The organism is Cerasibacillus quisquiliarum (assembly GCF_014202495.1).
GTDB classification, from domain to species: domain Bacteria; phylum Bacillota; class Bacilli; order Bacillales; family Amphibacillaceae; genus Cerasibacillus; species Cerasibacillus quisquiliarum.
This window is the reverse complement of record NZ_JACHHA010000015.1, coordinates 1-56,419: the sequence shown is the minus strand read 5'-3', so window position 1 is coordinate 56,419 and position 56,419 is coordinate 1. Positions and strand designations below refer to the sequence as shown.

69 protein-coding genes and 3 pseudogenes (1 of these 72 cut by a window edge) are annotated in these 56,419 nt (G+C 34.9%); 54 read left to right on the top strand and 18 right to left on the bottom strand.

Translation table 11 applies throughout. The features are described from left to right. Together HNQ35_RS12545 and HNQ35_RS12540 are read left to right on the top strand one after the other, a co-directional pair. Positions 1-834, top strand: the 3' portion of a protein-coding gene (locus HNQ35_RS12545) for a YitT family protein (protein ID WP_146938465.1). Its footprint begins 39 nt before the window's first position; 834 of the gene's 873 nt are visible here — the last part of the coding sequence; the start codon falls outside the window, past its left edge; the stop codon is at positions 832-834. A gap of 613 nt (positions 835-1,447) precedes the next feature. Then, positions 1,448-1,687: a type II toxin-antitoxin system Phd/YefM family antitoxin gene (locus tag HNQ35_RS12540; RefSeq protein WP_311737141.1), complete on the top strand. Its 240-nt coding sequence runs from the start codon at positions 1,448-1,450 to the stop codon at positions 1,685-1,687. 167 nt (positions 1,688-1,854) lie between these two features. Here the strand turns inward: HNQ35_RS12540 and HNQ35_RS12535 are convergent, their stop codons facing one another. Then, on the bottom strand, positions 1,855-2,064 hold the full coding sequence (locus HNQ35_RS12535) for a hypothetical protein (RefSeq protein WP_146938466.1): 210 nt from the start codon (positions 2,062-2,064) through the stop codon (positions 1,855-1,857). Between the two features lie 271 nt (positions 2,065-2,335). Here HNQ35_RS12535 and fosM point away from each other — a divergent pair. The 6 genes and pseudogenes from fosM (at position 2,336) to HNQ35_RS12510 (ending at position 6,231) form a co-directional block, all read left to right on the top strand. Next, positions 2,336-2,760: pseudogene (fosM, locus tag HNQ35_RS12530) on the top strand (FosM family fosfomycin resistance protein). 66 nt (positions 2,761-2,826) lie between these two features. Continuing rightward, on the top strand, positions 2,827-3,324 hold the full coding sequence (locus HNQ35_RS12525) for a GNAT family N-acetyltransferase (protein WP_146938467.1): 498 nt from the start codon (positions 2,827-2,829) through the stop codon (positions 3,322-3,324). A gap of 9 nt (positions 3,325-3,333) precedes the next feature. Further along, a complete protein-coding gene (locus HNQ35_RS14325; protein WP_260173535.1) occupies positions 3,334-3,459 on the top strand; it encodes a hypothetical protein in 126 nt (41 codons plus the stop codon). A gap of 838 nt (positions 3,460-4,297) precedes the next feature. Beyond that, positions 4,298-4,894, top strand: a complete 597-nt coding sequence (locus HNQ35_RS12520; protein ID WP_146938469.1) for a protein kinase — start codon at positions 4,298-4,300, stop codon at positions 4,892-4,894. An 82-nt stretch (positions 4,895-4,976) separates the two neighbouring features. Beyond that, the gene (locus HNQ35_RS12515; RefSeq protein ID WP_146938470.1) at positions 4,977-5,441 is read left to right on the top strand and encodes a GNAT family N-acetyltransferase; all 465 of its coding nucleotides are present in this window, start codon (positions 4,977-4,979) and stop codon (positions 5,439-5,441) included. Positions 5,442-5,778: 337 nt separating this feature from the next. After that, positions 5,779-6,231 (top strand): GNAT family N-acetyltransferase, encoded by a 453-nt coding sequence (locus tag HNQ35_RS12510; RefSeq protein WP_146938471.1) that lies wholly within the window; start codon positions 5,779-5,781, stop codon positions 6,229-6,231. A 118-nt stretch (positions 6,232-6,349) separates the two neighbouring features. Here HNQ35_RS12510 and HNQ35_RS12505 read toward each other — a convergent pair whose 3' ends face one another. After that, positions 6,350-6,949, bottom strand: coding sequence for a nitroreductase family protein (locus HNQ35_RS12505; protein ID WP_146938472.1), 600 nt, complete (start codon positions 6,947-6,949; stop codon positions 6,350-6,352). 188 nt (positions 6,950-7,137) lie between these two features. Between HNQ35_RS12505 and HNQ35_RS12500 the strand changes: the two genes are divergently transcribed. The 10 genes from HNQ35_RS12500 (at position 7,138) to HNQ35_RS12460 (ending at position 11,492) form a co-directional block, all read left to right on the top strand. Further along, positions 7,138-7,344, top strand: coding sequence for a hypothetical protein (locus HNQ35_RS12500; protein WP_146938473.1), 207 nt, complete (start codon positions 7,138-7,140; stop codon positions 7,342-7,344). Between the two features lie 107 nt (positions 7,345-7,451). Beyond that, positions 7,452-7,610, top strand: a complete 159-nt coding sequence (locus tag HNQ35_RS12495; RefSeq protein WP_170226720.1) for a hypothetical protein — start codon at positions 7,452-7,454, stop codon at positions 7,608-7,610. Positions 7,611-7,792: 182 nt separating this feature from the next. Further along, positions 7,793-8,629: a hypothetical protein gene (locus HNQ35_RS12490; protein ID WP_146938474.1), complete on the top strand. Its 837-nt coding sequence runs from the start codon at positions 7,793-7,795 to the stop codon at positions 8,627-8,629. Between the two features lie 105 nt (positions 8,630-8,734). Continuing rightward, positions 8,735-8,974, top strand: a complete 240-nt coding sequence (locus HNQ35_RS14540) for a type II toxin-antitoxin system RelB/DinJ family antitoxin (RefSeq protein WP_218026200.1) — start codon at positions 8,735-8,737, stop codon at positions 8,972-8,974. 37 nt (positions 8,975-9,011) lie between these two features. After that, entirely contained in the window at positions 9,012-9,149 is a 138-nt protein-coding gene (locus tag HNQ35_RS14315) for a hypothetical protein (RefSeq protein ID WP_246118107.1), read from the top strand. After that, entirely contained in the window at positions 9,139-9,321 is a 183-nt protein-coding gene (locus HNQ35_RS12480) for a hypothetical protein (protein ID WP_246118106.1), read from the top strand. The genes HNQ35_RS14315 and HNQ35_RS12480 overlap by 11 nt, the downstream gene beginning before the upstream one ends. Before the next feature lie 155 nt (positions 9,322-9,476). Next, positions 9,477-9,932, top strand: a complete 456-nt coding sequence (locus HNQ35_RS12475) for an 8-oxo-dGTP diphosphatase (protein WP_146938475.1) — start codon at positions 9,477-9,479, stop codon at positions 9,930-9,932. A gap of 53 nt (positions 9,933-9,985) precedes the next feature. After that, positions 9,986-10,192, top strand: coding sequence for a transcription initiation factor TFIIIB (locus tag HNQ35_RS12470; protein ID WP_146938476.1), 207 nt, complete (start codon positions 9,986-9,988; stop codon positions 10,190-10,192). A 72-nt stretch (positions 10,193-10,264) separates the two neighbouring features. Further along, positions 10,265-10,516: a hypothetical protein gene (locus HNQ35_RS12465; protein ID WP_146938477.1), complete on the top strand. Its 252-nt coding sequence runs from the start codon at positions 10,265-10,267 to the stop codon at positions 10,514-10,516. A 214-nt stretch (positions 10,517-10,730) separates the two neighbouring features. Beyond that, a complete protein-coding gene (locus HNQ35_RS12460) occupies positions 10,731-11,492 on the top strand; it encodes an AAA family ATPase (RefSeq protein ID WP_146938478.1) in 762 nt (253 codons plus the stop codon). Positions 11,493-11,654: 162 nt separating this feature from the next. On the opposite strand, the gene HNQ35_RS12455 is transcribed toward HNQ35_RS12460, so the two are convergent. Next, on the bottom strand, positions 11,655-11,849 hold the full coding sequence (locus HNQ35_RS12455; protein ID WP_146938479.1) for a hypothetical protein: 195 nt from the start codon (positions 11,847-11,849) through the stop codon (positions 11,655-11,657). A gap of 174 nt (positions 11,850-12,023) precedes the next feature. Between HNQ35_RS12455 and HNQ35_RS12450 the strand changes: the two genes are divergently transcribed. The 4 genes from HNQ35_RS12450 to HNQ35_RS12435 all read left to right on the top strand — a co-directional run bounded on the left by HNQ35_RS12450 (position 12,024) and on the right by HNQ35_RS12435 (position 15,188). Beyond that, positions 12,024-12,575: an O-acetyl-ADP-ribose deacetylase gene (locus tag HNQ35_RS12450; protein ID WP_146938480.1), complete on the top strand. Its 552-nt coding sequence runs from the start codon at positions 12,024-12,026 to the stop codon at positions 12,573-12,575. Positions 12,576-12,738: 163 nt separating this feature from the next. After that, on the top strand, positions 12,739-13,410 hold the full coding sequence (locus tag HNQ35_RS12445) for a YiiX/YebB-like N1pC/P60 family cysteine hydrolase (protein WP_146938495.1): 672 nt from the start codon (positions 12,739-12,741) through the stop codon (positions 13,408-13,410). Positions 13,411-13,471: 61 nt separating this feature from the next. Then, positions 13,472-14,653, top strand: a complete 1,182-nt coding sequence (locus HNQ35_RS12440) for a YycP family beta-propeller protein (RefSeq protein ID WP_146938481.1) — start codon at positions 13,472-13,474, stop codon at positions 14,651-14,653. A gap of 43 nt (positions 14,654-14,696) precedes the next feature. After that, the gene (locus HNQ35_RS12435) at positions 14,697-15,188 is read left to right on the top strand and encodes a GNAT family N-acetyltransferase (protein WP_146938482.1); all 492 of its coding nucleotides are present in this window, start codon (positions 14,697-14,699) and stop codon (positions 15,186-15,188) included. A 143-nt stretch (positions 15,189-15,331) separates the two neighbouring features. Here HNQ35_RS12435 and HNQ35_RS12430 read toward each other — a convergent pair whose 3' ends face one another. Beyond that, positions 15,332-15,760 carry a nuclear transport factor 2 family protein gene (locus HNQ35_RS12430; protein ID WP_146938483.1) on the bottom strand — a complete coding sequence of 143 codons (429 nt, stop codon included), beginning with the start codon at positions 15,758-15,760 and terminating at the stop codon, positions 15,332-15,334. Between the two features lie 243 nt (positions 15,761-16,003). Here HNQ35_RS12430 and HNQ35_RS12425 point away from each other — a divergent pair, with 243 nt between their 5' ends. Together HNQ35_RS12425 and HNQ35_RS12420 are read left to right on the top strand one after the other, a co-directional pair. Then, positions 16,004-16,936: a WD40/YVTN/BNR-like repeat-containing protein gene (locus HNQ35_RS12425; RefSeq protein ID WP_146938484.1), complete on the top strand. Its 933-nt coding sequence runs from the start codon at positions 16,004-16,006 to the stop codon at positions 16,934-16,936. Next, complete coding sequence (locus HNQ35_RS12420) at positions 16,917-17,780, top strand: hypothetical protein (protein ID WP_146938485.1); 864 nt, start codon at positions 16,917-16,919, stop codon at positions 17,778-17,780. Before HNQ35_RS12425 ends, HNQ35_RS12420 begins: the two co-directional genes overlap by 20 nt. An 84-nt stretch (positions 17,781-17,864) precedes the next feature. Here the strand turns inward: HNQ35_RS12420 and HNQ35_RS12415 are convergent, their stop codons facing one another. Both HNQ35_RS12415 and HNQ35_RS12410 read right to left on the bottom strand, forming a co-directional pair. Continuing rightward, the gene (locus HNQ35_RS12415) at positions 17,865-18,155 is read right to left on the bottom strand and encodes a hypothetical protein (RefSeq protein ID WP_246118104.1); all 291 of its coding nucleotides are present in this window, start codon (positions 18,153-18,155) and stop codon (positions 17,865-17,867) included. Between the two features lie 144 nt (positions 18,156-18,299). Next, entirely contained in the window at positions 18,300-19,727 is a 1,428-nt protein-coding gene (locus HNQ35_RS12410; RefSeq protein ID WP_146938487.1) for a hypothetical protein, read from the bottom strand. Positions 19,728-20,117: 390 nt separating this feature from the next. Here HNQ35_RS12410 and HNQ35_RS12405 point away from each other — a divergent pair, with 390 nt between their 5' ends. Together HNQ35_RS12405 and HNQ35_RS12400 are read left to right on the top strand one after the other, a co-directional pair. Beyond that, the gene (locus HNQ35_RS12405) at positions 20,118-21,560 is read left to right on the top strand and encodes a S1 family peptidase (protein ID WP_146938488.1); all 1,443 of its coding nucleotides are present in this window, start codon (positions 20,118-20,120) and stop codon (positions 21,558-21,560) included. 271 nt (positions 21,561-21,831) lie between these two features. Continuing rightward, positions 21,832-22,263, top strand: a complete 432-nt coding sequence (locus HNQ35_RS12400) for a hypothetical protein (protein ID WP_146938489.1) — start codon at positions 21,832-21,834, stop codon at positions 22,261-22,263. Between the two features lie 27 nt (positions 22,264-22,290). On the opposite strand, the pseudogene HNQ35_RS14600 reads toward HNQ35_RS12400, so the two are convergent. Further along, positions 22,291-23,139, bottom strand: a pseudogene (locus HNQ35_RS14600) (transposase); the annotation flags it as partial. 293 nt (positions 23,140-23,432) lie between these two features. Between HNQ35_RS14600 and HNQ35_RS12395 the strand changes: the two are divergent. Beyond that, positions 23,433-24,059, top strand: coding sequence for a DUF1054 domain-containing protein (locus tag HNQ35_RS12395; RefSeq protein ID WP_146938490.1), 627 nt, complete (start codon positions 23,433-23,435; stop codon positions 24,057-24,059). Between the two features lie 65 nt (positions 24,060-24,124). Here the strand turns inward: HNQ35_RS12395 and HNQ35_RS12390 are convergent, their stop codons facing one another. Both HNQ35_RS12390 and HNQ35_RS12385 read right to left on the bottom strand, forming a co-directional pair. Beyond that, entirely contained in the window at positions 24,125-24,406 is a 282-nt protein-coding gene (locus HNQ35_RS12390; protein ID WP_174771682.1) for a CPCC family cysteine-rich protein, read from the bottom strand. Beyond that, positions 24,395-24,724: pseudogene (locus tag HNQ35_RS12385) on the bottom strand (NIPSNAP family protein); the annotation flags it as partial. The gene HNQ35_RS12390 and the pseudogene HNQ35_RS12385, both read right to left, overlap by 12 nt. A gap of 154 nt (positions 24,725-24,878) precedes the next feature. Between HNQ35_RS12385 and HNQ35_RS12380 the strand changes: the two are divergent. The 3 genes from HNQ35_RS12380 to HNQ35_RS12370 are packed head-to-tail and all read left to right on the top strand — an operon-like array spanning position 24,879 to position 26,543. Further along, positions 24,879-25,223 (top strand): DUF6176 family protein, encoded by a 345-nt coding sequence (locus HNQ35_RS12380; RefSeq protein WP_146938491.1) that lies wholly within the window; start codon positions 24,879-24,881, stop codon positions 25,221-25,223. A gap of 1 nt (position 25,224) precedes the next feature. Then, entirely contained in the window at positions 25,225-26,001 is a 777-nt protein-coding gene (locus HNQ35_RS12375; protein ID WP_146938492.1) for a hypothetical protein, read from the top strand. A gap of 23 nt (positions 26,002-26,024) precedes the next feature. Next, positions 26,025-26,543: a GrpB family protein gene (locus HNQ35_RS12370; RefSeq protein WP_146938493.1), complete on the top strand. Its 519-nt coding sequence runs from the start codon at positions 26,025-26,027 to the stop codon at positions 26,541-26,543. Positions 26,544-27,104: 561 nt separating this feature from the next. Here HNQ35_RS12370 and HNQ35_RS12365 read toward each other — a convergent pair. After that, on the bottom strand, positions 27,105-27,674 hold the full coding sequence (locus tag HNQ35_RS12365; protein ID WP_146938516.1) for a cupin domain-containing protein: 570 nt from the start codon (positions 27,672-27,674) through the stop codon (positions 27,105-27,107). A 550-nt stretch (positions 27,675-28,224) separates the two neighbouring features. Between HNQ35_RS12365 and HNQ35_RS12360 the strand changes: the two genes are divergently transcribed. From HNQ35_RS12360 to HNQ35_RS12345, 4 genes are read left to right on the top strand one after another with little or no spacing between them, the layout of a single operon-like run. Continuing rightward, positions 28,225-29,142 carry an ABC transporter ATP-binding protein gene (locus HNQ35_RS12360; protein WP_146938496.1) on the top strand — a complete coding sequence of 306 codons (918 nt, stop codon included), beginning with the start codon at positions 28,225-28,227 and terminating at the stop codon, positions 29,140-29,142. Beyond that, positions 29,142-29,888: an ABC transporter permease gene (locus tag HNQ35_RS12355; protein ID WP_146938497.1), complete on the top strand. Its 747-nt coding sequence runs from the start codon at positions 29,142-29,144 to the stop codon at positions 29,886-29,888. Before HNQ35_RS12360 ends, HNQ35_RS12355 begins: the two co-directional genes overlap by 1 nt. Before the next feature lie 23 nt (positions 29,889-29,911). Beyond that, positions 29,912-30,370, top strand: coding sequence for a LytTR family DNA-binding domain-containing protein (locus HNQ35_RS12350; RefSeq protein ID WP_146938498.1), 459 nt, complete (start codon positions 29,912-29,914; stop codon positions 30,368-30,370). Continuing rightward, positions 30,363-30,773 carry a DUF3021 domain-containing protein gene (locus HNQ35_RS12345; protein ID WP_170226721.1) on the top strand — a complete coding sequence of 137 codons (411 nt, stop codon included), beginning with the start codon at positions 30,363-30,365 and terminating at the stop codon, positions 30,771-30,773. Before HNQ35_RS12350 ends, HNQ35_RS12345 begins: the two co-directional genes overlap by 8 nt. A 44-nt stretch (positions 30,774-30,817) precedes the next feature. Here HNQ35_RS12345 and HNQ35_RS12340 read toward each other — a convergent pair whose 3' ends face one another. Then, positions 30,818-31,735, bottom strand: coding sequence for a DMT family transporter (locus tag HNQ35_RS12340; RefSeq protein WP_146938500.1), 918 nt, complete (start codon positions 31,733-31,735; stop codon positions 30,818-30,820). Between the two features lie 143 nt (positions 31,736-31,878). Between HNQ35_RS12340 and HNQ35_RS12335 the strand changes: the two genes are divergently transcribed. The 9 genes from HNQ35_RS12335 to HNQ35_RS12295 all read left to right on the top strand — a co-directional run bounded on the left by HNQ35_RS12335 (position 31,879) and on the right by HNQ35_RS12295 (position 40,277). Then, positions 31,879-32,778 (top strand): LysR family transcriptional regulator, encoded by a 900-nt coding sequence (locus HNQ35_RS12335; protein WP_146938501.1) that lies wholly within the window; start codon positions 31,879-31,881, stop codon positions 32,776-32,778. Between the two features lie 104 nt (positions 32,779-32,882). After that, positions 32,883-33,839 carry an acetamidase/formamidase family protein gene (locus tag HNQ35_RS12330; RefSeq protein ID WP_146938502.1) on the top strand — a complete coding sequence of 319 codons (957 nt, stop codon included), beginning with the start codon at positions 32,883-32,885 and terminating at the stop codon, positions 33,837-33,839. A gap of 611 nt (positions 33,840-34,450) precedes the next feature. After that, positions 34,451-35,029: an SCO family protein gene (locus HNQ35_RS12325; RefSeq protein ID WP_246118108.1), complete on the top strand. Its 579-nt coding sequence runs from the start codon at positions 34,451-34,453 to the stop codon at positions 35,027-35,029. Positions 35,030-35,211: 182 nt separating this feature from the next. Then, on the top strand, positions 35,212-35,997 hold the full coding sequence (locus HNQ35_RS12320) for a gluconate 2-dehydrogenase subunit 3 family protein (protein WP_246118109.1): 786 nt from the start codon (positions 35,212-35,214) through the stop codon (positions 35,995-35,997). A gap of 59 nt (positions 35,998-36,056) precedes the next feature. Further along, positions 36,057-37,790, top strand: a complete 1,734-nt coding sequence (locus HNQ35_RS12315; protein WP_146938504.1) for a GMC family oxidoreductase — start codon at positions 36,057-36,059, stop codon at positions 37,788-37,790. 61 nt (positions 37,791-37,851) lie between these two features. Beyond that, entirely contained in the window at positions 37,852-38,055 is a 204-nt protein-coding gene (tatA, locus tag HNQ35_RS12310; RefSeq protein WP_146938505.1) for a twin-arginine translocase TatA/TatE family subunit, read from the top strand. A gap of 422 nt (positions 38,056-38,477) precedes the next feature. Beyond that, complete coding sequence (locus tag HNQ35_RS12305) at positions 38,478-38,771, top strand: hypothetical protein (protein ID WP_146938506.1); 294 nt, start codon at positions 38,478-38,480, stop codon at positions 38,769-38,771. Positions 38,772-38,909: 138 nt separating this feature from the next. Continuing rightward, positions 38,910-39,413 (top strand): nucleotidyltransferase, encoded by a 504-nt coding sequence (locus tag HNQ35_RS12300; protein ID WP_246118110.1) that lies wholly within the window; start codon positions 38,910-38,912, stop codon positions 39,411-39,413. Then, positions 39,414-40,277 (top strand): hypothetical protein, encoded by an 864-nt coding sequence (locus tag HNQ35_RS12295; protein ID WP_246118111.1) that lies wholly within the window; start codon positions 39,414-39,416, stop codon positions 40,275-40,277. It abuts the gene before it with no gap. Positions 40,278-40,422: 145 nt separating this feature from the next. Here HNQ35_RS12295 and HNQ35_RS14470 read toward each other — a convergent pair whose 3' ends face one another. From HNQ35_RS14470 to HNQ35_RS12280, 3 genes are all read right to left on the bottom strand, one after another. Beyond that, positions 40,423-41,742, bottom strand: coding sequence for a globin-coupled sensor protein (locus HNQ35_RS14470; RefSeq protein ID WP_146938507.1), 1,320 nt, complete (start codon positions 41,740-41,742; stop codon positions 40,423-40,425). A 95-nt stretch (positions 41,743-41,837) separates the two neighbouring features. After that, entirely contained in the window at positions 41,838-42,170 is a 333-nt protein-coding gene (locus HNQ35_RS12285) for a hypothetical protein (RefSeq protein ID WP_146938508.1), read from the bottom strand. A gap of 143 nt (positions 42,171-42,313) precedes the next feature. Further along, entirely contained in the window at positions 42,314-42,760 is a 447-nt protein-coding gene (locus tag HNQ35_RS12280; RefSeq protein ID WP_146938509.1) for a DUF542 domain-containing protein, read from the bottom strand. A 172-nt stretch (positions 42,761-42,932) separates the two neighbouring features. Here HNQ35_RS12280 and HNQ35_RS12275 point away from each other — a divergent pair, with 172 nt between their 5' ends. The 3 genes from HNQ35_RS12275 to HNQ35_RS12265 all read left to right on the top strand — a co-directional run bounded on the left by HNQ35_RS12275 (position 42,933) and on the right by HNQ35_RS12265 (position 46,035). Then, positions 42,933-43,154 (top strand): heavy-metal-associated domain-containing protein, encoded by a 222-nt coding sequence (locus HNQ35_RS12275; protein WP_146938510.1) that lies wholly within the window; start codon positions 42,933-42,935, stop codon positions 43,152-43,154. 268 nt (positions 43,155-43,422) lie between these two features. After that, positions 43,423-45,318: a heavy metal translocating P-type ATPase gene (locus HNQ35_RS12270; protein ID WP_146938511.1), complete on the top strand. Its 1,896-nt coding sequence runs from the start codon at positions 43,423-43,425 to the stop codon at positions 45,316-45,318. Between the two features lie 18 nt (positions 45,319-45,336). Continuing rightward, positions 45,337-46,035, top strand: coding sequence for a Crp/Fnr family transcriptional regulator (locus tag HNQ35_RS12265; RefSeq protein WP_146938512.1), 699 nt, complete (start codon positions 45,337-45,339; stop codon positions 46,033-46,035). Between the two features lie 299 nt (positions 46,036-46,334). Here HNQ35_RS12265 and HNQ35_RS12260 read toward each other — a convergent pair whose 3' ends face one another. Continuing rightward, positions 46,335-46,694 (bottom strand): YybH family protein, encoded by a 360-nt coding sequence (locus tag HNQ35_RS12260; RefSeq protein ID WP_146938513.1) that lies wholly within the window; start codon positions 46,692-46,694, stop codon positions 46,335-46,337. 354 nt (positions 46,695-47,048) lie between these two features. Between HNQ35_RS12260 and HNQ35_RS12255 the strand changes: the two genes are divergently transcribed. After that, positions 47,049-48,503: an NAD(P)H-hydrate dehydratase gene (locus tag HNQ35_RS12255; protein ID WP_146938514.1), complete on the top strand. Its 1,455-nt coding sequence runs from the start codon at positions 47,049-47,051 to the stop codon at positions 48,501-48,503. 99 nt (positions 48,504-48,602) lie between these two features. Then, positions 48,603-49,166: a GNAT family N-acetyltransferase gene (locus HNQ35_RS12250; protein WP_146938515.1), complete on the top strand. Its 564-nt coding sequence runs from the start codon at positions 48,603-48,605 to the stop codon at positions 49,164-49,166. 654 nt (positions 49,167-49,820) lie between these two features. Here the strand turns inward: HNQ35_RS12250 and HNQ35_RS12245 are convergent. Then, positions 49,821-50,582 carry a MerR family transcriptional regulator gene (locus tag HNQ35_RS12245; protein WP_146938520.1) on the bottom strand — a complete coding sequence of 254 codons (762 nt, stop codon included), beginning with the start codon at positions 50,580-50,582 and terminating at the stop codon, positions 49,821-49,823. A gap of 164 nt (positions 50,583-50,746) precedes the next feature. Here HNQ35_RS12245 and psiE point away from each other — a divergent pair, with 164 nt between their 5' ends. Continuing rightward, positions 50,747-51,175, top strand: coding sequence for a phosphate-starvation-inducible protein PsiE (psiE, locus tag HNQ35_RS12240; RefSeq protein WP_146938521.1), 429 nt, complete (start codon positions 50,747-50,749; stop codon positions 51,173-51,175). An 87-nt stretch (positions 51,176-51,262) separates the two neighbouring features. On the opposite strand, the gene HNQ35_RS12235 is transcribed toward psiE, so the two are convergent. Beyond that, positions 51,263-51,559, bottom strand: coding sequence for an FtsX-like permease family protein (locus HNQ35_RS12235; RefSeq protein WP_170226722.1), 297 nt, complete (start codon positions 51,557-51,559; stop codon positions 51,263-51,265). A 550-nt stretch (positions 51,560-52,109) separates the two neighbouring features. Between HNQ35_RS12235 and HNQ35_RS12230 the strand changes: the two genes are divergently transcribed. The 5 genes from HNQ35_RS12230 (at position 52,110) to HNQ35_RS12210 (ending at position 54,758) form a co-directional block, all read left to right on the top strand. Then, positions 52,110-52,325, top strand: a complete 216-nt coding sequence (locus HNQ35_RS12230; RefSeq protein WP_146938523.1) for a hypothetical protein — start codon at positions 52,110-52,112, stop codon at positions 52,323-52,325. Position 52,326: 1 nt separating this feature from the next. Further along, the gene (locus HNQ35_RS12225) at positions 52,327-53,208 is read left to right on the top strand and encodes a hypothetical protein (protein WP_146938524.1); all 882 of its coding nucleotides are present in this window, start codon (positions 52,327-52,329) and stop codon (positions 53,206-53,208) included. 11 nt (positions 53,209-53,219) lie between these two features. Next, positions 53,220-53,408 (top strand): hypothetical protein, encoded by a 189-nt coding sequence (locus HNQ35_RS12220; protein WP_146938525.1) that lies wholly within the window; start codon positions 53,220-53,222, stop codon positions 53,406-53,408. A gap of 41 nt (positions 53,409-53,449) precedes the next feature. Then, positions 53,450-53,914 carry a hypothetical protein gene (locus HNQ35_RS12215; protein ID WP_146938526.1) on the top strand — a complete coding sequence of 155 codons (465 nt, stop codon included), beginning with the start codon at positions 53,450-53,452 and terminating at the stop codon, positions 53,912-53,914. 217 nt (positions 53,915-54,131) lie between these two features. After that, positions 54,132-54,758, top strand: coding sequence for a hypothetical protein (locus HNQ35_RS12210; RefSeq protein WP_146938527.1), 627 nt, complete (start codon positions 54,132-54,134; stop codon positions 54,756-54,758). Between the two features lie 129 nt (positions 54,759-54,887). On the opposite strand, the gene HNQ35_RS12205 is transcribed toward HNQ35_RS12210, so the two are convergent. Next, a complete protein-coding gene (locus HNQ35_RS12205) occupies positions 54,888-55,796 on the bottom strand; it encodes an EamA family transporter (RefSeq protein ID WP_146938528.1) in 909 nt (302 codons plus the stop codon). Positions 55,797-56,419 lie beyond the last annotated feature (623 nt).

The window sequence follows — 56,419 nt, the reverse complement described above, 5'->3', positions numbered from 1 at the left end:
AAGATTTTGCGGGCAATACTAATTATGATTGGAGCATTTATTACAGCATACGGATTAGAAGCGATACTCATTCCGAACAATGTATCAGATGGTGGTGTGACAGGTTTAAGTATCGTTGGATCACAATTAACGGGACTGCCTTTAGGAATTTTAATTGCGCTATTAAATATACCGTTCATCTTTTTAGGTTATAAACAAATTGGGAAAAGCTTTGCAATCAATTCCATTATTGGGATTGCTTCACTTGCATTTGGGACGAGCATTATGCGCCATATCCCAACCATTATTGAAGGAGATACGTTGTTAGTTACTGTTATTGGTGGTATTGTTATTGGATTTGGGATGGGGTTAGCATTACGTAATGGTGGTGCATTAGATGGGATTGATATGTTAGCCGTACTCCTTTCACGAAAATTACCTTTTGGGACAAGTGACTTCATTTTATTTCTAAATTTATTTGTCTTCATTGTTGTCTCCACTGTATTTGGTCTTCGCGGAGCTTTCTTATCGGGAATCGCCTACTTTATTGCTTCTAAGGTCATTCAAACCGTTGAAGAAGGTTTAAGTGGTTCCAAGACCTTTAAAATTATTACGAATAAACCTGAATTAATGGTTGAAACGATACGTGATCGCCTTGGACGAAGCGCAACGTATAACTTAGTTGAAGGCGGTTATTCAAATGAACAGTTCAAAGAAATTACATGTGTCATTAACCGTTTAGAAGATAGTAAAATGAAAGAGATTATTTATGAAATAGATAATCAAGCCTTTGTAGCAGTATATGATGTGGCAGAAGTGAGAGGCGGAAACTTTAAAAAACGTAATATTCATTAGTATGATTGGTTTTAGTAGTCAGCTTAAAATTGATCTTGGATTCTTATTAATAGGAACCCAAGATTTTTTCATGATTAGATTAATCCGTTCAATTTATGTAAAATTAGCTGAGAGGCCTTGGTAACTCCGCAGTGCCCTATGTAAATTGAGAAAATTATGCTAATATATAGTTATATAATCAATCTATTAAATGTTTTCAAATAAATTAAAGGAAGTGATTTAAATGCCTACTTGTCATAACTGTAAGAGTGAATGGACATGGAAGCAAACCGTTAAATCATTGTTTAGATTAAAATGTCCATATTGTGGAAAAAAACAGTGGAAAAAAACAATATGAATCAGCAGCATCTAGAAAAAGAACCTCCATGATAAGTATCATCCCATTAATCGCTGTACCTATTAATTTATTGTTAAACCTTCCTTGGTGGAATGTTATTGTTCTTATGATCCCTTTGATTGTTATTGTTTTGGGAATTTATCCGTATTTGATTAAACTTTCTAATGAAGAAGAGCCGCTTTGGTGACTTAACTCCTAATGCATGCAGGTAAGAAACGATTAAGTGTAAAAAGTAATGCATATCATGATCATGATACATTAGATTAGGAAGTATTAATTATACAATTAATAAAATCAAGTTCAGATTTAAGACATAAATATAGAGAAATACTAGATCTTTGTAGCGAATATGATAAGTCAGTTTATATAACTAAAAATGGACATAAAGATTTAGCTGTCATGAGTATTGAAACGTATGAAAAGCTTGCTAAAAGGATTAATACCTTAGCTGATATGCCGTTAAGGAGTGCTTTGGTTACTGATAATAGATTAGTTCATAAAGGCATTCGGAAATGAATAGTGGATATTGTATTTTATGTTGTTAATGAAAAGGATAAGTTAATTACGGTTATCAGAATATTGTACAAAAGGAGAAGCTGGATCAATCTTATCTAAATAGTTCTAAAGGGAATTTGTTGTTAAAATGCTCTAAATGGTATGAAGACTCTCCTTAAATATGCAAATCATCGTTTAAACCATTTCTCGATAAGAATATGAAATGTTTCGTTATAGAGGAAAATAGTGAACCAGAGAATTGTCCCACAAAATACCGTTAACGCTCTTACTTCCCCTTTTATAAACGCTTGGATTGGAATGACACAAACAATAAGCACAATCCCCATTGAAATAGCCAAAACTTCGAGATAAAAACGGAATCTAAGTGGATTCATCATGCATCATTCCTCCCTTTTTATCCATATTATAAAAAAAATAATTACTTAATAACAAGTCTTCTCAGAATAATAGGTGGATAAATCTATCATCTCAATGAATCCACTCTCTTTATGATTTTTGTTATTTTCATTTTTCTTTTTTAAGTATTAATTTACATATAATTGACTGAATTTCCAGTGAAATATATATGTTTTCTGTTATAATCTTTATTATAAGAAAATTCCGGATGATGAGTTGCCAAAACACTAAACTAACCTTAAGGTGATAAACATGTCAATAAAGGGTATCAATCATTTGTTATTTTCCGTTTCTGATTTAGGACGTTCCATTGATTTTTATCAAAAAATATTCGGCGCTAAATTATTGGTAAAAGGAAGAAACACTGCCTACTTCGACTTGAATGGAATGTGGCTTGCTCTCAATCTTGAGAAGGACATTCCACGTAACGAAATAAGTCAATCATATACACATATTGCTTTTTCAGTAGACGAAACAGAATTTGATGAGATATATGATAGATTAAAGGAATTAAATATGTAAACATATTGCCAGGACGTAAAAGAGATGCAAGGGATAAGAAATCGGTTTATTTTACAGATCCTGACGGCCATAAATTTGAATTTCATACGGGTACTTTGCAAGATAGACTTGATTACTACAAACAGGAAAAATCATATATGGAATTTTTTGAATAGAAGTTCTCCTTCGTAGGATTTGGTTTTTATACATTAACATAAAGTAACGCTGGGAGAGGAAATCTAATGATCATTAGAGAGGTAAAATTATCAGATGCAGATAGATTAGCAAATCTCATTCAACAAGTTGAAAAATATTCAACATATATGCTCTGGGAGCCAGGAGAGAGGAATATTCAAACTAAAGATCAATTAAAAATGATTAAAGGGATTAAAAGTAGTGAAAACTCTACTATTCTAGTTGCTGAAAATGCAAATGAACTCGTTGGGTTCTTATTAGCAAGAGGAGGAAATGCACGAAGAAATAAGCATGCCGCTTATATCGTAGTTGGGATTTTAAATGATTATCGCGGTAAAGGAATTGGAACAAAATTGTTTAACGAATTAGATAGATGGGCTTCTAATAACAATATTCACAGGTTAGAGTTAACGGTTGTTACAAAGAATGAAGCGGGTTTAGCATTATACAAAAAACAAGGTTTTGAAATCGAGGGAACAAAAAGAGATTCACTATTTATTGATGGAGAATTTGTGGATGAGTATTACATGTCAAAGTTGCTATAGTGTCTTTATATGGTTCGATTAGAGAATCGAGCGGTGACGAGCCGAAATCGAGCAGTGATGCCACAAAATCGAGCGGTGCCAGGTCAAAATCGAGCGGTGCCAGGTCAAAATCGAGCGGTGCCAGGTCAAGATTGAGCGGTGCCAGGTCAAGATCGAGCGGTGCCAGGTCAAGATCGAGCAATTGCGTGATCCAACCGAGCAGTAAAACGCTAATAAAGGACTGTATTTCATCCCTCTTTGAATTTCATATTGATTTTTATGACTGAAAATTTCACCTTGAAATAAAAGTAGTTAAGCAAGAGAACATAATATATTTTTGAGCTACGACACAAGTGATTGTTCCAGTATTCTTAAATAGTCACCACCAAAAACCACTTTATTTTCAAAGTAGCGCAACCCCGAGCCAAAATCGCGCAACCTATATTACTGAATAACTATATAAAAGAGGGAATTATAGTGAATGATTATATACAGAATTATTTACACGTGCTTAAGAACAACTTTATGTTAGTGATCATGGCATCTGTCTTATTAGTTTTAACTTTTTTCATATGGGCTGGTTTTCCTGTTTTTACAGTCGGTCTGGCAGTAGCAGGTTTGACAACAAATTCTGCTATAGTTCATTTTTCAATTTCGCTTTCAGGAGGGCTTCTATTTTCTCTGTATTTTGTGCCATTCAATTTAAAAGTGGCTAAACGGATAGCGAAAATAAACTTTCATAGCGTACAGCGTTGTTTTGTGCGTATTCAAATCATATGGATCATAGTATGTTCTATCATTTTCGAAATAATTATGAACGTCGTTATGCAATGAAGAGGAGGAGATATGATGTCAAATTTTACAGTAGATATCCAATAATATTTTACGCGGTGTTATACAATAAAAAGTATAAAATTTTTATTGTGTAATAGGAATTGATGTTGTTAGAAACTAACAGAGACTGAATTAATAAATAAGGAATTCAGGTGAAAAAATGTATAAAGATATCATTGAAAATTGGCGTAAATATTGCATCAAAGACAATTTTATAGGAATTGGCTCTACAAGAAAAGCATTCAAATTCTCTCATTATGTGATTAAATTACATTTACATCCCATTGGTCATAAACAATCGCAAAATGAATTAAAAATATACAATGTAATGAATGAAAATGGATTACATGAGTTGTTTGCAGAGACATACTATGTAGATAAGAAGTTTTCTATTCAAAAGTACTACCATCCTTTAGAATTAATAGATAATCAATCATTCGAGATCAATACTACACAACATGCAAATCTCCTACCGAATCGATATGAAGAAGTCTTAGATTTATTAGATAAAGATTTTGATAGTTTTGACCTAAAGGATAGTAGCAATTATGGCTTGAATGAGGAAGGAAAACTTATTTTTATTGACTACGGCATGAGTAAAAAATTATATGAAAGAGAATGGGTTCCATTAGCGGAATCAGGAATCCTCCCACAAATTGATTTTGACTATTGTCGTGTTTGTGGACAAAAGAGGGAACTCCGTATGTACGGAGATCACGATAGCGATAGACGTTGTTATGATTGTGGGAAGGAATAGCATGTGTTTTCTAGCTATGACTTAGTACAAATGATTGAGAAGCTTACACAAGATGTCTCTAGAAAATGACGAGGTGCTCGCTATGTACATTGATTATTTATTAAACCATCCAAATAAGATAAAAGAAGTTGCTGAAATGATTTATAAGGAATTTGTAGAAAAAACAGGTAGTAATATGACATATGAAGATGTAGTGAAATATTTTTCAAATACGAAGCGGCATGCATTTCCTATTACAGTCATTGCATTGGAAAATGGGGAGTGTTTAGGAACGGTGTCGATTTTTGAAAATGATTTAAAAATAAGAGAAACGTATAAACCTTGGCTAGCATCCTTATACGTGAAACCTGTGCATCGTGGTAAGGGTGTTGGTCAAAAGTTGGTAGATAAAACAATCGATATCGTTAAAGAATTAGGGTTTCGTACGCTTTATTTAAGAACGGAATATGCATCAGACTATTATCGAAAAAGAGGATGGACTTATGTCGAAACCGTTTCCGATGATCAACACGAGCAAATTGATATATTGAAAATGAAGTGTATATGACTAGTTAGGGAGGATTTTGTATGATTTATGATGATAAAAATAAAACAATAACGACTAACAGACTCATCCTAAGATTGTTTCAAAAAACAGATGCACCAGCCGTTGCTAAACTTTGTAACAACTATAATATTTATAAAAATACATTATACCTTCCTTTCATTCAAATCCTGCTTCGGAAAGGGTTTTGCAAAAAATAGGCATGGAAAAGGAAGGAGTATTAAGTGAGCATGTCATAAAGGAAGGCCACTATGAAGACCTTGTGTATTATGGAATTATTAATAGTGATTCAGCAAAATAAAATGACGAAATTGAATGATTGTTAATGTAGGAGTGTCATATGGAGATTAGACGACTAAGTATAGATGAAGAACCACCCATGGATTTATTATTGTTAGCCGACCCTTCTCGCAATATTGTTGAGGAATATGTAAGGAGGGGAGAATGCTTTATTGCTGAAAGTGATAATCAGCTTGTTGGGGTTTATGTGCTACTTCCTACAAGACCTCAAACTGTAGAAATAGTGAATATTGCAGTTGTAGAAGAATACCATGGAAAAGGAATTGGGAAATTTTTAGTAAAAAATGCAATTAAAACAGCCAAAAAAAATGGATATAAAACAATTGAAATTGGGACTGGAAATTCAAGCATCGGACAGCTTGTTTTATATCAAAAATGTGGCTTTAGGATTACAGGTGTGGATATTGATTTTTTTGTTAGACACTATCAAGAGGAAATTTTCGAGAATGGGATACAATGTAGGGATATGATTCGTCTATCCCAAGATTTATAATTGATATGGCCGTGTTTTATTCGTGGAAAATAGGATTTAACGTGTATAAGAAAAAACATCGAATAGATAAAAAAATCGTCCCAAATGATGGGACGATTTTTTACTAAATTCAACAATCTTAACTAAAAACTAAAACGCGACTTTCGTCTGAAATAAATTCCTTTTCTTTTGGTTTACCAGCAATCCCACCAAATGGCATTTGTGCTTTTAAATTCCAAGATGCTGGTATATGCCAATGTTCTTTTATTTGATTTTCAATGAGTTCGTTATAATGTTGTAGTGATGCGCCAATACCTTCATGAGCTAAAGCTGTCCACACAGCAAATTGAGTGATCCCTGTTGACTGTTCAGACCAAATAGGGAAATTCTTTTCATAAGCTGGAAAGTTTTTTTGCAAATTGGAAACAATCTCCGTATCTTCAAAAAAGAGAATGGAACCGTAGCCTTGACGGAAAGTATCGATTTTTTCTGCTGTCTTTGGGAATTTATCCTCAGGAACGATTGAACGTAAAGCTTCTTCAACAATATCCCATAATTTTATATGGTGTTCACCAAATAAAATAGAGATACGGGATGTTTGTGAGTTAAAAGCCGATGGACAGTGCTTAACGGCTGTTGTTACAAGCTGTTGAATTTGTGTATCTGATAAGGACACGTTTTTATTAAGAGAATAAACAGATCGTCTATTTTTTATTGAATCAATAAATGAATTTTTCATGTTAATAACCTCTCTATGTTGAATAATTGTACGGTATATATATTAACATAGGACATTTTCAATTGAAACAAATAGAAACTGAAAGAAAAATCTATCATGTTCCATGTTATCCCTTACTTATTTATCTGAATAGTAATATAATAGAGTGGAATCTGCCGTTGAGTGTTAAGCTAAAATGAGGTGAAACCATGACAAAACAATCCATTTATAAAAGCGAAGAAGGAAAGAGGTTAATCACACAACATTATGAGGATTACATAAAATCGCTTAAGAAAGAAATTTTTCCGAATTTAACTACCTTCAAAACTTACGATATGGGGCATTTTCCATCAAAAAAACATATAAAAAATATGAACAGTGAGATGTTAGAGTTTCTTGTGAAGCATGACTACTGAAAAAAGTTAAGTCATGTTAGGTACATTTGGCAAATGAATTAAAACTGAGATAAAGACTATAATAGATGCTATTTCTATAAGCGGCTAAAAATAGAGGTGGATTTGCAATGAGAGGTTATATGATATTTGGAGTTAGTTTTATACTAGCATTTTCATTAATAAGATTTTTATCGGTACTTTTAGTGACGCGCTTTTATAATTGGACGAATCCTCCAGGTGGATTAGAATGGACAATGGAAAATCCTAACCAATTACCAGAAACTTAAACTGTATATGAAAATGTTTTTAGTTCCTTTTTGATGATATTAATTATCTCCTTTGTTTCAGCTTCAATTGCTTATTTTATTTCAAGAAAAATGTCTAGCATCAGTCATGTTAATAAATAGTTTTGTTATTCTTCTTAATCAATATTAGTTACCTAAACGTATTAATTTTGGAGGGAAATAATATGAAAATCATTGATACGATCCCATTTTTTATGGATCATTATCAACCATCTATCTCCTTTTTACAAAGTTACTATGAAGAATATCCGGATATATTTAGAGAATATTTTGCGTATCATTGCAAAGACACGAATGAAAGGCATAATCAATCGATTACAAAATATCCTCAAGCCATACCAATTATAAAAAAAGTCCACCAGAGCATTAAACCAATTATTCATGAAATAACTAATCAATATTATAAAATATACCATGTTTCTTTCCCGGTAGATGTAAATTTAATCGTAGGTGGCTTTGGATCTAATGCTTTTACTCACCGTCAAATAATCCCAAATATTACATTTGCATTAGAAAAATTATCTCCAGAACCTGACCATTTAAAAGTTATCGTTGCACATGAATTTGGGCATGCTTCACATCATATTATTTCAGACGAATCAGGAATGGATTGGTATAAAATGGAGTGGAGAAATCCACTTATTTGGCTAAATCAAGAGGGAGCAGCTATTCATTTTTCAAAAAGAATTTCACCAGGCTTAGAGCCTTTTGTATATTTCTCATTTGATAATGATGGAGAAGAATGGTTATCGTTTGCTGAGTCAAATAAGGAAAAAATAAAACAAGCGTTTACTGAAGACTATTCCTCTAAAACCACTGAACAAATTTTTCGTGAATGGTTTTCAATAAATGGTGGTAAAAGATTCGGTTATAGTAGATTAGGATACTTTTTAGGGGACTTATTTTTCCAAAACCAAGTAAAACAATTGGGAGAAATGAAGGCAATAACGACTTGGAAAGATTTACATTTCATAGATAGAGTCGAAAGTTGGTTAAAATAGTTAAGTCATCTAAGTCTGAAAAATTATCTGGCTTTTGTAAATACTATTTCATATAATAAGTATAAATAAAGAGTGATTTATAATGGATAAGACAAAAAATTAACGATAAATATCGAACCTAGAATCGAAGAACAGGCAGAGTTAGTTCTTGGGCGATTAGGTATTCCGGTTTCCGTTGCAGTGAATATGTTTTTGAAACAGGTTGTCATTCAAAAAAGAATTCCCTTTGAAGTGACGCTTTCAACAAATTATCCTATTGATACAAGTACCTTAAATGATGAAGAATTGGACATAGAGATTGAGAAAGGGTATGCGTTTTTTTACAAGGTAATACAAAACATGTAAGTAAAACTTTTTCAGATATTCGCGATGATTACCGTATATGAAATATAGAGTCGTTTTAACTAATCAGGCTGACGCTGATTTACGAGGGGTTTATGAATATATTGCATTTACACTTCTTGAATCAAGAACAGCGGCTAGAAAAAGCTATATTGAGTTTGGAAAAGATGCCTCATAGATTTAGGTTATTTGAAAAAGAACCATGGCATACGAGAGGATTATGTCAAATGCCTGTAGATAATTTTGTTGTACTTTATATTCCGAAGACTGAGATAAAAACTGTTACTATTATTCGAGTTATGTATGGGAGAAGAAATATTGAGAAACAGCTACAAAATATTGATAAGTAACGAAAACAGTTACTCATTCTAATGAGGATTTTTTTTTGAAGACAAAACCATTAATTTTTTCATTTCCATTTTGTTCAAAGCTTAAGTATTATGAGTAATTATCTATAAAATTAAATTTATGTACAATAATTAAAACTTATGAGGGAGAACGATTAATGAGTAGAAGTGAAAAAGCAGTGTTCACAAACATGTGTATGATCTATGATGATAACGGTAGAATACTAGTACAAGATCGACTAAATTCTAACTGGCCAGGGATCACATTTCCCGGTGGACATGTAGAAAGGGAAGAATCATTCGCACAATCAGTTATTCGTGAAGTATATGAAGAAACGGGGTTAACCATTACATCACCTGTTCTTTGTGGTGTGAAACAGTTTCAAACAAATGATGATGAGCGTTATATTGTGTTACTCTATAAGACAAATCAGTTTGAAGGAGAACTAAAGTCATCTGAAGAAGGGCGCGTTTTTTGGATTGAAAGGGCCGATCTGTATCATTATAAATTAGCAAATGACTTTGACAAAATGTTAGAAGTGTTCGAATCAGATACGCTTAGTGAATTCTATTACGAGCAAGATGGTAATCAATGGCAAGTAAAGTTATTATGAATCTATGAAAGATTAAATGATGTTTAAACAATATTGTTAGGGGAGATATTGAAATGAAAAAATCAACAGAAGTAACAGAATGCCCAAAATGTGGTGGAAAAGAATTAGGTAAAGGCGTCTATCAAGGTTATGCGGTGATGGCTCCGGCTAATAAGATGAGTTTAGGATCAAGTGTTGAACATATTCTTTGTACGGATTGTGGTTTTATCATTGAAAGCTACGTCATAAAACCAAATAAGTTTAAAGGAACTATTTTTTAATAATATAAGCTTTTATAAAATGACGAAACATTTCAATATCTTAAACGTAATACACGTTAGGAGGGATGAGCAATGAAAAAGTATTTTATTTTTGCTATTGGTTTCGTCGTTTTATTTTTGTTATTTGAATTTACACTTGGATTTTTTATTACTTTTATGTTCGCTGCAGACGTAAGCGGATCATGGAATCAGAGTGGTTTATTACCACCAGAAGTGTGGATGACTGGTATTCCAGGAAATTCCTTTTCGTATAGCTTATTGATTGGACTTTTCTCCGCTACAATTGCTTACTTTATCGCAAATAAAGTGGAAAGTAGAGAGTAAATGTAACTGATCTTGTTCAAGAAAACAATGAAGAGGATGCAAAGAAAGTCGCTTTACGTTGTGTAGCAGGCAGCGACTATTTTGGAATGGTATTTAGATCAAGAATTTTAAACCTTTAATGAAAAACGACTTATTGAAAAGAAGTTTTGAAATCTACTCATTTTCCAATGTATCAAGCCGGTGTTAATGAGAAGTAAAAACGAGGTATCCAAAGATGAAGCTTAATCCCGATACACAATATATTAAAAGTATTGATTTGAAAAAAGATGAGATTCCATCAAATCATCAATTTCCATTTAATTTGCCGGTCATTAAGACATTTCAAAAGCTTCAGCTACACCCGAATGTCACATATATAGTTGGAGAAAATGGAATGGGGAAGTCGACATTATTGGAAGGTATTGCTGTTGCACTAGGTTTTAACCCTGAAGGAGGGACGCGGAATTTTAACTTTTCTAGTTATGATTCTCACTCGATCCTTGATGAATATTTGCGTGTGGCTAAAGGCGTATATTTACCTAAAGACGGGTTCTTTTTTAGAGCAGAAACATACTATAACTTGGCAACCAATATTGAAGAATTGGATGCACAACCTAGCTCAGGGGCAAGAGTGATTGATCGTTTTGGTGGTAAATCATTGCATAAGCAATCACATGGAGAGGCATTTTTCGCAACATTTATCCATCGATTCGCGGGAAAGGGAATATATATTTTAGACGAACCAGAAGCAGCGCTATCTCCATTACGGCAAATGTCCATGCTTGCTCGAATACATGAACTTGTCAATTATGGTTCACAATTTATTATCTCGACACACTCACCGATTATAATGGCGTATCCACATGCTAAAATCATCGAGTTGACAGAGAATGGTATGACGGAACAAAAGTTAGAGGAAACAGGCCATTACCAATTGATGAAGCAATTTTTTAATGATAAAGATCGGATGTTGTATCATTTGTTTCAGGAAGAATGAATTTAGTTATTCGGACTAATCGAAGTCTGACATAAACAATGTGTTTCAAAATGACGAACAAATGAAAATAAAATATGTCTCCACCTGATGTTGTATACGTATACTTTTTTGATAAAAAGAAGAATTTCTGTTTAACTACACCAATTTGTTCCTCAACCTTGTTTAAAACAAGCCATTGATGAGAAAAAACTTGAATTTCCCCGAAGCAAGTGTTGCTCTGTTCACATCTAATACGGATACGCCTGATTTAAACATGCTTTTCAAATCTAAATAGCCAATGACATTATTTTCGACGTCTCGAATAGTTGTTTCGCCCGATGAGAGAAAATGATCTGAAATATAAACGGCATTGTTCATGTTCATCACTCCATATGATTTGTACGATTAATTGAATGTGTTGGTTTCAATATTATCCCAATGCTTGTCCGATTTGCTACAATCATGTTTTATGAAATAGAATACTACTTCAACTAATATATTAATAGACGTAAAAATAGTGTAAAAATTAATATTTTGGAAGGAGAATGGTCGATGCATGTCGAAATAAACGGTAATGAACTTATTTTGATGACAGGTGATTTGACAAAACAACAAGCCGACGCGATTGTAAATGCCGCTAATGGAACACTAATGGGAGGAGGGGGTGTTGATGGAGCTATTCACCGTGCAGCTGGACCAAAGCTACTTAACGAGTGTCAACAGATAAGAAAACATCAGTTAAAAGGTGAGTATTTACCAACAGGTGAAGTTGTGATAACGAAAGGATATGACTTACCAGCGAAATATGTGATCCATACAGTAGGGCCAATCTGGAGTCAAAGTAAGTCAAATCAAGATGAATTGCTTGCGAAGTGTTATCGAAATTCATTACAACTTGCTTTAGATAAAGAACTGACAAGCATTGCATTTCCATCAATATCAACAGGCGCTTATCGTTTTCCAATCGAATTAGCTGCCACCATTGCCATAAGAACGATTATTGATTTCTTGAAAAGTCATCCATTCGGACAAGTGGTGATGACGTTGTTTTCTGAAGAGGATTATGCTGTTTATGTTCAGGCATATCGCAATATCATAGGTTAACACAGTTTATGATAAATTTGAGTTAAGTGCCAATCCATCACACAAAACCTTGTCATATATATAATTATCAGAATAAATATTTAATATTTTAAAAGAGGAGGCGTATCAAGTGAAACGAATAGGCTTATTGTTAATTGTGATTTTCACATGTTTATCAGGAACGATGACAGTCAGTGCAAGTACGGCATTTTACGAGAATGATGTTTTTTCTAAAATTGCACACCTTCAACAAGGTGTGTCAGTTGAAGAAGTGAAAGAATCAGTGACAATATTTGCAAAAGAAGAAGGGCTAACGATTACTGAAGCAGCTGACATGATTTTAAAAGAATTAGAGGATCAAATTGCTCAAGATGAGAAAGAAAGAAATCAACTAGCAGGTGGAAGTTCTGGGAACTATAAATTAAAGCCGTCTGAAAGAAATGGCGATATTTATTACACACCTTCTACGACTCTAGGGGTTCCGCATGGTCACAACGGCATCTATTACAATCGTTATTATGTCGTCGAATCGCTCCCATCAACGGGTGTAAGAATGATTCGCTATAATGATAGAAATGTCGAGAAAAACGCGGTCATGCAAAAAGTAAAGACAACACAAACAAATCGTGACGCGGCTGCTAATTGGGCAAAGAGTCGTGTAGGCGACCCATACTCTTATAACTTTGCTACGAACCGCCACACTGGTCACTACGGAGCAAAAAACTGCTCTAAACTATTATGGAGTGCTTACCTTTTAAATGCTGGCATTGATATTGATTACAATAAAGGTGCAGGTGTTTATCCGAAAGATATTCGCGATTCTAGTTATGTAGAAACGTATTTAGTTATTCAATAAATCTCTAAACTTGTTATGGTCCTTTGACCATAACAAGTTTGCTACTTAAAGGGGTTTTTACATGAGAAAAATGTGGTTGCTTCTTATTGGTGTTATTTTATGTATCAGTGTGTTTGTTTGGTTTATGACGAAAAATCCTACAACACAAATACTGACAGAAGAACAGTTAGATGACCCGAATTTTTTAGAAGATAAGTTAGCTGTCTTGTATTATTCAACAACAATGGATACGACACCGGGAAAAGGGTTTGTCGTTTTTGTTGACGAAGAGGGCACGATTTATCCATATCAAACAAAAGGGCTAGAGTTAGGAAGCGTCACTTATTCTGATGAAGTTGGTGCGGTCTTTTTTCAAGATGAGTCACATGATTATGTTGTTTCTAAATCAACAGGGCTTACAAAAAGAAAACGTGATAAAAAACAGTATACAGGAGACTTTGTCGCAGCTAAAGATGACGACACATTTTTCTCGATTTTCAATACAGGTATTCCCGATGGTAGTTCAGAATATCAGTCCGATATTTACTGGGAACAGGGAAATGAATTGAAACAAGATACCTTGCCATTTTATATTGATACGAGAGGTGTACATAGTAATGTCATTTATCTGATTGCTGCCAATCCATTAAATGATGAAAAGATGTCCGTTGATTTTACGCTCCATCAAGTAACATTATCCGACAAGGCTGAAACAAAACAAATGATGTCCTGGAATGAGGCTGATGCGTATCCTTTAAGCCATTTAATCTATCATGATCATCATTTGTATTATATGACTTTATTTCATGAACAAGATCAATCCTATTTTAAAATAGGAGATATCGACCTTAATAAGAAAACGGTCACATATCATGAGTTATTTGCAACAAATAGTGAGCTAGAACAAGACTATTTACCGTACGGACGTAAAAGCATTCATATTCATGATGATTTATTATATGCCATAGATGGAAAAGGGAATATTTACACAATGGCATTAAAGACAAAGCAAATCGAAAAAAATTTTAACATTGTGGAAAATATAAATCCGGCAAGTTTTGTTAAAGTTGATTGGAAAGATGAGCAATTATTTCTTTATTACAGCCATCTTAATGAAAAGGAGGAAGTTTTTGAGCAATCAGCTATTGTCATATATGATCTCTTAACACGAGAAAAAACTCAGACATATGAAATTGAAGGGTTAGATGATTTTTTAAATAAACATCATCAAGTATACGCTTATGATATCGCTTTTATAAAATAATCGAATCGAGACCGTAAAATATAGTGAAAAAAGGAGTGATTTTTTGCTTGAAACTGACAGATGTGTCCTCTTAAAATTACAAGAGAATGATTATGAAGCCATTAAACAATTGTATATGAATACAGATATTAGACGGTATCTTGGCGGAATTTTAGAAGAAGATACGATTAAGAAAACTTTTTTAAACATGGTTCACCAAAAAATGGACGGATTGAACTTGGTAGTTAAAGAAAAAAGTACGCATACATTTGTAGGACTCATCTCACTTGACACACACCATGATGGTATATCTACAGAAGTGTCGTATCAAATCCTTCCAAAGTGGTGGGGGAAAGGGATTGGTAGTGAAGTTGTGGAAGAAGTAATCAATTACGCGTTCAAAAGTCTAAATTTACCGGAAGTTATTGCTGAAACTCAAACAGCAAATAAACCTTCATGTAGATTGTTAGAAAAATTAGGGATGAATTTACGTGAAACATTGTTGAGATTTGGAGAAGAGCAGGCTGTCTATTGTCTTACGAATCCATACCATTAGAATATTTTAATATGGAGTTCTAGTATATAAAGGTCGCAGTTAAATTTCTAGGAGAAAAAGGACTTTGCAAATTTGGTACAGGTATACATAAGTTTAATGGGTTTAGTGTGCAGTTTTAGTCATTATTCACCTTGACGCCAATGTTAAAACGACAAACGAGATGATGATGTTTCAATCAAATACGTAGTCATTTCTTTTAATTTGGACTTCTTGCCTGCACTAGTGAAATTGTAAACATGACAAAATGCATAACTTTTTTTATTTGCTAACATGAATATGCCATTAGCGGAAGCTGTTTTCCCGTGTGTAATAATATAGCTCATATGCAGTTCAGAGACTTGAGTCGTCTGGTATTCATTTATCATATCCGCGATCTTGTCTTTTCCTTGGACGCGCTTATCACCAACAATATCCCAAAGAAAATCATCAGCTAAATAATCAAAAATAAAATTGACATTTTTCTTAGCAAGAGCGATGTTTAAATCTTTGAGGAGGCTTTTCTTTGGTGCGTTCCCGCAGTCAATAGGGCATGTTACTTGTAAATTTCCATAAACAGTTGTTGAATATTTCATTGTTTTTATTCCCTTCTATTCAATATAAAATAAATATTGATAAACTATTTTATCATATATTAAATGTCCGTATGAACACCATCCTTTTCTAAATGAAGTGTGGGGTAGGCATTTCTAATCTACATCTCAACCGCTTTTTGTTGGAACATGTGCGGAGAGCGTGTGTCTAGTCAATGTAGGCTGCAGTTAATCAAACAAAATAGTATACCTTTATAGTCAATAATCAAAAGGAGAGAACTGCCTGTGAAAAAAATAATTCTTATTATAGCAAGTGTCATCATGTTCGGCTCAATCATTTCTATCATAATCTATCTACAGTATCCCAAAGGCTCTTCTCTACAGACAAATTTTGAGGAACAACAAGACAAATCACCAGAGGCTGAGAAATTACAACCAATCTATGATGATGATCATACAGTGGGTTATTCCCTTCAAAATAAAGAGCTAAACATAACATTTGATAAAGGCAAAACTTGGCAATACGTTCCAATTGAAATAGATAAATTATTTGCTGGGGAGTACAATGGGAATAAACAAGAGCTGATTAAAAACAGTTATATCCTTTCAGAAAATCGAGTGGCATTTTTATATATGGAAAAAACAAACGAATATGAAAATAAAGTTGTATTAACATACTCGCATGATCAAGGTAAAACGTGGAAAGACGCTATTGTTACGGATCGTTATCCAATGATTCGCTTTCGAAAAGTAGCTTTTCTAACTGAAGAATTCGGTTATGTCATTATTAGCGGTGACCGCGTTGTAGCACAAGAAGCATCAAATGTTTATATAACATTTGATGGTGGGGAAAATTGGAAAGAAACAAATCAATCGGGTGTCACTCGATTAATTTCGGACGGTGGATTTATAGATGAACAAACTGGGTTTTTGTCTTATGGAACTATTAATCCAGATGAACCGGAACTTTATGTAACACAAGATGGCGGAAACATATGGACGCAAGCCTTTATAAATGTTCCAGAAAATTATCATGAAATTTTTGTAACAGCTGAAATACCTTTTAAGGAAGAAGCCCATTTGGTGCTTCTCGTTAATCAAGGTCCTAATGGTGATTATAAAGGCGGTAAAGTGAAGGGGAAGTTTATTTCAAAAGATAACGGTAAAACATGGGAATTTTCGAAGGAGATAGAAGTAGATGACCAAGAGGCAGGATAAACGAATTAAAATAATAGGCTGGTTACTTTTCTTTCTAGCAATCGGTTTCTTTTGTTTACAAATGGGTTACTTATTTATCCATCAAAGATTTCAAGTGGAATACATTGATGACCGGATATTTTACATGATAAATATAATTTGTGTTCTTTGTTTATCACTAGGAATACTGTTTTTACTAACACTCACCAAAAAGTGGAAACTTGCCGTAGCTAGTATTGTAATCTTATTTATAATTATGAATGGCGTGTTGCTCGTTATAGGTAATTCAAAAATTAAAAATGTAACAAGTATATCACCTGATTTTAAGCATGTATTAGCGATAAAACAGAATACTAAAACCGGTGAAGCAGTTTATTATAGAAACTATTACGGTATTCTTGCTCTGCCAAAAGAAACATTACCCTATAAAACAGATGGCGAATTTAAAGTGGAATGGTTAGCAAATGATGTGGCTGTAGTTACATATAAAGCCACTGATAAGACAATTCATCAATTCATCGGTACGTACGGTGACCGTGGTGGTGGTCTTTCTTATTATTATGTTGGAGCTGAGATACAAGGTGCGTGGAAAAGTGAAGATATAGAACTTATAAGCAGTCCAGACGGAATTTCCGTTACACAAAATGGTCAAACAGAAACATTTGATTGGGATCAAATTGTTCAGTTTGGCACACTTGCTATTGTCCTGACTGAAAATAATCAAGCGAAGTGGACGATATCATTAAATGAAGATTTTACAATTGACTCGTCTTCTGCAACATCACCATCTGGAGGAATAAGTGTATACCGTGCAACAATGGATGAAAATAAACCGTTTGTGCTGACATATGATGGTGCAAATTAGTTTTACTATCTTGGCAAATAAGTGGCGACGTGGGGTGAAGTTTCAAGATATGAACGACACCCCCAATATGATGAACAGACTGATTTAATCTTTTTTATACAAGACACTAAGGAGCAGGAAAAGCCCAGAGACAATTAATAAAATGAACGTCAAAGAATCTCCAGATAAATTAAGTTCATCGACAATAATCCCAGACTGGAACGTTAAATAAGCTCCAATAAGGACGAAGAAAAGCGAATTAATAAGTATATAATTGATTGGACTTAGTTTATCTTTAAAGAAAACGACATACACAAAGTTACATATAACAATAAATGTAATGAGATAAAAAGCAGGTCGATCTAATGTGAAAGTTTCACCAATGTTTCCTAACAATGTCATAACTCCTTTTTACATTAATATATTTGTATTATACTATATTTTTTTCTGCTAAGGTAGTTTAGGGTGACAGTATATTCCAATTTAAAAAATAAAGCAACTCATACAGACTCATTTTGTCGTTTTAATATACATATATCGTTAAAAAATCCACAACCCTATTAAGGTAGAAATGATTAACCCAGCCATTACGGGAACAATGGATTTTCGAACGAGATCCATGACCGGAACTTTGGCAAAACCAGCTATTGCCACAAGGGAGGACCAAGCAATTAATGTTCCACCACCTACCCAAATAGAACCCATTTGTCCTATGGCAGCTAAAGTTTCTACGTCTATGCCGACAGTACTTCCTAAGGCCCCAGATAAAGAACCGACTAAAGGTAAGCCAGAAAAGCCGGAGCCGTCTAACCCCGTAATCGCTCCGATAAGAAGAATTCCAAATCCGGATATAAAAGGATTTTCTGGTATAAATTGCTGACTGGAAACGACTAAATCAAATAGAAAAGATGGTGTTTCTTCGGCATTCGTATCTAGTATTTTACTAAATAATTCACTACTCCCCATAAAAAAGAATCCTGCAATTGGTATAACCGGTCCCATAGCATTAAAGGCGAATAAGAATCCCTTTACAAGATGGTCACTAACAAGATTTAAGGAAGAACGGATATCCTTAAAGAAAGATGCGATGATAAGAATTATGATAGACGCACCACCAATTAAAGCGGCTCCTGTTCCGCCTTCGATTGGTGGAATAGTATCAATAACAATAGCGAGAAACATATAGCAAATAATGATAAAAAATGTTATCGGAACGACGATGGCAAAAAGAAGACCATATTTGTTTTTGCTTCGTTTATGAACTCGAAGATCTTGATTTACCTGAGAGAAATTGTCCGTTTTTTCCCAAGCAATTAGATGGCTATTAGAGGGTTTTGAAATCTGTTTTCTTAGTAAGAAGTAAGCGATAATGATAGCAATGCTTCCTGTAATAATGGATAATACAAATGCTCGATTAGCTACAATACTCACATCTACCTCAGCCGCTGTCGCTGTTAAAGATGGCGCAATTTGGATGATATAATCAGAAGATAAAGCCATGCCTTGACCAGCAAGCGAAATGGCGATAGCAGCACCAATTGGTGGCAGGCCTGAACGTATAGCAACAGGAATGAGTAGAGCTCCAACGAGTGGCACAGCAGGTGTTGGCCAAAAGAAGAGAGAAATCGTATACGTAACGAAAATAATAACCCAATAAGACATATGTCCATTTTTCATAACTCGCTGAAATGGTGTGATCATCTGTTCATCAGCACCGAGCGTTTTTAAAGCGTGTAACAACGCAGTCATAATGGCGATAATCAGAAAAATATTAAATAACTCACCAGCCGCAATTAAACTAGCATTAAATATCGTTTGTAAGCCAATGATAAAGGAATCGGAATATATCCATCCGACTAAGAAAGTCACGATAAGAGATGGTACAACAACATTTTGTCGGCACAGCATTGTTAAGATAATGATAAACGTCCCGATTAAATACATCCAGTGTGCTGCAGTTAATTCCATTACTTGTTACCTCCCCCGACTATCATGACATAGTGTATGCAGTTGAATGGGCATCGGTGAGGACTTAAAAATCAAAAACCTAATTGGGGAGTATATTATATTAAAAATTAGGGTAGGTGTAAATATTGAGAATGCAAAATTGTGGGATAAATGCAAAAAAACTAAAAATATATTGATACAAATAAGACAGAAGTGATATAATAGTCGCGAAGATCAACATAGCTTTTATACAAATCATATTATTACTATTTATTTAAAAGGGGGATGTTAAGGATGGAATTTTATATTTTGTTAAGATGTTAATGATGTAATTTATAGTCCTTTTAATAATTAAATTAACATTAAAGGATTGTATTAACGATCCTTATTATTAAAAGGAGGAAAAAACTCGTGAAGAAAAGAGTTAGTTCGTTGTTTTTCATTTTGTTATTAATATTTGGAGTGAATATTACAACAATTTATGCTGAATCGACAATTGGAGAAAGTTATAAATTAAAAACAACCTCACCTCAGACTATAACACTTGCCAATTCACCTACAGAGCGTCCCAAAATTGAACAATTAAAAAGAATAGCTAAAAAGAAGGGTATTACCCTAGAAGAAGCCCTAGATGCCTATGTTGTTGAACAAGTAAACAGCGGATTAGGCGGGGCTTATGAAGGCGATACAGGAAAAGTATCAGCTAATAATGATTTAGAGGATTTACCTACCCTCCCACCAAACATTATAATTGATGGAATTACTTTAGATGAACTTGAAGATCTTAAGGTAATTGCACAAAGTGAAGGAATTAGTTTTGATGAAGCAATCGATCGTTTCGCTTGGCAAACTGAATTTGTTCGTGTCGCGGATAAACTTGAAGAGACATATCCCGATACTTTTGCTGGTGCCATTTTTCATAGCGATGGAAAAGGCGCGTGGATTGCTTTTAAAGAGAGTATTCCGAAAGATGCGATAAATTTATCTAGCACTCTACCAGCTACAATTAATTTAGTTGGTAATCAAGGGTTCTCGGAATTAGAGTTGAAAACAGAACTTGAAGCTATTCATGATAATATCTATCAACGTGATGAAATCTCAAATGTGAATAGCTATTATGATATTCAAACAGGTGTTATTACGATAGAAAGTCAGCCAAAAGAATCCTTATCAGTATTACAACGTAAGAATTTATTATCCACAATGGAAGAATTACAACCACAAAACAAGAATATTATTGTTGAATATAAATTAATAGATAAACTTGAAAGTGGAAATGAAAGTAAGTATGTTCGTGGCGGAGGTTTTCTTAATAAATCATCTGGAAATTGTACAGCAGGATTTACTTTGCGGAACAATAGTGGTGGAAGAGGCTTGGCAACTGCTCATCATTGTACTGGTACATTTACTTATGCTAACCATAGCGGTAATAGAGGTACAACAACTGTTAAGCGTGTGAAATCACATGCTGGGAAATACGGTGATTTAGCCCGGTATACTGTAGGTACCAAAACGGCTGCTCGTACGTTCTACTACAATTGGAATAAGAAACGTTATGCTACAGCAGTAGGTAGCCCACGTGTGGGAATAAGAGTATGTAACTTTGGAAGAAAGTCTGGGAATAAATGCGATGAAATATATAAGCTAAATACAGCACGTGGCCAATATCAAGGCATGGTATCTACACGAAAGCATTATACTACAAATGGAGATAGTGGCGGTCCATGGTATTATGGGGGAACTGCATACGGTATTCACAGCGGATATTCGACGATTAACCGTGGTCAACGTAGCCAATTTTCACCAGCACGTAATTTACCTTCTGCAGTGGGTATGAGGGTGCATACGAAGTAATTACTTTAGAGATTTGGTTATCATGTTGAATTGATGTAGAGGGGCAGTTAATCTGTCCCTTTAAAATTTAAGGAGGGAGCGAATAGTCAGTTTTTATTGGAGTTTTCGAAATAAGGTATACGTAAATATTTTTTAGCTGCAAGAGACGATACTTTACAATTTCCTGGAATTGGAATATTTGCTTGTTAAAAAAGTCATTTATATATTAGTAAATAATTAAAACTTATTTTCCGTAATTTGGAGGAAAATAAATAACTCAAGGAGGAAGAAGATGAGAGTGATAGCAAGTTTGGGTGTGATTAGTATATATTTAATTTTTCTTGTCAGTTGCAATGGAAAGGATGCAACTTATCAAATTGCTGGAAAGGATCCAATCATTTTAGTCCATCAACTTGAGGGGGCTATGGAGGCTCATGTAGAAGGAGAGCTATTTTATGATAGTGAAAGTAAGACACTATTACTTAAGAACTCAGTTGAAACCGGCTCAGAGTACTCTACTCCAATATGGCCAAAGGGAACGAAACCATTCGTTGAAAATGGGCAACACGGAGTAGAAATACCTGATTATGGAAAGATTGTAGAAGGTGAACTTGTTTTAGCCAGTGGTGGCGGAATAGAAAAGGCGGAATTAAGTGAACTTGATCTCCCAAAGAATTATTTGGAATCTGATGATATTTTAGTAATATCTAAAATAATTAAGTAATTTTACTGTTGTTAAGAGATATTAATGTACATCATTTGCTTGTATGGTACAAATGTAAAACACCATATTTCGCTCAGCTCTCTCCGCTAGACTATAAAGCTGTTTGAGGCTTACACGTTGCCCGTCACAATATAACATTGCCCATACCAATTACGTCAAGTCCTTGTTCTGTAATAGCCTTAATAAAAAGTTGTTGTTTAAATCATGTGTCCATCAACATATAAGAAGCATCAATTCCAGCATTCACCGCACGTTTAATCATATCTGGAATTTGTTCTGGCGCTTTTTGTAAGGCTTCAAAACGGCGTTTGTAGTCTGAGCTACGTTTATCAATTGTCGATGAAATACCGTTAATCTGGCTCTTTTTTGCTTAACAGCGAAAAATCTATCGGTAAAAATTTAGCACCATGTAACCAACCTGGTGTCAACATGCAATTTCCTTTGTAGAAACGCATTTTTTGGAAGCGTGACTAAAGCAACGCGCAAGAAACTCTTCATGTTTACTAGGACTATGATTATATGATGAATCGTCAAAAATAAATACTTTTAGTCGTTCAAGGCGTGTGAGCTTTGATACTTTTCTAATGGTAAAAGAAACGAGTAGAAGTAAAAAACGACGCCATTTAAATGTAAAGTGATTTAAAAAGCGATAAAACGTGTCCTTGGCAGGAACATTATTGGATTTTTACTTTCAAGCATTCTAACCCAGTTTTTATTTTTAAAGATCAAACAGAAGACCAATTGGAAAAGATAAGCACATGAAAATCCAAAGACTCAGTACTACTTGTAGTCCGCAAGTGTTGTAGGATATTTATCTTTAAATGTTGATGCTATTTCATTTGGTAGTTGCTTATTTTGGTCATTATTCGCTCTCATAGTAGGAGACACCTCTTCTTGGTAGTGTTATTTTAGTCAATTTCACTATACAAAATGTTGAGGTGTTTTTCTTTTATAAAGATGTTGTCAAGGAACGCTTTTGATTAGCTCTTGCATTATACTACCGCTGAATAATAATATGATTTTACTCTGCGAAAGTTGAGTAAATAAGAATTAAACCTCTAACTGAAATATTATGAACGCTGAATATACGTAGTCATAATCAGTTCAACAAGTGGCATCCTATTCTTATAGGATTTATAATAGTAGAAAAAACAATCGGAGGCTTTTGAATGTCATTTAAAGGATTTACACAAGCAGATTTCGAAACATTTCATATTGATGGGTTAGACGAACGAATGGCAGCTATTCGCAAACGGATTCAGCCGAAGTTTAAAGCAATCGGTGATGAATTGGCTGATTATTTAACTGAAAAAGCAGGTCATGATATGTATATACATATTGCTAAACATGCTCGCCGAACAGTGAACCCACCTAATGATACGTGGATGGCTTTTAGTTACAATAAGCGAGGGTATAAGAAACACCCACATTTTCAAATAGGTTTATGGGATGACCGTGTCTTTGTTTGGTTAGCCTACATTTATGAATTACCGAATAAACAAGCATATGCTCGTACTTTCTTGGAGCATGAAGAGACGTTAGCAGACATCATCCCTCAAGACTATGATGTATCAATGAATCATATGAAAAAATCTAACGAAAAATGGGCTGATATTCATTTGCGTGAGAAATTGGAACGCTTTTTAAAAGTGAAAAGTGCCGAGTTTTTAGTTGGAAAACAATTTGCGATGGGTGATCCGATTTTACAAGACGGCGAAGCGTTTATTAATGAAGTAAAGGCGATTTATGACACCTTAATCCCAGTCTACCAATTATCACTTGGAGAGAAAAAATAAATTGTACCTTAATGGAAAAAGTGTTTCGTGAACCCACACTATGATTCACGAGACACTTTTATTCGTTAATCTAACGGTTTCCAATGAGGATCTTTGTCATCATGTTCATTTGGTTTTCTTACTAGCTCAATACATTCTTCATCACATGCTCCAAAGGCGTGGAAGTTTTGCTGAGCTTGTCTTAGAGATGGCTGATTCGCTCCGCCTTCTTCATTTGGTTTTTCAAATTGAAGCGGATCATCTTCCCAATAACAAATATCACATATTTCCCAAGAGCCGGGTGGTTCTTCATCTAACGTTTTATACCCACAACAAGGACATGTATATTTCGGTTTTGTTGATTCTATGGCTTCGTTGCGGACCTCTAATAAATAGTGTTTGAGTACATCATCTCTTCCACCATGCTTTTCATACCAGTCTTGAATCTTTCTAACATGTGCCTCATCGCTGCGTATATTATTCTCTATTTCTATGTATTGTTCATAGCTGTCATATTCCCAAATGGCAAAGATCTCTACAGTCCCATCACCATTGTCTTTCATCCATCTTCCGATAAATCGTGTACCATGCTTCAATTGATTTGGTAAATTCGTACGATGAAAATGTTCATTAAAAATATCAACAAACTCTTCTTTTACTAAATAATATTTTCTTCGATAAAACATTTAATCACCCTTTTCGTCATTGGGATGTCTGGCTACCAATGAATATAGCATACTATGAAAAATAACTACAAGTAATGATTGATTTCAGAAATTTCTGGTGTTAAGATAGAAAATAATTAATGGTTAAACTTTTATATTTAAACGGAGGATTAACATGAATATTGAGTTAACAAGATTTCGAGTCAAAAAGGGACAATCAAAACGTGTTGATGAATGGATGGCTTTTTTAAATGAACATATGAAAGACGTCTTACTCACGTTAGAAGGCGAAAAAATGTATGTCGAAACAATTTTTAGAGAACATCTCAATGGTGATGAATATCTGTATTGGTATTCTGTACAAGGTGAAGGTGGACAAGATGTGGAGACTTCAAATCATTGGGTAGATAAAAAACATATAGCATTCTGGGATGAATGTATTGACAAAACGTTTGAACCAGTTGATTTGAAAACAGAGGTCGTGATGATTCCAGATAGAATTAGGAAATTGATGAAGTAGTTTGGCGTATCGAAAGGGCGTGAAGGTCATTAAATCTAATCAAATTTTTTCATGCAATAAAGAAGTGAAAGTAGAATATACAGGTGAAGAAGTTCGTTTATCATCACGGCGTAAACAGGAAATTGAGAAGTTTTGGTTGGATGTTAATAAAGAGCAACAATTTTTACGAGGTGATACATTTACTATCCAATCGATTGTCGAACAGGACGATGTGATGAACATCAAGTTAAGTCTGACTGATTATGCCCATTATTTGCATACCGTTCGTCATCATATAACCGATCAAGAAGGTTGTAAAGTTGTTTATGGTGCTGGTTTGATTGAAACGAAAGATGGCCAATTTGTTATTGGGAAAATGGCTTCCCACACAGCTTATCCCGACCGCCTGCAATGTGCTGGAGGAGGGTTAGGCTGGGAAGATATAACAGGCCGATATTTCAATGTAGAAAATAGTGTTTTAAGGGAAGTAAATGAGGAATTCGGCATTGAACATGACACGATTGAACAATGCACACCGATCTACCTTATGAAAACAGCTGGCTATGACCATTTAGTTATCTTATTTCATATAAAAATACAATTGGTAGCAAGAGAGTTACTGGAAGATTATCAACGGTTTGCGACAGAATTAATTAGTCAAGGTGAAAAACCTGAGTTTCAAGAAGTTATTTTTGTAGAGAAAAAACGTGATGCTGTCGAGCGCTTGTTTGAAGAAAATGTGCATCATGCTGTGGACTATTTATATCCCTTTTTAATGAAAATGGTTGATGATGAATAAATATAGTAAAGGGGAAGTAACATTTGCGAAAAGTTGAAGTTAGTTCATATAACGAAAGATGGCCCGCTATGTTTGAAGAAGAGGTTAAGATGCTTTATCACATTTTCGGAAAAGAAATCATTTCTATTCATCATATTGGTAGTACATCTGTACCAGGCCTACAAGCGAAACCAATCATTGACATCATGCCAGTTGTCCGAGACATTTACTTGATTGATTCATATAATGAAGCCATGCGTGAAATCGGGTATATCCCTAAAGGAGAGAATGGTATTCATGGGCGAAGATATTTTCAAAAAGGTGGAAAAAAGCGCACACATCATGTGCATATGTTTCAAGTGGGAAGTAGTAACATTAAACGTCATTTAGCTTTTCGCGATTATTTGCGAGCTCATGCGGAGGTCAAAAAAAGGTATGGCGAGTTAAAGACTCAACTCGCCGAACAATATCCGTATGATATAGAGTCATATATAGAAGGAAAAAATGATATGGTTAAGAAAATAGAGCGAAAAGCGTTGCAATGGAAGCATGAGTCTTATTGAATTCTCATTTGAATCGTTAATATGACGTCTCGTGCTGAAATACTGTCGTGAGACTCTACGTTGAAGCCTCAATGCGTCCTCTCGTGCTGAAACAGTGTCGTGAGACTCTACGTTGAAGCTTTAATGCGTCCTCTCGCGCTGAAACAACATCGCGAGACCCCACGTTGGAGCCTCAATGCGTCCTCTCGTGCTGAAACAGTGTCGTGAGACTCTACGTTGAAGCTTTAATGCGTCCTCTCGTGCTGAAATACTGTCGTGAGACTCTACGTTGAAGCTTTAATGCGTCCTCTCGTGCTGAAACAACGTCTCGAGACTCCACGTTGAAGCCTCAATGCGTCCTCTCGTGCTGAAACAACATGGCGAGACTCCACGTTGAAGCCTCAATGCGTCTTCTCGTGCTGAAACAACGTCTCGAGACTCCACGTTGGCTCTTCAAGACAATCTTTTGGACTGAAACGCCGTTAGACATCATGATATTGTGTACTTATGAGGTTAAGTTTCAACTGAAGTCATAAGACGATTAAATTTCGTGCTTAGCGTGGTCCTGTTTAAATATACGTTTCACTTCGAACGATGAGTTGGTGATTCAGATATTTGATCTGTTTTTGTTTTATGAACGGTTCCAAATGGATGCTCTGGTGGTGCATAAATACTATAAAGTTTAAGTGGTTTTCTTCCTGTGTTAGTTATATTATGCCATTTGCCTGCCGGAACCATGATTGCATCATCTTTAGAAACATGGCGTTGAAATGTTAGCTTATCTTTTGAATCGCCCATTTGTACGATGCCTTGACCTTCTTCAATTCGCAAAAATTGATCTGTGTCTGGATGTTTTTCTAATCCAATATCTTCATTAACATTAATACTCATTAAGGTCACTTGCAGATGATTTCCAGTCCAAATAGCTGTTCGAAACGTTCGGTTAGCTTCTGCAGCGTCTTCAATATCTAAAACGAAAGGCTGCTTTCCATAGTCTTTTAATACGATTCGTTGTTGTTCAGATTGATAAGGCATATAGCCAAAATGTTTGTTGTTTGCCATTGCCTGTATCGGCTGATAATTAAAACCTCTTGTGTATGTCGGAACATATATATAACAAGGATAAGGGTACATATATGATGTACGATACATTTTCGTCATTCCTTTCACAAATGTTACACCTATTTTATGCGTAGCATGTGTGAATGTGCCTAAACTGAAGTTTACTGTTGTTCCTATAGTCGTAATAGTACTAAACAAATGACACTAAAGGCTAATAAAGTAATAGCACTATTTACTTCAATATTCTTCATCATATTAAGAACGAGTGTAGCGATACTAGTTTCTAATGCAACAGTTATCAAATTAGACGAAACAAGTTTTTTGTTTTCATTGAAACTCCCCATTTCTTTAAAATATTAGTCTAATAGAAATACCCCGATATATTCTCTATCTAAATAAATTTTAAATGTAAATGAACACAGAGCATCGGTGGATAAAAGACAATATTAAAACAAATGCCCAAATATAATCTTTTGCAATAAATGAACGGTAATACAATGTAGATGAAATAACACCGAATGGAGTTAGTTGTTAAGTTTTTTAGTCATGTTAGACATCTTTTTATACCTGTTACGTTAAAACTTATTTCCAAATATGTGAGCTATGGGATAATAAGGCAAAAGAGAGGTGTTGTTGAGAAATGGTATTACACATTAATCAAGTAAAGAAAGAATATGGAAACAAAGAAGCATTAAAATCCGTTTCGTTAGTCATTCCAAAAGGGGCTTGTTATGGATTAGTTGGTCCAAACGGGGCGGGGAAATCAACACTATTAAAAATTATCGCATCTATTATTTTAGATTATGAAGGCAAAGTTCGATTAATAAATCTCTCAAATCAAAGTTTGAAACAACAAATTGGTTATGTCCCGCAAGAAATTTGCTTGGAACAAAATCTATCAGCTATAAGTAATCTCTATTTTTTCGGTAAGCTGTACGATTTAAAAGGAAAAGAATTAAAAAGTCGGGCTATGGAAGTTTTAAAAGAAATTGGATTAATTGACCGAGCAAAGGATAAAGTGAAACAATTTTCTGGTGGAATGAAGCGCCGTTTAAATATTGGCTGTGCCTTAATGCATCGCCCGAATATCTTGATTATGGATGAGCCGACGGTCGGTATCGATCCACAATCTCGTCGTTATATTTTTGAGATGATTAAGCAACTACAACAACAAGGGTGCACGATTATTTACGCGACACATTATATGGAAGAAGTTGAACAACTTTGTGATGAAGTCGCTTTTATTGATCATGGTGAAATCATTGAACAAGGTAGGGTTGAAGCTTTACTTCAACGGTACGCAACTCCTTCTGTTTTTGTAAAAGGAATGAAAGAGCTACCAGAACAGCTTATTACTTTAGGTGATATCACACGACATAAAGATGGTTATTTGATTACAACGAATCAACTCATTGCCGTTATGGAAACAATTTTACAACATTATCAAGAGGAATCAGATAAACTGTTGCGTCTAGAAATTGTTCGCCCACGACTTGAAGATGTGTTTATAACATTAACGGGAAGTGAATTACGAGATGGACAAAGGGGACATGTATGATGGGGGCTATTTTCACATTAGAAATGAAAAAGAACCTTCAAGATAAAGGACTATTATTTTGGATGGTTATTTTACCTATTATTTTTACGTATTTATTTATTGAGATTTTCACGTCTGGTGCAGATGATATAGCTAAACTGGAAGTCATAACGTCTATTGTCCCAGGGTACATAGTCATGTTTGTCTTTTTTATTATGATTTCAATGGTAACGAGTTTTATAAAAGACCGTGATTCAGGGATGACGGCTCGTATAGCAAGCGCTCCAATTAAACCAAAATTTTATTTACTTGGAAAATGGCTTCCATATATTTTAATTGTATGTGTGCAAATCTTCATTTTATTTAGTTTCGGAAAAGTGGTTTATGACATTAACTTAGAACAACCAATCTTGTTAACAAGTTTATCCATTTTTTTAGCTTATATGGTAACGGGTTTTGGGTTGTTTCTTGCTTTAAGCGTTAAAACAGAAAATATGGGAATCGCTTTGACACAAGTCATAGCATTAGGTGGGGCACTTATTAGCGGTTTATGGGTTCCGATTGATATGATGCCAAATATGTTACAAAAAACAGCGGAGTTTTTACCACAATATTGGGCACATCAGGCTCTTCAAGATACGATGCATGGAACACTAGCTTATAAAGATTTCTTTACGGCAAGCGGTGTTTTATTTGCTTACGGCACATCAGGTTTCTTGTTAGCTGTTATCCGATATCGTTCCTTCTTAAAAGTAGCACGAAGTTAAATGACATGAGGTGAGAGATTGGAATGAAAGTAAACATCGATATTGACGAGAAGTACGACAAGACGTCTATAACCATTCAGACGAACGAATGGACTGAAGAATTGGAAGAGCTGCTAAAAATAATTAAAGGTAGGCAAGCACAACGATTGTTTGGAATTGATCACGAGCAGACCGTTATATTAGCTCCAGATGACATTGATTATATATATGCAGAAAATCGAAAAGTGTATGCCGCACTAAAAAATAAAAAGCATATTGAGATAAAAAAGAAACTGTATGAACTAGAAGAGTTACTTATCCCTTATAACTTTTTACGATTTTCCAAGTCTGTAATCGGTAATTTAAAACAAATCCAACATTTTGAACTCTCATTTAACGGTAATTTATGTGTTTACTTCCACTCGGGAAATAAAGAATATATCACACGTCGATATGTTTCTTCTGTTAAAGAAAAATTACAAGGAGGGCAAGCGCATGATTAACAGAATACTACAGAAAATAACTATGGGGATAGCAGCTGGTGGACTACTTACTTTTATCGCTTTAACAGTAATTAAATTTACCCATGTTAAATCAACAGTTGATGTTATTTGGCTCTATATGTTAGCTAGTTTAATCCTTGGGGTTTATTTCAGCTTGGCCTCCTTCATTTTTGAAATAGACTCATGGAGTCCATTAAAACAAACAATTATTCATTTCCTCTTAACGATTGGAGGGTTCTTTTTAATCGCCATACCGATTGGCTGGATTCCGTTTCATTTCGGTACTATCACCTTTGGAATCATTATATTCACAGTTATGTATATGTTAAATTGGGCCAGCTTTTATTTTTATTATAAAAAAGTGGCAGATAAAATGAATAAACAACTACACACTAATAAGTAATGAAAAGCGATTGTGACTTTAAGTTCGTCACAATCGCTTTCTTGTTAAATATCCATTTCACTATATTGCTTTCCAAAGCCCAATTTTTTAAAGTCAATTTTAGTTGAAATGATACCAATCAAAATAAGTGCTGCTCCGAGATAACCTTTTGCTGATAGAACTTCACCGACAAAGACAAAGCCAAAGAGAGCTGCAAAAACGGGTTCTAAAGAGAAGATTAATCCTGTACGTGTAGGTGTTGTATATTGTTGAGCAATCGTTTGGCCAATAAACCCTATGGCACTACAAAATATTCCTAATGCTAGAACGGCAATCCACGCTTCAGTTGTGCTTGGCATCACAGGATTTTCAAAAATAAATGAAAAAGTAAACCCAAACAGTCCAGCAAAACCGAGTTGAACGATTCCTAGGTTAATTGAATCAACATGTTTCGTCACTTTATCAGTTACAATAATATATAAAGCGTAAAAGATAGCCCCTAATGTTATAAGGAAGTCACCTTTATTTAAATTTAAGCCATTATTTAATGTTAGAAGCCCAATCCCAATAAGGGCAATAGAAATACCGAAAATAGTTTTTGCATCAGGTATTTTTTTAAAAAAGATAGCCATTAGTAATGGGACGAAAACAATCGTTAAGCTAAAAATAAATCCCGCGTTTGAAACAGATGTGTCATTCATCCCAATCGTAACGGTTGATAACGTACCGAATAAAAAGAATCCAAGTAAAGCGCCGTATTTTATGATGGTCGTATCAATCTGTTTTAACCGTTTATAAAACACAGCTGCTGAAACAATAAATGCTAAAACGAAGCGTAGACCGACCAAATTAAATTCAGGAATTGTATTAATCCCCATTTTCATAAATAAATAAGATGATCCCCATAACATGGTGACGAATAGCATCATTAAATCGCCTTTTAATTGATGTTTTTTAAGACTGTTGTTTCCTTTAGCTTGCATTGATTTCATCACCCGATACGAAAAATTTGATTAATAACTAGTATAATAGTAAGTTTAGAATAAATAAAATGAATGTTTTTTGATGATTACATGAAAAAAATTCATGTATCTGTATTTGAAATATTTGGAAGGGGTTGGTTTTTATGTCACTTGTAAAATTTGCAATATTTCATAAGGTTGTAGAGTTAGGCAGTTTAACAAAAGCAGGAGAAGAACTGAACCTTTCCCAATCAGCTGTAAGTCATGCGATTGCGAGTTTAGAAGATAATTGGGGTTTTTCAATTCTTCATCGTGGGCGTTCAGGAATAACTTTGACGAGCAATGGAGAACGTGTTTTACAGTATATTAAAGAAATATTGCAATCATATGAGGAGATGGAACAGGAGATAGCTGATATGAATGGTTTAGAAATTGGAACTGTACGGATTGGGACATTTTCAAGTGTTTCTGTCCAGTGGCTTCCTGAAATATTAAAGCAATTTAGCCGTTATCATCCGACGATTGAAATAGAACTGTTTGAAGGTGATTACGCTGAAATAGAAGAATGGATTTTCAAAGGTGAGGTGGACTTTGGATTTGTCTCAATTCCAACATCATATCATTTTGAAGTTATTCCATTGAAAAAAGACCGCATGCTTTGTATTTTTCCTGAGGATCATCCACTTGCACATAAAAAAGAGGTCAGTTTTTCAGAAATTGCGGAAGAACCTCTTATTCGAGCGAAAAAAGGAAGTGATAATGATCTAAAAAGAATTTTAAAAGAAAATAATGTTGTCCCAAATGTTAAGTTTGAACTGGAAGATGATCAGGCGATTTTTTCTATGGTGCAGCACGGAATGGGTATAAGTATTTTACCTGAAATGGCATTATACCGTTTACCTAAAAATATTCGCGTACTTAATTTAGAAAAAGAAAGTTACCGTACAATCGGTATCGCTGCCAAATCATTTAATAATCTCGCTCCAGCGACAAAGAAATTTATTGAGTATTTGAAGCCGTGGTCTAGACATGTCCATGAAAAATTACCACGGGTAGAGGAATAAAATAAGATTAAATAAAAATGCAACAAGATAGAAATGATAATATTTTGCAAAAATTACACCCGTGTGCTTTAATATATTAAAGAGACAAAAAGGAGAGGCGATTAATGACGATTCATCATCATAATCATCCGTATATGACCATTCATGATTTTCATTCACATAGTCATATTGGATGGGACAATTCTATTGAACCGATTGCAGAAGTAGATTCTGGACAAACGATTAGTTATGAAATTGTAGAAGCTTCAGGCGGCCAGTTTAATCGTCAATCGACAGCTGAAGATGTTAAAAACGTTGATTTTTCAAAGTTAAATCCTGTAGCTGGACCGATTTATATTAAAGGGGCAGAGCCAGGTGATACGCTTGAAGTAGAAATGATCGATTTTCGTCAATTAGAATGGGGATGGACAGCGATTGTTCCTGGATTTGGTTTATTAGCAGATGACTTTCCTGATCCTGCTATAAAAATTATTGATCTAGCTGACCGGAAAAAAGCAGAGTTTTTACCAGGTATCGATATTTTTCTTAAACCTTTTCCAGGCACAATTGGTGTAGCCTTAAAAGAGCCAGGGAACCATAGTATCGTTCCACCACGTCATAATGGTGGTAATATGGATATTCGTCATCTTGTAAAAGGAACGAAACTGTATTTACCTGTTCAAGTTGAGGGAGCGTTGTTTTCAATCGGTGATACACACGCTGCTCAAGGTGATGGCGAAGTATGCGGTACAGCTATAGAAGCATCGATGGAAGCGACTGTTCGTTTTAAGCTGCATAAAGGTAAAACGATTGCTGAACCACGCTATGAAATACCTGGACCACCAACGCCTGAAGCAGATAGTATGGGATATTATGTGACAACAGGCCATGGTCCTGATTTGTATAAAGCGTCGCAAAATGCGATTCGTTATATGATTGAGCATATTGTAGACACTTATGGCGTTACAGATGAAGAAGCTTATATGTTATGTAGTATTGCGGTTGATTTACGAATTAGTGAAATTGTTGATGCGCCAAATTGGCTCGTATCTGCATTCTTACCAAATGCAATTTTTAGATAGTTTTTCATACAAGGTTACATTGAGGCTATAAGCAGTATGTTAATTTAGTGCCTTAATGTAACCTTAATTTGTTTACATGGTCGATGGGATTAGCTCTTACGAATAATGGCATATTTATATGAGATGATATTGCGAAAAGTGCTTTCGGACTTAATGTGATGTAATACTGTAATTTTTGTTATGTCAGTGTATCCCAACGATTTCCAGGCACAGCTTAGGCTAGCACTTATAAAGTAATTGAGAATTACTTTATAGATTTTTTTCTCCGAGTTGTAATCTAGTTAATAACTCCACTCATTTCAACGTCTACTTTACTCTCGAATAGCATCTATTATAAATTTCCCTTTCGTATATATTTAAGCTTGGTGAAAATAATTCTTCATATAGTTCGTATCTTATAGACTGCTCTATTGTTTGCGGCTTTCCCCTTAATCTGAGTTCTTACGCGTAAAATATCTCTTAAATAATCTTTCGCTTAAATATTATGATATGAATAATTGGTATAATAGCTCAGATGAATAAGATTCTTATTGTATTTTTAGTGCCAATACAGTAAACTGTACTATGTTTTTATTTCGTCAGTTGTTATGAATGATAAGGAGGATGTTCATGTGAGACATGTACGTTTGCTACTTGTTTTCATTTTACTTACATTACTTGTGGCATGTGGTGGAAAGATAGAAGAAAATATATCTGAGCAATTACCAGAGTTTGAATATACGACTCAGAACGGAGAAACATTTGGTCTAAATGATTTAAAAGGACAATGGTGGTTAGCAAGTTTCGTATATACAAATTGCAAAACAGTATGTCCAGTGATGACAAAAAACATGGCGAAACTGCAACAGGAACTAAAAGAGAATAAACTTGATATACAAATCGTTTCATTTAGTGTAGACCCTGAATTCGATACACCAGAAGTATTAAAACAATATGCTAAAGATTATGGCGTAGATTTTTCTAATTGGACATTTTTAACAGGATATCAATTTAAAACGATTCAGGATTTGTCTATGAATTACTTTAAAACGTCTTTGCAAAAAGCAAGTCCAGGTACAGGCAATGATCAAATTGCTCATGGAACAAGTTTCTTTCTAGTGAATCCAAAAGGTAAAATAGTAAAAAAGTATGATGGTGTCGGGGAAGAAGGTCAAAAACAAGCTATTTTAGATATAAAAGCACTTCAGTAAACGATTTCAAAAGCAATGGATGAAATAGTCTTACTTTAAACAACATATGCAACTTATTTACATTTGAAATCAAAAGGTGTCAGATATATAATAGCAAATGTGTTTTTTAATAAAAGATACTAGATACATATTCTAGTAAAGGGGAGTTATGAATCATTTAAGGGAATGGAGGAAAGAATATCATGACAGAGAAAAATACAAATCAAGCGTCTGACATGAAGAAGAAACAAGACGCTCAACAAGAAGTAGATGGCTTAGGCCGTCGTAAATTTATTAAAAATACAGGTCTTGTTTTAGGAGGAGTAATTGGTGGATCGTTATTTGGCGGTCTAATTACAAATAATTTAAAATCAGAGCCTGCTTCGACAGATACGAATGAAGAAAACGATGGTAAAGATGCACGAATCTTCTTCAATAGAAAAGAAGATTTTGATGTGTTGAAAGCGGCTGTAGAGCGAATTTATCCAGAAGATGATAATGGACCAGGAGCTATTTGGCTAGGTGTTCCATACTTTATAGACCGTCAATTAGCTGGAGAATTTGGCCAAAACGGAAAAGATTATATGCAAGGACCTTTCAAAGATATTCATAATACTGAACGCTATCAATCACGTTTAAACCGTGGTGATATGATGCTTGAAGGGTTAAGAGCAATGAATCAAGTCAGCTTGAAAAAACATGATAAACGTTTCCATGAAATTGAAGGAGAACAACAAGATGAAATTTTAAAAGCATTTGAAGAAGGAAAGGAAAAAATGAGAGGTGCCTCATCCAAATCATTCTTCCAATTGCTTCGTCAAATGACTATTGAAGGCGCCTATGCAGATCCTTTATATGGTGGAAACAGAGATATGATGGGTTGGAAAATGCGTGAATTCCCAGGACCACGTCCTGCGTATATAAATGATATCGAATCAGAAGAATTTGTTAAACAAGATCCTATTAGCTTAAAAGATTATCAGCCGTGATGGAATTTATATAGATTCATATTTTAACAGTAAAGGTTTTACAGAGGAGGATATATTTTATGCCTAAAAAACTAGAAAAAGTAGATGTCGTTGTTGTTGGAACAGGCTGGTCAGGCGGTGTCGTTTCAGCTGAACTGGCTAAAGCAGGTTATAAAGTAGTCGCACTTGAACGTGGCGAAGAAAAATCAACAAACGACTATATCGGTGCAAAAGACGAATTACGTTATATGTCTCGGAAATATATTATGCAAGATTTAAGTATTGAAACGATTACATCTAGAACATCTATGGATGAAACAGCGCTACCAGTTCGTACACAAGATGAGATGATGGTAGGAAATCATTTAGGTGGTAGTAGTGTTCACTGGGCAGGTGCAACATACCGTTATAATCCATTTGAATTTGAAATTCGTTCGGAAATAGAGAAACGTTACGGAAAAGACCGAATTCCAGAAGGTTCATTATTGCGTGACTGGGGCATTTCATATGACGAATTTGAAAAATACTATGATCGTTGGGAAAAAACAGCGGGTATATCAGGTGAGGAAGATCCATTAGGTGCAAAACGTTCGTCACCTTATCCAAACCCGCCAACAGTAGAAACACCAAACTTACGTTTATTCAAGGAAGCAGCAAAAGAGTTAGGATATCATCCTTTCCAAATCTCATCTGCTAACGTAACACAAACTTATGAAAATCCAGATGGTGAAGTGATTAATCAGTGTCAGTATTGCTCATATTGTACTCATTACGGCTGTGACTTTGGAGCTAAGTCTGATCCAATCGTAACGGTTATTCCAACAGCACAAAAAACGGGCAACTTTGAACTAAGAACACATGCTTATGCTCGCCGTGTCACTTATGATGGAAAAAAGGCGACAGGTGTTATTTATGTTGATATGATTACAGGTCAAGAGTACGAACAACCAGCTGATGTTGTTGTTCTTGGCGCATTTACACTGGCAAACACACGACTACTTCTTATGTCTGGAATCGGAGAGCCATATAATCCGAAGACTAAAAAAGGAGTTATTGGACGTAACTTCACTGGACAATTTAATATTACATTCCTAGGTGCAAGAGGTTTCTTCAATGATAAGAAATTCAACTTACACATGGGTGGTGGAGCTTTAGGTGCAACATTTAGTGACTTAACTGGAGAGCATATTGATAACTCTGAAACTGATTTCTTACACGGTGGTGGAGTTGAAATTAGACAATATGGTGATGCGCCAATCAACAATAACCCAGTACCTAAAGGAACACCTTCATGGGGTAAAGAATGGAAAGAAAAATCCTTATTCTATGCAAACCGTAGCTTAAATGTTTGGTTCACACCAGGAGTACTTCCATGGTGGCATAACTATTTAGATTTAGACCCAACATATAAAGATGCATTTGGTGACCCATTACTCCGTGTCACAAATAAATATACGGATCAAGATCGTAACATCGCTAAATTCGGAATTGAAAAATGTAAAGAAGTCATGGAGAAAATGGGAGCCGACATTATTGATGTGGATGAAGTCCCTGAAGAGTTTGACCATGTATATAATGGTGCTCACTATGCTGGTGGTGTGACAATGGGGACAGATCCAGAAACATCAGCAGTAAACACATACTTACAAATGTGGGATGCAGAGAACTTATTCGTTGTAGGTGCTTCAGCAATGCCACACTTTGGTGATCGTCACCCAACAGCAACAGTAGGTGCTCTTGCGTATCGCGCAGCAGAAGGTATTGAAAAATATCTAAAAGAAGGTGGCGGCTTACTTTTAAAACCTGAAAAATAATGGTTTAATAGAGTAAGAGTAACTTTTATGTTTATAGTCGAGCTACCTTGGAGGTGGAATGATGGGAATTGCTAATATTGGTATACCCGGATTGATTTTAATCTTATGTTTAGCATTAATTATTTTTGGTCCGAATAAATTACCAGAGATTGGTAAAGCTGCTGGACAAACATTACGTGAATTCAAGAAATCAACAAGTGGCCTTATGAATGAAGACGCTGATGATAAGAAGAAAGAAAAAGATAAACAAGAAAAACAAGCATAAAATTGATACAGAATGAGCATTTTCTTTTTTTAGAAAGTGGCTCATTCTTTTTTTGTTGAAAATTTTTTCAAAAAAACGTAATGATACAGCCTGCTCAATGTAGATGAATATCGCAAAAACTATTTTGAATGGTTCTGTCTTTCAATGATATCCAGTAACTCAATGATTCTTTCGTTCTGATCAATCAACGTGTTATTCTGTTGCCGTAGTCTGGCCAAATCAAATAAGAGGACAATGAAAACAATGACAATAAAAATTTAAAAATATTTACACTCTATTCAAATAACATAAAATACTGGAATTTCCTTATTCTATATTTTACATCTAGAAATAGATGCAAATTTCTATCCATTTTAAGAAACCTTTAGACGAAAAAAACGTATGACATATTAGATGAGGCATCGGAGGAGATCATATTGGGAATGTTTTTTGAGTTGTTCGGCGCTTTTTTTGATGTCATTGAAATATTTTTCTATTATGTTTTAAAAAAGCCAGATGAAGAAGATATGAGTAAGAATATTAGAATGCTAAAAAAATATGGTTGGTTTCAAGAGTTGTTACAGGATGGAAGAGCGAGGGAATTAATCATTCATGATTGGCAGGTTCGCCAAGTCATTGGAAAAATGAATCATAAAAAATTCGATCGTCCTTTTTATCAATATCGCTATGAGCAGAAGTTAAGAAAAATATTAATAAAAAAACTAGATAGCGAATAAATTTTTTATGATAACAGTTATGTTTTAATGAGTCGTACTTTATATCGCTTCTTTTGTTATGTTAACGGCTAATCGTATCGTCAATAACGTAATAATTTTTCACTATAAATACGCTGATAACACGGAATAAATAATCAATTGAAAATTATTTGTCAATCATTGGCAAAAATGATTTCAGAAGGTATTGTTTTAAAAGACCATGACTTTATTAAAAATATTAAGAAAGAAGCGAATGTTCTTTTGAAAAATGGACCAAAACCGTGGAGTAACGAAACAATCATGATGAAAAGATACATGATCACCGATTTATTATATGATTTTATCGGATCATCTCAACGTGAAGTAGAAATTGTTATTGCCAGTCATTTACTTGAGTCTATCAGTGAATTTGTATTGCGGACCAATCGTAAATGGGTTGGTACGTCTAAGTGGCTGGTACGTACATTGGAAGATTATGATAAAGAACTTGCACATCATTTCTTTATTTCTTTTGATGAATTTTTTAAGACAGAAAATAAACAGCATATTATTCAATTAGTAGATATGGTTCTTGAGCCCTTTGGAGGCAGATTATTTGCAGGATTTAATGTAGGAAAAGATGAACTACTAAATAATAATAGTAAAGAGATAGAGGGTGAGTAGTTGGACAAACTAATTATGAAAAAAATATTAGACTATCATTCAGATTTAAACTTTGTCGATGGGCAAATTTCTAGAGATGGAACACTATTGTTACTTGAAACAGACATGCAAGAAGTTGATTTTTTTGAAAGACCAGTTCCAAGACATGATTGGATGGTTAGGATGATTAACAAGGAAGGCTTGACATCCATCAAACTTAAGCATGTTCCATTAATACCTACAGAAGTAGACTTGTTTACTGATGGTACACTGCTTATCGTGCAAGGACGTTGTCAAAAAGAAGGGAATAAAATTGAGCGTAATGCCCGGAGATATAATCCGAATGGGCAGCTTATCGATGCGTTTACACTTGGAGATGGCATTGCTCAAGTACAAATTGATGAAATAGATACGATATGGGTTAGCTATTTTGATGAAGGCATTTTTGGCAATTTTGGTTGGGATGATCCAATGGGAAAAGATGGTTTTGTTGCGTACTCAATATCAGGTGAAAAGGTGTGGAGTGTCACTGAACATAGTATGATTGATTGCGATGCCTTCCATCTGATTAATTCAAACGAGTGTTATTTTTATTATTACGATTTGGATTATCGTCTCGTTCACATAAAAGAAAACAAGACATTTAATTTTAGTATTCAAGGACAACATGAATTATCTCAATTTACCATTGATAAAAAGGGTTTAATCGGAACAGGCGACAATCAAACGTTGATGTACTTCCAACTAAAAGGGAGAACGTTCAAACTAAAAGGCAAAATAAAACTAGTCGATGAGAAGGGGAAACAGCTTAAAGGACGCGTATTTGTTCGAGGAAGTTATGTTTACGTCTATGCGAATGATTGTATTTATTTTAAAAAATTATAAATAAAGTAGAATCAACGATTAATATTGCGTCATATTGTGTGGTAAGGAGATAAGATGAGTTTTGGATCTTAATGCGACCTAATCCCGTTCTCAAAGGTTATTATTAGGTCGCATTGCTGTTAAAGATATTCCAAGTGATTATTTATTATCGTTTTTGAATATCATTAATAAGTTGTTTAATTCGATTCAATGATTGCGGAATGGCCTCATTCGCTTGTGCAATATCATGTACCAGGGTGCTGACCGTTTCGAGTTGATATTCAATTTTTTCATTACTTAAAGTTGTCTTGTCCATACTCTGATTAATTTGATGAAAGGCATGTTCTGTATTTGTCATTTGATGTCGGACATCTTCTAAGTAACGAGCTACATCAGCCATTGATGCCGTACTTTTATCAATTTGTTTATTCGTTTGGTTGATTAGATTCGTAATTTTAGTAACAGAGCTTGCTGTTTGGACAGATAACTTTCTAATCTCATCCGCTACAACAGCAAAACCACGTCCATGTTGTCCAGCCCTTGCAGCCTCAATTGACGCATTTAATGCAAGGAGATTCGTCTGGTCAGCAATGGATTTTACAATTTCGATTATATCTTTAATTTGTTTGGATGTTATATCAAGTCCCTTCATATCATCGGTTGTTTTTACCGTATTGGATTCCAACGTATCTAATACACGTCGCATTTCGGACAGGCGGTTATTTCCTTCTAAAGCATCATGTTTAGCGCTACCCGCTAGTTCAGTTCCTTGTTTTGAATCGTTAGTAATGATTTGCAGTTGCTGAGATATTTTCTGAATGGAATCTGACGTTTCTTCTACCATCGAAGCAAATTCATTTGCAGTTGTTTCTAAATAGTCTAAAATGATGGCCTTTCGTTTTGATTCTTCACTTTTTATCCGTTCAACTTCTTCATCATATGCTTCTAAAACAACTTGTTGCTCGAGATTAAGTAGTTTTTGAATAACTTTGATCGCTGTTAGTTGATCTTCTACATTAGAAAAATATTTAGTTATGGTGTTTACAAGGCCATCAAAAATTTTTTCAAATGATGCAATATACCATTTCTGTGTTAAGCCAATATTCACATGTATCATCGCAATTTGTTTTCTTTTATGTAAAAATTGTTCATTCATCGTACCTGAAAACATTTCTACAATATGCCTTTTTAACGTCTTTTTTAATCTTTCAATTGAACTATGTTCGTTGATGATGTTTATAAGAGCTGGATTATGCTCTAAATTGTTGTAAAAATCATCGATAATTCCTTGGATTTCCTTCTCTACATATGGCTTAAGTGCTTTAGCAATAGCAAAATCTTCCCTTGTCAATGAAACCATTTGTAATTGCATGGCAAGCTCTGAGTCATTAGGAATTTGAATATGAGAAAACGCCTTCTGACTTAGAGCTAATAATGATGTTTCTTGTAAGTTATTTTTTTCTCTAACTTTTAATAAAGAAAACACATGAAGCCCCCCTATATGATGACGATTAATACCATTATATCGTTTAATATAGAAAAAATTAATAGTTTAATGATTAATGTTATACAAAGATATCATTACCAATCATCCCATTTACTAGATAAAATGCCGTTATTTTTCAATAATGAAATAATCCAAGCTTCTTTTTCCCCCTGAAGCATTTCTTCGGTGCAGGCGTCATGTGGAGCAAAATTCATTGCTTTAGCTGCTTCCAGACTCGTTTCATCTAAAAAATTCGTAGGTTCAGGATCAGATTGTTCAAAGCAAGGTGGTGCAATATATGTCTTATAATGACGTTCTAAGATTATGCGTGTATCTGGAGAGGGATGAGTCGTGCCTTTTAATAAAAAACTTAGTAAAACTAACATGATGATAATTCCGACAGTAATAATAAACCATCCTTTTTTCATAAAATCACTCCTTATATTTTATATTCTATTATATAAGAGGGAAATATGAAAAGTGTTGAAGAATATTATAGAAATATAGGGTGGGAAATGTATCGTATGTATAATAAAATTATCGATAAACAGAACGTTTTTATTGAATATAATTATGGTGATATAGAGGTGAATTGATGAAGCAATTTAATCGAATGTTCTTCCATTTCAACTTTGAACTCATGATACACATGATATAATTCTCTTAAATGAGGGTTGTTTGTGCTGTGAACTCGGAAAATCTTTGTAACAAATTCACCTAATGCTGGAAGCTCCTGCTTTAAATAGGCATGATGTGTATTGATAATATGATCGACAAGTTTTGATAATGGCACTTGCTCCCCATCAATAACGTCATGATCCTGTTTATTCCATTCTGTATAAGCATGATTTAACTCAGATAAAATCGCTTCCCCATCAAGATAACGCTCAGGAAATGTTTTTATCAGTGGCTTACCACCGCCACAGCAAAAATCAATGCGATGCTTTTGAAACAAATCACTGGCCTGTGGAAATGTTTTCATAATATCTGCTGGTGTATGTTCAGCTGTAAATATCATTTAAGTCCCTTCCATCATTATCATTAACATAATCATAATAGAGCTTTTTAAAAAAGTCTGTGATTCATCTCACTTTGTTTGAAAAATTATTATTCAAACTTGACCTACGTCAATTTTTATTTTTAAGAAAGACGATAAGATAAAGATAGAACAAAACAAGGAGGAATAAAACATGACAAAAGCAGTCTTTCAATTAGAACCGTTAACATGCCCAACTTGTGTTAAAAAAATAGAAACAGCATTAACAAATCAAGACGGTGTTGATATGGTAAAAGTACTCTTTAACTCAAGTAAAGTAAAAGCAGAGTTCGATGAAAAGGTCGTTGAACATGGTGAATTAGAAACGATTATCGAAAAGCTTGGATACACTGTGAAAGGCACAAAGGTTTCATAATTTAACAACTGGAGCTGTCAAATGTTATTTAACTAGTGGGCGCTCCAGTTTTTGTTTTTAAAATCGGAGCAAGTCGAATGAGCTCGACATTTGACGCGAAGTTGAGAAAATAGCGGAGATGTAACGAGTATGGCGCTCTACCCGATGCGAACTCATGGGAACAGCGAGAACCGTAACGGGTAGAGCATCTTAAACACAAAACTTGACGGTGGTCAATTCTTTATTTGCCAGGACCTTTTATGATGAAGATAGAAAGGAAGTGGTGAGGATGCAACTATTTATTAACAGATATAAAAACCAAATAACCCTTATTTCGTTTATCTTAATTGTATCGGCGTTTTTGATTGGTGGGGACTTTAAAAATATCGCACTTATTTTAGCTACTGTGGTAGCGGGTGTTCCCATTGCTTTAAAGGCGTATCAGGCGCTAAAAATGAAAGCTTTTAGCATCGAATTACTCGTGACGATTGCTGTTATTGGGGCACTTTTTATTCAAGAGTTTGTTGAATCTGCTGTTGTGACGTTTTTATTTATGTTTGGTGACTATTTAGAAGGACGCACATTAGAAAAAACACGTTCTTCCTTAAAAGAACTCGTTGATATGGCGCCACAGGAAGCGACTGTGATTCGAAATGGTGTCCATGAGACGATTCCTGCTGAAGAAGTTAATCAAGGTGAACGATTAATTGTTCATGCGGGTGGGAAGATTCCAGTTGATGGCGAAATTATTGCTGGTGAGGCTTCCATTAACGAAGCAGCAATTACAGGTGAATCGATCCCTGTTCGTAAAAAAATGAAAGATGCTGTATTTAGTGGTACGATTGTCGATAGTGGTTATGTCGAATTGATTGCTGAAAAAGTAGGCGATGACACGACTTTTGCTAAGATTATTGAGCTCGTTGAAGAGGCGCAAGAATCTAAATCAAAAACCGAGAAGTTTTTAAATAAATTTGCGGCTATTTATACACCAGGTGTTGTCGGTTTATCGCTTCTCGTTTATCTATTAACGCGTGATTTGCACATTGCGATTACGTTTCTTGTTATAGCTTGTCCTGGGGCTCTCGTTATCGGTGCACCTGTGTCGAATGTTGTTGGGATTGGTAATGGGGCAAAACATGGTATATTGATTAAAGGTGGAGAAGCGATGGATAACTTCTCTAAAGTAGATACAGTCGTATTTGATAAGACGGGAACATTAACGAAAGGTAAGCCAGAGGTAACAGACTATCACGTATTTGGAACAGAAGACCCAGAAGAATTATTCAAAGACATTGCACGGGCAGAATTGATTTCTGAACATCATTTAGGAAGAACGATTGTCCAGGCGGCGAAAAAACGAGGGCTAGATATATCAGGAGATGTAGATGAAGGCGAAGTAATTAAAGGAAACGGGATTAGAGCTACCGTTGATGGGCGATTATTTGTAATCGGTAACCGAAAATTGATGGAGAAGGAAAACATTGCTATCACTCAAGAAATAGAAAACGTTGCCGTCGACAGAGAAAAGCAAGGGAATACGGCCATTTTTGTAGCAGTAGAAGGTGAGATAAAAGCAATTATTTCTATCGCTGATGAGATTCGTGATGATGCCAAAGAAGCTATATCCGAAATGCGGCAAAATGGGGTCAAGAAAATCATGATGCTTACAGGGGATAATGAATATACAGCAAGACTTGTTGCTGAAAAATTAGGTTTAGATGCGTACGATGCCGAATTACTGCCGGAAGACAAAGTTGAATATGTAAAGCGATTAAAGGATGAAGGTCATGTAGTAGCCATGGCAGGTGATGGTGTTAATGATGCGCCAGCGATAGCAACAGCTGATATCGGGGTTGCCATGGGTGAAGGTGGGACTGACATATCAATGGAAACAGCCGATGTCGTTTTAATGGCTGACCAATTAAAACAATTTTCTCATGCTTTTTCTTTATCAAAGGCAAGTATGCGTAATATGAAGCAAAATATTTGGATCGCTGTTGGGACCGTTGTACTCCTCTTGATCGGTGTATTAAATGGTACCGTTCATTTAGCGTCGGGTATGTTTATCCATGAAGCAAGTGTGTTAGTCGTTATTTTAAATGGGATGCGTTTGATGGCATTTAAGCGTGATAAAAAGAAACTTAAAAATAGTGGTACGTTAGAAACGGATGAGGTCGTTCTATAAAGAAAAAGAGGTGTTTATATGGAAAAAAAACATATTTGTTCACATCATGATCAAGAGGCATGTGTGTCGATCGTCCCGATATTTAATCATCTAGCCCAAGAACAGATGGATGAGGTTATGCGTGTTGTTCAAAGTGTTTCTTTAAAAAAAGGAGAAATCTTATACCATGCTGAAGATGAATCGGATGCCTTGTATATTGTCCATCAAGGCCAAATAAAAATATATCGGTTGACAGAAGAAGGAAAAGAGCAACTCATTCGGATTCTGTTACCTGGCGATTTTACAGGGGAACTAGCATTATTTCAAGACTCGGTTCATGAGGCCTATGCTGAGGCAATGGTTGACACAGAGATATGTATGATTCAACGACAGAATTTGCATCAACTATTATTAAAATATCCGACAATTTCCCTGGAAATATTGAATGAATTTGCAAACAGACTGGAAACAGCTGAAAAACAAACGACTCGCTTCGCAACAGAAAAAGTAGAAACAAGAATCGCTCTTTTTCTTGCTGAATGTTTAGATCGTCAAGGTGATGTGATGACTCACGAATTTGAACTTCCAATGAGTAAAAAGGATTTGGCGTCTTATTTAGGAACAACTCCTGAAACATTAAGTCGTAGATTCAGCCAATTTGAAGAAAAAGGCTATATTAAACAAAAAGGTCAAAGAAAAATAGAAATTCTAGATTTAGATGGTTTGCTGTTAGTGTAGTCGGATCGCTACCTTCATGTCAATTGGTGTTAATAGGTTTATGCACTAAGAATAAATGACTAATAACGGGACAAGGAATAACGTTTCTCCTTGCCCCACTATTTAAAAAATGAAGTAATGCCAGTAATTTTCTTCGTTTCCTTCATGGCTAAATTTCCATTCCACTCCAAATTTGTCTGTCAGTTTCCCAACTCCATAACGTTTCTTGTAGCTTCACAAGCTGTTTAAAAATTATCTCTTATATCTTCAGGATTTCATCATATTTAACTTTAGCCCATAACTCGACAGAGGATTAACAACTATTTAGGTAAAGGACTTAAGTGTTCATGAATTAATAACCATTCACCTGACTCTTTCAAAAAAACATTTGTGGCTCGACCTTGTCCACTCGCATATTTTCCATTAATATAGCCTTCATAACAATATGTATAAGTACAAGTTGCTGATTCAGTTCCAGCATGTAACCATATCACATCCTGTGCTGCATAATTTTCATTTTCAATCACAGACCAGGTGTGTTCAAAGAATTCCTGTATTTCTTCATGCGTCGAACAAGTCTTATTACTAAAAAAATAGACTGCCTTCGGGTGAAGTAACTTTTTTACCTCATTGAAATTGTGGGTATTCGTTGCCTTGATATACTTATTTAGAATATTCATTTATTTCACTCCTTAATTTTGTAATTTAATTATACCATTTCTAATTAAGTGTTGTATAGTGCAATAAATATCAGCAATAAATAAAAAAGATGAACATTCCCATCCATGTCTAAAATTTAACCTAGCATGCATAACAAAATCTTTGACTTCTTCGTGGAGCTTATGCTTAGGATTTGGTGGTCCTTCTTTAAAAGTCATGGTTTGTGGTTTTCAGTTTGAAATGCAACTTATTAAACTAAAGTTAACTGTTTATTTAATAAGATGCTAGGGGTAAATGATTCGTATGTTAAAATAAATATAACAATATTTTAGCCATTACACCTAAATATTTACATTAAAAACAAGGGTGATTTCATGTATATTTACCGAGCAGATGAGATTCATCAAATTGATCAACAAGCATTAGAGCAAGGCTTTTCATTATTTTCATTAATGGAAATTGCAGGACGTGAATTATTTCATAAAATGAAGCCGTTGATTAAAAAAGATGATCGTATCATTATTTTAAGCGGACGTGGAAATAATGGTGGTGACGGGATTGTGTTGAGCCGCTATCTACGTATGGCTGGTTACAACGTGTCACTCGTTTTCCCGCTTGGAAGACCGAAAACCGAAACAGCTAAGCAACATTTGGATTATTACTTTATGCAAGATGAAAAGGTCGATGAATGGAACCCGAATCAAGTATACGATGTCATTATTGATTGTTTGTTAGGCATAGGGACGACATTACCTTTAAGGGAGAATGTTAAACAAGTCGTTTCATGGAGTAACGAGCAAGATGCTTTACGCATTGCAGTCGATATCCCGACAGGCGTTCAAGCTGATCATGGACATGTTCCAGACGGTGAGGCGTTTTTAGCGGACTATTCGTTTTCATTACACGGTGTCAAACGATCAACATTTTTATTGCCATCTGGAACATACTTTGGCAAAACCGAGAGCGTGTCTGTTGGGTTGAAGCAAGGTAGTGATTTATCCATTATATCCAAAGAAAGTGTTAGAGCGACATTTCCGAATCGAGAAGTAACAAGTCATAAAGGAACATTCGGTACAAGTCTAATTGTCGCTGGGACGGATCATATGCCAGGAAGTGCCGTTCTTGCAGCAATTGGAGCGATTCGTTCAGGCACTGGAAAATTAGTGATGGCAACGACAGATCGTGTGGCATCAGTTATTGCATCAACTGTACCTGAAGCGACCTTTTTATTGAATGGCTTAGAACGGATTTGCCAAGGACATATTCCAGAAAAAATCGTTGCAGCCGGGATTGGGCCGGGAATTGAGGCATCAGAATCCGTCAAAAAAGCAACAGAAGTTTTAATGGAGAGTGGTATCCCACTCGTTGTTGATGCAGGCGCCATTCAAAAACGAAATAATTGGAAGGCGAAAGGTCCTGTTATTTTGACTCCACATCCAGGAGAATTTAGTCGATTAACAGGATTATCAATTGAAGAGATTCAGGCCAACCGTATCGAACTTGCCCGTCATTATGCGATGCATCATCATGTGACCGTTGTTTTAAAAGGAAAATATACAGTCATTGCCTTTCCAGATGGTGAAACATATATTAATCCAACAGGGAATAGCGGCTTGGCAAAAGGTGGTAGTGGTGATGTTCTAACTGGAATGATTGTCAGCATGCTTGCAACTCATGATAATTATCGAGATGCTGTAAAAAATGCAGTCTATGTTCATGGCCTGTGTGCTAATATATGGAGTGAAAAATACAGTGAAACGAGCATGGTTGCCAGTGATTTTCATCGTTTGTTACCGTTAGCGTTACAGCGAATTGAAAGGAATAAATAAACAAGCCAGGTTGCTAAATCATTGAGTTGCTCTCTTTTAGCTAGAAAAATATTTTACCATCTCTTAGAATAAACAAAATATTTGTATGGGTGTGAAGTTGTGAAAATAGAAGATATTTATCGTGAACTGCCTATTAACGAAACAGAACGGCTTTATTTAAGAAAAGTTACCATGACGGATTTGGATGATATGTATACTTATGGCTCAAATGAAAAAGTGGCTCAGTATGTTTTTTGGGAACGACATCAAACAAAAGCGGATACGAAAGCTTTTATTGAATATATATTGAAATGTTATGCCGCTCATCAAGTTGCCCCATGGGGAATTGAATACAAAGAAAATGGTCGGTTTATAGGTACGGTTGATTTTGTATGGTGGCAACCCCAACATCAAACAGCCGAGATTGGCTATGTTCTGTCTGAACCATATTGGGGAAAAGGAATCATGACTGAAGCGGTACATGCATTGGTGCGTTTTGGTTTTAAGCATATGGATTTAGTTCGTATTCAAGCAAAGTGTCTTGCTGAGAATATAGGTTCCGAACGTGTGATGCAAAAAAGTGGGATGGCATGCGAGGGTACGTTAAGAAAAGCGATGTTCGTTAAAGGAAAACATCGTGATATCAAAATGTATAGCATTCTAAAAGAAGAATTTCCTCTATAATTTGTATAAATCGTAATTAACTCCAATTCTCATCTTATACAGGGTGGGGGATAATATTATATGAAATAGAGCTCTTAAATGAGTCCTACTAGAAAAGTAGCTGCCTGTACTCCGTATGGAATCGTAATTTTTCCTGAATCCGTGCGGAGTGGGAGCCTGTACCCCGCATGGAATTGATATTTCTCCTGAATCCATGCGGAGTGGGAGCCTGTACCCCGCATGGAATTGATATTTCTCCTGAATCCATGCGGAGTGGGAGCCTGTACTCCGTATGGAATCGTAATTTTTCCTGAACCCGTGCGGAGTGGGAGCCTGTACTCCGTATGGAACTGGTATTTTTCCTAAATCCGTGCGGAGTGGGAGCCTGTACCCCGCATGGAATTGATATTTCTCCTGAATCCATGCAGAGTGGAATCCTGTACTCCGTATGGAATTGCTATTTCTCCTGAACCCGTGCGGAGTAGAAGTCTGTACTCCGTATGGAATTGGTGTTTCTCCTGAATCCATGCGGAGTGGAAGCCTGTACTTCGCACGCAATTGTAATTTCCCCTGACTCCATACAGAATAGAAGATATTAGTTATTGAAACCTTGATAGCATACCCCAAACCCCGATTCCACATCAAAACAAAAAGATAATATCATATCAAAAACCATTACTTCACTTCTAAAAAATGCTTGATCGCATCGCGTAAAAATCCAGCCCCGCCGGCAACATACTGATTATAATAAGCTGCGAATCGTTCATCTGCAACATACATATCAGCTAAATTGGCATGCGCTTCTTTAGAATAATTCGACCATGTGTACATGAGCCAATCTTTATGTTTACGAGCAAGCTCAAGAGCTATTTCTGAAGCAGGGTCATTAGTTTGGCGAGCTTTCGGTAACAACACCATAATTTCTTCACCTAGTTTTGTCCAGTTCCGGTAATCTTCTTGTGACATATTTATCATCTTCGCATGACTTGCATCCACGGTAGCATCACCATATTTCTCACGTATTTCTTTTCCATATTTCTGTTCATTTTCATCAATTAATTGCTTTTTAAAACCCGAAAACTTTTCATTGTCTTTCATCGGTACATCCCTTTCTTTACTAGCAATTGTTCTTTCGACAGTTGCAATGATTTGGTCAAGACGGGACCGCTTTTTCAATAAGTGGTCATAATGTCGTCTTAAAGCATCTATTTGATTGAAGTCTGGCTGGTGAATAATGTCCTTAATTTCCCGTAAACTAATATTTAACTCTCTAAAAAAGAGAATTTGCTGCAATAAGTCAACCTCTTCTTCACTATAAATACGATAACCAGACTCATTCACCTTGGCTGGCTTAAGTAATCCAATTTGATCATAATAGCGAAGTGTACGACCACTCACACCAGATAGCTCTGCTAATTGACTAACGGTGTATTCCATAAATACCCCTCCTGACATCTATTATGTTAAACCTATACGCTACGTAAAGGTCAAGGTAAATAATTTGCCCATTTGTTCGATTGTTCACCATAGCTTAGTAAATAGCAACTATGTTATGATTTAACTGTTCCTAGGAATTCCACTTAAAAGAGGTGCTGCCTAATATGGACATTTTAAAGAAGAGATACCACATCTTTTTAAACATGCTCCCTAACATCTTACAAATCATTTTAAATGTATCATTAGTCATCCTAGCCATTATTATGTCCTTTCTCTTAATTATGGAACTGATTGATTTTAGCCATATTCTCCTTGCTAATGAAAAAGCTGACTATAACCTTTATTTAGCAAATATATTAATCTTCTTCCTATATTTTGAATTCATTTCCATGATCGTCAAGTACTTTAGAGAAAATTATCACTTTCCAATGCGCTATTTTCTATACATTGGTATTACTGCAATGATTCGGCAAATCATTGTCGAGCATGATGATGCGATGAAAACATTGTTCTACTCACTCGTCATATTGATTCTTATCATTGGCTATTTTATTATGAATGTCACACCACGACAACGGCCAGAAGGGAAATAATATTCCAAGTAAATTAAAAAGCTCATTGGCCATTATTGAAAACAACTATGGAAAAAACGAACATGATGAACATGCTCGTCTCCAAAACTAAATATTTTCCTGTTTTAAAGCGTCAATAATGTTTGCCTTTTTAACTTTTGAACTGGCATAAAGCATTGCAGAGCCGATAATGATAAAGATGCCAATAACGACTGCGACTAGATTGAGCCATGGCAGTTCAAATTTATATGAGAAGGAATGTTGTAATGAATAAAACATGAGTAACATGACACCAATGCTTAAAGGAATACCGTAAATCAGAGCCTTTAGACCGTAGAAAATACTTTCGTAATGAATCATTAGGTTGATAAAATATCTAAACGTTTCTTCCCCAAGTTCAATCAAGTTTTCCTGTAACTCTTTAGGCAACTGCTCTTTTGTTGCTGTCGCATTAAGAAAAGCACTCTTTATTTCGCTAAGTTCTGTTATTTTGTCGACTTTTTGAATGGAATCATATAATCGTTCTCATTGTTCAGGTGTTTGTGCACATTGTCGTATTTGAAGGTCAAAATTAATACCGTCTTGTGCTAGTGTAGCGGTTTTTTTATTATAAACGATTCACATTAGAAGAGAACAATGAATAGAAATGTCAGCAATACATACATATGTTGCTGAGTGTTGAGTGAATTTACTTAGTTGTTTTTTTGAAAATTACAGAAAAATCTTTACGAATTACAGACCCTCTAGTACATTAATGGACAAGTAGTTAGAACTAATACAATAGTAATAATATACGAAAAGCGTTCTCTCTCATGGATGACTGCAAAAATAAGGGATAACTTAATCCCGGCTGCATACGAATATTAGTAAAACGCTCCTCATACAGACCCAATTAACTTATTAAGTATATATGAACCCTTTTAATAAGAGATAAGATGCAAAGAGGGGTATGAAAATGAATTTATATTTAATCAAACATGAAATGAAATGGCTAATGAATAGTAAGAAAAACATCTTATTTATTGCTTTTTTATTCATTCTATTGTGCAGTTATGTTTTTATCATTCTTCCAGCAACAGAATCTACGGAAACATTTGATATTGATGAAAAAAGCTACAAAGTTGAAGATATCAGGCACTCTATGGATTTTCGTGAAAACTGGTTTTTCTAGTATGACACAACGTTCCTATTTTACAGATATAAGTTATTATTTATCACTTCAAAGCAAGATGCTTCGGGCTTTTGAAAAAGGAGATTATTGGCGGTATATCATTTTACGCGAACATTACCTATATTCCGGTAAATATTGGGAAAGTTTATCAGATGAATCAAAACTATTCGAGGATTCTCCCTCTCCATATAAGGACCGCGCCCATTACTTCGATAAGAAACAACTGGTTTATGAACATTTCATTAAAGATGATGTGTCTGTAACGCTTCATATGATTGAAGGAAAAACAGCTTTACAAACATTACAACATGCACTGACAAATTTTGTAATATATCTCATCATTTTTTGCGCCATTTACTTTAGCAATAATATGTTAGTGCGTGATCGAGAAAACATTTCTGTTCTTCAAGGGGTGCCTATTAATTGGTATAGATTTATCAATACTAAAACGATAGCAGCTTTTGTTTATACGACTGTCGTATTAATTATATTTATGCTGTTAGCAACCTCGCTCCTTTCCATGACATATGGATTCGGTACATGGTCATTTAAAGTTCCAATTATGACTGGCCTCAATGAGGAACACTTTTATTATGAATATGACATGATGCCAATTGCAACATTTTTAATAATCGCATTTATCTTTATCTCCATTCTTATTTACTTATTTACTAGATTAAATATGATTTTCAGTTTGTTATTTAAAAATGAATGGGTTGTTTTATTCATGAGTTCACTTATTTTACTATCTGAGACGTATTATTTTGCACGGGATAAAAGAGAGTTATTAGGGTTTGATCTTAGCTATTTTCCACAAACGTATTTTGATTTTGGCAATCGAAGGAGGACATTTCAAATGAAATCGCGTTTCTGCAATATTTAGAGGAAAATGATTTGCCTATCCCGAATAATCCGTTTGAAACGAGTCAATTCATAATGACAGCTCTTCAATTATTAAGCGGTATATGGCTCTATCTCGTTCTTCTATTGTATGGAAGTGACATGTTAGTCTATGAAAGTAAACATCGCTCTATTATGAACGGCATGCCGATTCCGTTTGTAAAAAAATGGTTAGTAAAATAAGTATTTACTTTCTTTATATTTCAGCCTGTTTAACAGGTGGGTTGATAGCCGGGATTTATTTTTCTAATAAAGAAGCAGGGTGGGGAGACTTCTCCTATCCTATGACGGTATATACACGTGATGGTTATGAGGTCATTCCAAGAAGCAAATATCTACTATATGTGTTACTTGCGATGTTAGTCATTATTCTCATGGTTTTATGTTTATCCATTCTTATGAACATTTTCTTTAAAAATATGTATGCGAATGTGTTATTTGGGCTTGGATTATTTGCCTTAGCAGATTTGTTACAGGCTGCGGGATTGAATATGGGGCTCTTATATCCGATTAAATTCGTTGATTTTGCGTCAGTTCTTTCAGGTGAGACAGCCATACAAATTGACCAATCTTCAATCGATTATCGTTATATGATGATATGGCTTATTGTTTCTGTGCTTGCTTTGATGGTGATTCTATTTGGACAGAATCGACATAGTTTTCACGGTAATGTGTTATTTTATCTGTAGATACTTGCGTATTGGAACCGATACAACCTACTAACAAAAAACAACATGTACTGCTATAATGATTCGCATTCCTGAAGCCACCCCCGTTACAATTACTCTTCGTCAAGATAATATCTTTCATAATACTCATACGTCCCTAGTGGTCCGACGGTTAAGCTTTGATAAGCATAGGTCATTAAGCGTTCCATCCACAAACTTCTTTCTTCACCATCCATTTGTGCAAACGGAATACACAACACACGATTGGCAATATACAGATGGTCTTCAGGGAGTTTATAAACGTCTTTCACTTTTTGGTGGGGAAAAAGAGGCTATCATCGGTGATATCAGTGATGAAATCTATACATCGATTGATCGCAAAATAGCTGATACTGAGCCACTTATGCTTGAATATACCGAAGACAAAGATTATCGTATGCCAACAGGTCGGTATGATGTATATGCCCAAGTTGCTGGTGTGTTCTATGTTTACGATTCAGATGAAACACTATTATTTCGTGAAATAATCTCATATATGCCGGAGAAAATAACTGTTGATATTAAAGAAGATTATATGATCCGAATGAGTGGTTTTAACTCTGTTATGATTGAACCGATTGAAACGGAGATGAAAACTGAATTAAATCCTGGTATATGGGAAGTGGGTGTAGATATAGAACCAGGGAATTATACATTTTCCGGTGATTATGGGTTAGGTTATTTACAACTATTTGAATCTGGAAAGGAACCGCGGGTTTTTGAAGTGATTAGTAGTGAAAATGTTCAACCAAAAAGTACGATTCAATTAGAAGAAGGACAGAAATTAAGGATTAACGGTGTAACGATTAATTTTGAAAAGAAATAGCAGAAGAAAGGGTAATGTTCAAAAATAGTCATACTGTTATCGTTGAAATCACTATCATTTATATTACTCGGATAAAAGGAAGAGATAAGGGAGAGCCACCAGCTACTCCCTTTAATGTTAGACATATATCTACATTCCCTCGGTAATTCCTAGCAAAATAATACCAAGCATAACAATCCCTATCATAATGTACTGCTTTTTAGTTAAAATTTCCTTCAGGAAAATGCGAGATAAAATAACGGAAAAAATACCGTGTGCTGCAATAAGTGGTGCGGCAATAATCGCATTACTTGCCATGGCAAAGACATAGAAAAATTGACCGACCGTCTCAAGAATCGCAGCGTAACCTTTATCCTTCTCTTGAAAAATCTTGAAATCTTGCTTTTTAATTAGTTTTACATAAACATATGAAAGAATAGCACAAATAAGAAAAGTAAACTCATAAGCGAGTAGTGCCGAATCTTCACTAATTAATTTAAGTTCATCGAGATAGATACCGTCTGCAAATGTACCAAGCCCATCAATTAGACTATAAAGAATCGGGAACGTTATGGCTAAAAAACTGATTTGATATTTTTTATCAATAACGACATTTTGTGCATGTAATTGTCTTTCTTCATCGCGTCTTTCTAAAATGGCAAGGCCAATGACGCCCGCAGTAACGATAATGATTCCAGCAATATCAATGGGATTCATTTCTCTAGGGAAGAAAATGAATAGAAGAATTGCACTAACAGCACCAGATGAATTTTGTACTGGTGCTGCAATCGATAATTCAATATATCGTAACCCGACATATCCGATTGTCATTGATAAGATATACATTGCTGATACGGGAAAATACCTGACCATATCAAATGGATCAAATGTAATATCTTTTACGATCATATAGACGACCGCATGAAGTCCCATCACTAATCCAACCATCGTCACAATTTTTAAGTGACTATACGGGTCGTTACTATCTGTTCCTTTCTTATAAAAAAGGTTCGCACCGCCCCATGCTAAGGCTGTTAGTATTGCAAATATAAACCACATATGATTGCTCCTTAGATAAAAAGTATGAAGATGAAGTGCGTGAATCTACTTCTTTTGTACAATGAAGATTTCAATAGTTGAATGTTATTTGATATAAAACTGTTTGGCCTTGATATGAAACCTTTGCATATAAGACTTTTTAGGCTTAGACAGTTTATACAAACACACTCGATTGCCCGCCCGTCTTTCCATATTAAATTGAACAATGAATTTGTTTTGGAAATATGACACTCCAAATGTAGAAATCTTCCATTTCTTTCAATAAATTTGCATAAATGATAACCATATTCATAACTTAAATCTTTAACGAATTGACGAGCGATATCGATATGACTCCACAATCATTTTACAAGTATCATCATTGAACCGTTTGCTATTAATTTTATGTTCGATTGAACACATTTTCCTGAAATTAATTGTAATGATTAAACGAAGATATGTCCATGAAATGATAATAAGATTGACTCTTTAATTATTTAAATTATAATAATAAGATTAAATTATTTAGAATAAAATTCCAAACAAAATGAGGCTGGGACAAAACCCCAGTAAATAAAAACTAAGGCGTGGGAGCTTACACTAAAAAAGTGTAGGCCCCACGCCTTTTTATGGTTATTTGAGTA

Excerpts from the sequence above, each read along its gene's own strand:
- HNQ35_RS12260 (WP_146938513.1), bottom strand. The coding sequence starts at position 46,694 with ATGAATATTCTAAATAAGTATATCAAGGCAACGAATACCCACAATTTC.
- HNQ35_RS12520 (WP_146938469.1), top strand. The coding sequence starts at position 4,298 with ATGTATAAAGATATCATTGAAAATTGGCGTAAATATTGCATCAAAGAC.
- psiE (WP_146938521.1), top strand. The coding sequence starts at position 50,747 with ATGGACATTTTAAAGAAGAGATACCACATCTTTTTAAACATGCTCCCT.
- HNQ35_RS12270 (WP_146938511.1), top strand. The coding sequence starts at position 43,423 with ATGCAACTATTTATTAACAGATATAAAAACCAAATAACCCTTATTTCG.
- HNQ35_RS12275 (WP_146938510.1), top strand. The coding sequence starts at position 42,933 with ATGACAAAAGCAGTCTTTCAATTAGAACCGTTAACATGCCCAACTTGT.
- HNQ35_RS14325 (WP_260173535.1), top strand. The coding sequence starts at position 3,334 with ATGGTTCGATTAGAGAATCGAGCGGTGACGAGCCGAAATCGAGCAGTG.
- HNQ35_RS12230 (WP_146938523.1), top strand. The coding sequence starts at position 52,110 with ATGAATTTATATTTAATCAAACATGAAATGAAATGGCTAATGAATAGT.
- HNQ35_RS12490 (WP_146938474.1), top strand. The coding sequence starts at position 7,793 with ATGAAAATCATTGATACGATCCCATTTTTTATGGATCATTATCAACCA.
- HNQ35_RS14315 (WP_246118107.1), top strand. The coding sequence starts at position 9,012 with ATGAAATATAGAGTCGTTTTAACTAATCAGGCTGACGCTGATTTACGA.
- HNQ35_RS12525 (WP_146938467.1), top strand. The coding sequence starts at position 2,827 with ATGATCATTAGAGAGGTAAAATTATCAGATGCAGATAGATTAGCAAAT.
- HNQ35_RS12500 (WP_146938473.1), top strand. The coding sequence starts at position 7,138 with ATGACAAAACAATCCATTTATAAAAGCGAAGAAGGAAAGAGGTTAATC.
- HNQ35_RS12465 (WP_146938477.1), top strand. The coding sequence starts at position 10,265 with ATGAAAAAGTATTTTATTTTTGCTATTGGTTTCGTCGTTTTATTTTTG.
- HNQ35_RS12470 (WP_146938476.1), top strand. The coding sequence starts at position 9,986 with ATGAAAAAATCAACAGAAGTAACAGAATGCCCAAAATGTGGTGGAAAA.
- HNQ35_RS12255 (WP_146938514.1), top strand. The coding sequence starts at position 47,049 with ATGTATATTTACCGAGCAGATGAGATTCATCAAATTGATCAACAAGCA.
- HNQ35_RS12380 (WP_146938491.1), top strand. The coding sequence starts at position 24,879 with ATGAATATTGAGTTAACAAGATTTCGAGTCAAAAAGGGACAATCAAAA.
- HNQ35_RS12395 (WP_146938490.1), top strand. The coding sequence starts at position 23,433 with ATGTCATTTAAAGGATTTACACAAGCAGATTTCGAAACATTTCATATT.
- HNQ35_RS12280 (WP_146938509.1), bottom strand. The coding sequence starts at position 42,760 with ATGATATTTACAGCTGAACATACACCAGCAGATATTATGAAAACATTT.
- HNQ35_RS12535 (WP_146938466.1), bottom strand. The coding sequence starts at position 2,064 with ATGATGAATCCACTTAGATTCCGTTTTTATCTCGAAGTTTTGGCTATT.
- HNQ35_RS12410 (WP_146938487.1), bottom strand. The coding sequence starts at position 19,727 with ATGGAATTAACTGCAGCACACTGGATGTATTTAATCGGGACGTTTATC.
- HNQ35_RS12440 (WP_146938481.1), top strand. The coding sequence starts at position 13,472 with ATGAGAAAAATGTGGTTGCTTCTTATTGGTGTTATTTTATGTATCAGT.
- HNQ35_RS12330 (WP_146938502.1), top strand. The coding sequence starts at position 32,883 with ATGACGATTCATCATCATAATCATCCGTATATGACCATTCATGATTTT.
- HNQ35_RS12205 (WP_146938528.1), bottom strand. The coding sequence starts at position 55,796 with ATGTGGTTTATATTTGCAATACTAACAGCCTTAGCATGGGGCGGTGCG.
- HNQ35_RS12365 (WP_146938516.1), bottom strand. The coding sequence starts at position 27,674 with ATGTATCGTACATCATATATGTACCCTTATCCTTGTTATATATATGTT.
- HNQ35_RS12225 (WP_146938524.1), top strand. The coding sequence starts at position 52,327 with ATGACACAACGTTCCTATTTTACAGATATAAGTTATTATTTATCACTT.
- HNQ35_RS12320 (WP_246118109.1), top strand. The coding sequence starts at position 35,212 with ATGACAGAGAAAAATACAAATCAAGCGTCTGACATGAAGAAGAAACAA.
- HNQ35_RS12265 (WP_146938512.1), top strand. The coding sequence starts at position 45,337 with ATGGAAAAAAAACATATTTGTTCACATCATGATCAAGAGGCATGTGTG.
- HNQ35_RS12340 (WP_146938500.1), bottom strand. The coding sequence starts at position 31,735 with ATGCAAGCTAAAGGAAACAACAGTCTTAAAAAACATCAATTAAAAGGC.
- HNQ35_RS12245 (WP_146938520.1), bottom strand. The coding sequence starts at position 50,582 with ATGGAATACACCGTTAGTCAATTAGCAGAGCTATCTGGTGTGAGTGGT.
- HNQ35_RS12515 (WP_146938470.1), top strand. The coding sequence starts at position 4,977 with ATGTACATTGATTATTTATTAAACCATCCAAATAAGATAAAAGAAGTT.
- HNQ35_RS12420 (WP_146938485.1), top strand. The coding sequence starts at position 16,917 with ATGACCAAGAGGCAGGATAAACGAATTAAAATAATAGGCTGGTTACTT.
- HNQ35_RS12355 (WP_146938497.1), top strand. The coding sequence starts at position 29,142 with ATGGGGGCTATTTTCACATTAGAAATGAAAAAGAACCTTCAAGATAAA.
- HNQ35_RS12505 (WP_146938472.1), bottom strand. The coding sequence starts at position 6,949 with ATGAAAAATTCATTTATTGATTCAATAAAAAATAGACGATCTGTTTAT.
- HNQ35_RS12495 (WP_170226720.1), top strand. The coding sequence starts at position 7,452 with ATGAGAGGTTATATGATATTTGGAGTTAGTTTTATACTAGCATTTTCA.
- HNQ35_RS12345 (WP_170226721.1), top strand. The coding sequence starts at position 30,363 with ATGATTAACAGAATACTACAGAAAATAACTATGGGGATAGCAGCTGGT.
- HNQ35_RS12475 (WP_146938475.1), top strand. The coding sequence starts at position 9,477 with ATGAGTAGAAGTGAAAAAGCAGTGTTCACAAACATGTGTATGATCTAT.
- tatA (WP_146938505.1), top strand. The coding sequence starts at position 37,852 with ATGGGAATTGCTAATATTGGTATACCCGGATTGATTTTAATCTTATGT.
- HNQ35_RS12335 (WP_146938501.1), top strand. The coding sequence starts at position 31,879 with ATGTCACTTGTAAAATTTGCAATATTTCATAAGGTTGTAGAGTTAGGC.
- HNQ35_RS12455 (WP_146938479.1), bottom strand. The coding sequence starts at position 11,849 with ATGAACAATGCCGTTTATATTTCAGATCATTTTCTCTCATCGGGCGAA.
- HNQ35_RS12480 (WP_246118106.1), top strand. The coding sequence starts at position 9,139 with ATGCCTCATAGATTTAGGTTATTTGAAAAAGAACCATGGCATACGAGA.
- HNQ35_RS12460 (WP_146938478.1), top strand. The coding sequence starts at position 10,731 with ATGAAGCTTAATCCCGATACACAATATATTAAAAGTATTGATTTGAAA.
- HNQ35_RS12510 (WP_146938471.1), top strand. The coding sequence starts at position 5,779 with ATGGAGATTAGACGACTAAGTATAGATGAAGAACCACCCATGGATTTA.
- HNQ35_RS12360 (WP_146938496.1), top strand. The coding sequence starts at position 28,225 with ATGGTATTACACATTAATCAAGTAAAGAAAGAATATGGAAACAAAGAA.
- HNQ35_RS12305 (WP_146938506.1), top strand. The coding sequence starts at position 38,478 with ATGTTTTTTGAGTTGTTCGGCGCTTTTTTTGATGTCATTGAAATATTT.
- HNQ35_RS12350 (WP_146938498.1), top strand. The coding sequence starts at position 29,912 with ATGAAAGTAAACATCGATATTGACGAGAAGTACGACAAGACGTCTATA.
- HNQ35_RS12315 (WP_146938504.1), top strand. The coding sequence starts at position 36,057 with ATGCCTAAAAAACTAGAAAAAGTAGATGTCGTTGTTGTTGGAACAGGC.
- HNQ35_RS12450 (WP_146938480.1), top strand. The coding sequence starts at position 12,024 with ATGCATGTCGAAATAAACGGTAATGAACTTATTTTGATGACAGGTGAT.
- HNQ35_RS12400 (WP_146938489.1), top strand. The coding sequence starts at position 21,832 with ATGAGAGTGATAGCAAGTTTGGGTGTGATTAGTATATATTTAATTTTT.
- HNQ35_RS12430 (WP_146938483.1), bottom strand. The coding sequence starts at position 15,760 with ATGAAATATTCAACAACTGTTTATGGAAATTTACAAGTAACATGCCCT.
- HNQ35_RS12285 (WP_146938508.1), bottom strand. The coding sequence starts at position 42,170 with ATGAAAAAAGGATGGTTTATTATTACTGTCGGAATTATCATCATGTTA.
- HNQ35_RS12445 (WP_146938495.1), top strand. The coding sequence starts at position 12,739 with ATGACAGTCAGTGCAAGTACGGCATTTTACGAGAATGATGTTTTTTCT.